At 59.8% G+C, this 56650-nt stretch carries 53 protein-coding genes and 1 pseudogene (1 of these 54 running past the window's edge); 21 read left to right on the forward strand and 33 right to left on the reverse strand.

All coding sequences use genetic code 11. From position 1 onward, the window contains the following. Positions 1–515: 515 nt before the first annotated feature. The 6 genes and pseudogenes from ACTJK9_RS21930 to ACTJK9_RS21955 all read left to right on the forward strand — a co-directional run bounded on the left by ACTJK9_RS21930 (position 516) and on the right by ACTJK9_RS21955 (position 3079). Positions 516–899 carry a DUF6124 family protein gene (locus ACTJK9_RS21930; protein ID WP_085613434.1) on the forward strand — a complete coding sequence of 128 codons (384 nt, stop codon included), beginning with the start codon at positions 516–518 and terminating at the stop codon, positions 897–899. Between the two features lie 25 nt (positions 900–924). Beyond that, positions 925–1059 (forward strand): annotated as a pseudogene (locus ACTJK9_RS21935) (CopG family transcriptional regulator); the annotation flags it as partial. Between the two features lie 77 nt (positions 1060–1136). Continuing rightward, positions 1137–1376: a type II toxin-antitoxin system RelB family antitoxin gene (gene relB / locus ACTJK9_RS21940; protein WP_085613435.1), complete on the forward strand. Its 240-nt coding sequence runs from the start codon at positions 1137–1139 to the stop codon at positions 1374–1376. A 47-nt stretch (positions 1377–1423) separates the two neighbouring features. After that, positions 1424–1930 carry a PAAR domain-containing protein gene (locus ACTJK9_RS21945; RefSeq protein WP_085613436.1) on the forward strand — a complete coding sequence of 169 codons (507 nt, stop codon included), beginning with the start codon at positions 1424–1426 and terminating at the stop codon, positions 1928–1930. Further along, on the forward strand, positions 1930–2628 hold the full coding sequence (locus tag ACTJK9_RS21950; RefSeq protein ID WP_143492993.1) for a hypothetical protein: 699 nt from the start codon (positions 1930–1932) through the stop codon (positions 2626–2628). Before ACTJK9_RS21945 ends, ACTJK9_RS21950 begins: the two co-directional genes overlap by 1 nt. A 91-nt stretch (positions 2629–2719) precedes the next feature. Beyond that, the gene (locus ACTJK9_RS21955; RefSeq protein WP_256575378.1) at positions 2720–3079 is read left to right on the forward strand and encodes a hypothetical protein; all 360 of its coding nucleotides are present in this window, start codon (positions 2720–2722) and stop codon (positions 3077–3079) included. Between the two features lie 380 nt (positions 3080–3459). Here the strand turns inward: ACTJK9_RS21955 and ACTJK9_RS21960 are convergent, their stop codons facing one another. Then, entirely contained in the window at positions 3460–3729 is a 270-nt protein-coding gene (locus ACTJK9_RS21960) for a type II toxin-antitoxin system RelE/ParE family toxin (RefSeq protein ID WP_085613438.1), read from the reverse strand. Next, positions 3719–3925 carry a type II toxin-antitoxin system RelB family antitoxin gene (gene relB / locus ACTJK9_RS21965; protein ID WP_085613439.1) on the reverse strand — a complete coding sequence of 69 codons (207 nt, stop codon included), beginning with the start codon at positions 3923–3925 and terminating at the stop codon, positions 3719–3721. The genes ACTJK9_RS21960 and relB (ACTJK9_RS21965) overlap by 11 nt, the downstream gene beginning before the upstream one ends. Before the next feature lie 393 nt (positions 3926–4318). Here relB (ACTJK9_RS21965) and ACTJK9_RS21970 point away from each other — a divergent pair, with 393 nt between their 5' ends. Continuing rightward, positions 4319–4921, forward strand: coding sequence for a hypothetical protein (locus ACTJK9_RS21970; RefSeq protein ID WP_440816172.1), 603 nt, complete (start codon positions 4319–4321; stop codon positions 4919–4921). A 69-nt stretch (positions 4922–4990) separates the two neighbouring features. On the opposite strand, the gene ACTJK9_RS21975 is transcribed toward ACTJK9_RS21970, so the two are convergent. The 4 genes from ACTJK9_RS21975 to ACTJK9_RS21990 form a co-directional block, all read right to left on the reverse strand. Next, complete coding sequence (locus tag ACTJK9_RS21975; RefSeq protein WP_440816174.1) at positions 4991–6442, reverse strand: curlin; 1452 nt, start codon at positions 6440–6442, stop codon at positions 4991–4993. Positions 6443–6468: 26 nt separating this feature from the next. Further along, positions 6469–6933, reverse strand: a complete 465-nt coding sequence (locus tag ACTJK9_RS21980; RefSeq protein WP_064595177.1) for a curlin — start codon at positions 6931–6933, stop codon at positions 6469–6471. A gap of 99 nt (positions 6934–7032) precedes the next feature. After that, positions 7033–9267, reverse strand: a complete 2235-nt coding sequence (locus ACTJK9_RS21985) for an Ig-like domain-containing protein (RefSeq protein ID WP_440816176.1) — start codon at positions 9265–9267, stop codon at positions 7033–7035. Positions 9268–9302: 35 nt separating this feature from the next. Continuing rightward, positions 9303–10649 carry a hypothetical protein gene (locus ACTJK9_RS21990; RefSeq protein ID WP_221399321.1) on the reverse strand — a complete coding sequence of 449 codons (1347 nt, stop codon included), beginning with the start codon at positions 10647–10649 and terminating at the stop codon, positions 9303–9305. A 318-nt stretch (positions 10650–10967) separates the two neighbouring features. On the opposite strand from ACTJK9_RS21990, the gene ACTJK9_RS21995 reads away from it, so the two are divergent. The 5 genes from ACTJK9_RS21995 to ACTJK9_RS22015 all read left to right on the forward strand — a co-directional run bounded on the left by ACTJK9_RS21995 (position 10968) and on the right by ACTJK9_RS22015 (position 19474). Beyond that, complete coding sequence (locus ACTJK9_RS21995) at positions 10968–12416, forward strand: sensor histidine kinase (protein WP_440816180.1); 1449 nt, start codon at positions 10968–10970, stop codon at positions 12414–12416. Between the two features lie 159 nt (positions 12417–12575). Continuing rightward, positions 12576–15383 (forward strand): multicopper oxidase domain-containing protein, encoded by a 2808-nt coding sequence (locus tag ACTJK9_RS22000; protein WP_440816237.1) that lies wholly within the window; start codon positions 12576–12578, stop codon positions 15381–15383. A gap of 17 nt (positions 15384–15400) precedes the next feature. After that, the gene (locus ACTJK9_RS22005) at positions 15401–16471 is read left to right on the forward strand and encodes an SCO family protein (protein WP_440816183.1); all 1071 of its coding nucleotides are present in this window, start codon (positions 15401–15403) and stop codon (positions 16469–16471) included. 104 nt (positions 16472–16575) lie between these two features. Continuing rightward, positions 16576–18069 (forward strand): sensor histidine kinase, encoded by a 1494-nt coding sequence (locus ACTJK9_RS22010; RefSeq protein ID WP_064595187.1) that lies wholly within the window; start codon positions 16576–16578, stop codon positions 18067–18069. After that, positions 18038–19474, forward strand: coding sequence for a sigma-54-dependent transcriptional regulator (locus ACTJK9_RS22015; protein WP_064595188.1), 1437 nt, complete (start codon positions 18038–18040; stop codon positions 19472–19474). Before ACTJK9_RS22010 ends, ACTJK9_RS22015 begins: the two co-directional genes overlap by 32 nt. Here ACTJK9_RS22015 and ACTJK9_RS22020 read toward each other — a convergent pair. Then, on the reverse strand, positions 19465–19833 hold the full coding sequence (locus ACTJK9_RS22020; protein ID WP_440816187.1) for a hypothetical protein: 369 nt from the start codon (positions 19831–19833) through the stop codon (positions 19465–19467). The genes ACTJK9_RS22015 and ACTJK9_RS22020 overlap by 10 nt on opposite strands. 164 nt (positions 19834–19997) lie before the next feature. Here ACTJK9_RS22020 and ACTJK9_RS22025 point away from each other — a divergent pair, with 164 nt between their 5' ends. Beyond that, entirely contained in the window at positions 19998–20804 is an 807-nt protein-coding gene (locus ACTJK9_RS22025) for a class I SAM-dependent methyltransferase (RefSeq protein WP_064595191.1), read from the forward strand. A 49-nt stretch (positions 20805–20853) separates the two neighbouring features. Here ACTJK9_RS22025 and ACTJK9_RS22030 read toward each other — a convergent pair whose 3' ends face one another. The 17 genes from ACTJK9_RS22030 to ACTJK9_RS22110 all read right to left on the reverse strand — a co-directional run bounded on the left by ACTJK9_RS22030 (position 20854) and on the right by ACTJK9_RS22110 (position 39624). Continuing rightward, positions 20854–21546, reverse strand: a complete 693-nt coding sequence (locus tag ACTJK9_RS22030) for a GNAT family N-acetyltransferase (protein WP_064595193.1) — start codon at positions 21544–21546, stop codon at positions 20854–20856. Between the two features lie 117 nt (positions 21547–21663). Beyond that, positions 21664–22452 (reverse strand): ChbG/HpnK family deacetylase, encoded by a 789-nt coding sequence (locus tag ACTJK9_RS22035; protein ID WP_064595195.1) that lies wholly within the window; start codon positions 22450–22452, stop codon positions 21664–21666. Further along, on the reverse strand, positions 22424–23611 hold the full coding sequence (locus ACTJK9_RS22040) for a GNAT family N-acetyltransferase (protein ID WP_440816192.1): 1188 nt from the start codon (positions 23609–23611) through the stop codon (positions 22424–22426). Before ACTJK9_RS22040 ends, ACTJK9_RS22035 begins: the two co-directional genes overlap by 29 nt. Before the next feature lie 4 nt (positions 23612–23615). Beyond that, positions 23616–24305 (reverse strand): GNAT family N-acetyltransferase, encoded by a 690-nt coding sequence (locus ACTJK9_RS22045; protein ID WP_085613453.1) that lies wholly within the window; start codon positions 24303–24305, stop codon positions 23616–23618. Between the two features lie 67 nt (positions 24306–24372). Beyond that, on the reverse strand, positions 24373–26292 hold the full coding sequence (locus tag ACTJK9_RS22050; protein WP_440816194.1) for a hypothetical protein: 1920 nt from the start codon (positions 26290–26292) through the stop codon (positions 24373–24375). Continuing rightward, positions 26289–27608 carry a lipopolysaccharide biosynthesis protein gene (locus ACTJK9_RS22055; RefSeq protein WP_085613455.1) on the reverse strand — a complete coding sequence of 440 codons (1320 nt, stop codon included), beginning with the start codon at positions 27606–27608 and terminating at the stop codon, positions 26289–26291. Before ACTJK9_RS22055 ends, ACTJK9_RS22050 begins: the two co-directional genes overlap by 4 nt. Further along, on the reverse strand, positions 27605–28606 hold the full coding sequence (locus tag ACTJK9_RS22060; protein ID WP_085613456.1) for a polysaccharide deacetylase family protein: 1002 nt from the start codon (positions 28604–28606) through the stop codon (positions 27605–27607). Before ACTJK9_RS22060 ends, ACTJK9_RS22055 begins: the two co-directional genes overlap by 4 nt. Positions 28607–28619: 13 nt before the next feature. Then, positions 28620–29756, reverse strand: a complete 1137-nt coding sequence (locus ACTJK9_RS22065; RefSeq protein ID WP_440816198.1) for a glycosyltransferase — start codon at positions 29754–29756, stop codon at positions 28620–28622. Continuing rightward, positions 29749–30717: a glycosyltransferase gene (locus ACTJK9_RS22070; protein WP_085613458.1), complete on the reverse strand. Its 969-nt coding sequence runs from the start codon at positions 30715–30717 to the stop codon at positions 29749–29751. The genes ACTJK9_RS22065 and ACTJK9_RS22070 overlap by 8 nt, the downstream gene beginning before the upstream one ends. Then, entirely contained in the window at positions 30714–32084 is a 1371-nt protein-coding gene (locus ACTJK9_RS22075; protein ID WP_103387244.1) for an O-antigen ligase family protein, read from the reverse strand. The genes ACTJK9_RS22070 and ACTJK9_RS22075 overlap by 4 nt, the downstream gene beginning before the upstream one ends. Then, positions 32081–33133 carry a glycosyltransferase family 4 protein gene (locus ACTJK9_RS22080; protein ID WP_440816240.1) on the reverse strand — a complete coding sequence of 351 codons (1053 nt, stop codon included), beginning with the start codon at positions 33131–33133 and terminating at the stop codon, positions 32081–32083. Before ACTJK9_RS22080 ends, ACTJK9_RS22075 begins: the two co-directional genes overlap by 4 nt. Positions 33134–33168: 35 nt before the next feature. Then, the gene (locus ACTJK9_RS22085; protein WP_085613461.1) at positions 33169–34761 is read right to left on the reverse strand and encodes a GumC family protein; all 1593 of its coding nucleotides are present in this window, start codon (positions 34759–34761) and stop codon (positions 33169–33171) included. A gap of 17 nt (positions 34762–34778) precedes the next feature. Then, on the reverse strand, positions 34779–35804 hold the full coding sequence (locus ACTJK9_RS22090) for a polysaccharide biosynthesis/export family protein (protein ID WP_236191147.1): 1026 nt from the start codon (positions 35802–35804) through the stop codon (positions 34779–34781). A 21-nt stretch (positions 35805–35825) separates the two neighbouring features. Next, a complete protein-coding gene (locus ACTJK9_RS22095) occupies positions 35826–36473 on the reverse strand; it encodes a CpsD/CapB family tyrosine-protein kinase (RefSeq protein WP_039767764.1) in 648 nt (215 codons plus the stop codon). Beyond that, positions 36473–37219, reverse strand: a complete 747-nt coding sequence (locus ACTJK9_RS22100) for a sugar transferase (RefSeq protein ID WP_085613462.1) — start codon at positions 37217–37219, stop codon at positions 36473–36475. Before ACTJK9_RS22100 ends, ACTJK9_RS22095 begins: the two co-directional genes overlap by 1 nt. Positions 37220–37237: 18 nt before the next feature. After that, positions 37238–38275, reverse strand: coding sequence for an NAD-dependent epimerase/dehydratase family protein (locus ACTJK9_RS22105; RefSeq protein ID WP_440816205.1), 1038 nt, complete (start codon positions 38273–38275; stop codon positions 37238–37240). Then, positions 38272–39624 (reverse strand): UDP-glucose dehydrogenase family protein, encoded by a 1353-nt coding sequence (locus ACTJK9_RS22110; RefSeq protein WP_440816208.1) that lies wholly within the window; start codon positions 39622–39624, stop codon positions 38272–38274. The genes ACTJK9_RS22105 and ACTJK9_RS22110 overlap by 4 nt, the downstream gene beginning before the upstream one ends. A 382-nt stretch (positions 39625–40006) precedes the next feature. On the opposite strand from ACTJK9_RS22110, the gene ACTJK9_RS22115 reads away from it, so the two are divergent. From ACTJK9_RS22115 to ACTJK9_RS22145, 7 genes are all read left to right on the forward strand, one after another. Continuing rightward, positions 40007–41704: a sulfatase-like hydrolase/transferase gene (locus tag ACTJK9_RS22115; RefSeq protein WP_440816211.1), complete on the forward strand. Its 1698-nt coding sequence runs from the start codon at positions 40007–40009 to the stop codon at positions 41702–41704. 50 nt (positions 41705–41754) lie between these two features. Further along, positions 41755–42408 (forward strand): ABC transporter ATP-binding protein, encoded by a 654-nt coding sequence (locus ACTJK9_RS22120; RefSeq protein WP_085613465.1) that lies wholly within the window; start codon positions 41755–41757, stop codon positions 42406–42408. Then, positions 42405–44876 carry an FtsX-like permease family protein gene (locus tag ACTJK9_RS22125; protein WP_440816216.1) on the forward strand — a complete coding sequence of 824 codons (2472 nt, stop codon included), beginning with the start codon at positions 42405–42407 and terminating at the stop codon, positions 44874–44876. Before ACTJK9_RS22120 ends, ACTJK9_RS22125 begins: the two co-directional genes overlap by 4 nt. After that, the gene (locus ACTJK9_RS22130) at positions 44866–45933 is read left to right on the forward strand and encodes a lipocalin-like domain-containing protein (protein WP_440816219.1); all 1068 of its coding nucleotides are present in this window, start codon (positions 44866–44868) and stop codon (positions 45931–45933) included. Before ACTJK9_RS22125 ends, ACTJK9_RS22130 begins: the two co-directional genes overlap by 11 nt. An 86-nt stretch (positions 45934–46019) precedes the next feature. Then, entirely contained in the window at positions 46020–46262 is a 243-nt protein-coding gene (locus tag ACTJK9_RS22135) for a hypothetical protein (protein WP_074687761.1), read from the forward strand. A gap of 11 nt (positions 46263–46273) precedes the next feature. After that, complete coding sequence (locus tag ACTJK9_RS22140) at positions 46274–46453, forward strand: hypothetical protein (RefSeq protein ID WP_039767781.1); 180 nt, start codon at positions 46274–46276, stop codon at positions 46451–46453. Between the two features lie 83 nt (positions 46454–46536). Then, positions 46537–47121 (forward strand): hypothetical protein, encoded by a 585-nt coding sequence (locus ACTJK9_RS22145; RefSeq protein ID WP_085613468.1) that lies wholly within the window; start codon positions 46537–46539, stop codon positions 47119–47121. Between the two features lie 325 nt (positions 47122–47446). On the opposite strand, the gene ACTJK9_RS22150 is transcribed toward ACTJK9_RS22145, so the two are convergent. Beyond that, complete coding sequence (locus tag ACTJK9_RS22150; RefSeq protein ID WP_440816223.1) at positions 47447–48268, reverse strand: glycosyltransferase family 2 protein; 822 nt, start codon at positions 48266–48268, stop codon at positions 47447–47449. Positions 48269–48512: 244 nt separating this feature from the next. Here ACTJK9_RS22150 and ACTJK9_RS22155 point away from each other — a divergent pair, with 244 nt between their 5' ends. Continuing rightward, positions 48513–49334, forward strand: a complete 822-nt coding sequence (locus ACTJK9_RS22155) for a VanW family protein (RefSeq protein WP_440816244.1) — start codon at positions 48513–48515, stop codon at positions 49332–49334. Positions 49335–49383: 49 nt separating this feature from the next. Here the strand turns inward: ACTJK9_RS22155 and ACTJK9_RS22160 are convergent, their stop codons facing one another. From ACTJK9_RS22160 to ACTJK9_RS22195, 8 genes are all read right to left on the reverse strand, one after another. Further along, the gene (locus tag ACTJK9_RS22160; RefSeq protein ID WP_085613471.1) at positions 49384–49815 is read right to left on the reverse strand and encodes a hypothetical protein; all 432 of its coding nucleotides are present in this window, start codon (positions 49813–49815) and stop codon (positions 49384–49386) included. Then, a complete protein-coding gene (locus ACTJK9_RS22165; RefSeq protein ID WP_143492995.1) occupies positions 49812–50234 on the reverse strand; it encodes a hypothetical protein in 423 nt (140 codons plus the stop codon). The genes ACTJK9_RS22160 and ACTJK9_RS22165 overlap by 4 nt, the downstream gene beginning before the upstream one ends. 70 nt (positions 50235–50304) lie before the next feature. Continuing rightward, positions 50305–50925 (reverse strand): hypothetical protein, encoded by a 621-nt coding sequence (locus tag ACTJK9_RS22170; protein WP_440816226.1) that lies wholly within the window; start codon positions 50923–50925, stop codon positions 50305–50307. Positions 50926–50979: 54 nt separating this feature from the next. Further along, the gene (locus tag ACTJK9_RS22175) at positions 50980–51354 is read right to left on the reverse strand and encodes a hypothetical protein (protein ID WP_082934388.1); all 375 of its coding nucleotides are present in this window, start codon (positions 51352–51354) and stop codon (positions 50980–50982) included. 88 nt (positions 51355–51442) lie between these two features. After that, positions 51443–51829 carry a hypothetical protein gene (locus tag ACTJK9_RS22180; RefSeq protein WP_085613473.1) on the reverse strand — a complete coding sequence of 129 codons (387 nt, stop codon included), beginning with the start codon at positions 51827–51829 and terminating at the stop codon, positions 51443–51445. 85 nt (positions 51830–51914) lie between these two features. Then, positions 51915–52337 carry a hypothetical protein gene (locus ACTJK9_RS22185; protein WP_064595260.1) on the reverse strand — a complete coding sequence of 141 codons (423 nt, stop codon included), beginning with the start codon at positions 52335–52337 and terminating at the stop codon, positions 51915–51917. Positions 52338–52528: 191 nt separating this feature from the next. Beyond that, entirely contained in the window at positions 52529–52921 is a 393-nt protein-coding gene (locus ACTJK9_RS22190; protein WP_085613474.1) for a hypothetical protein, read from the reverse strand. Beyond that, on the reverse strand, positions 52922–56650 hold the 3' portion of the coding sequence (locus ACTJK9_RS22195) for an RHS repeat-associated core domain-containing protein (protein WP_440816231.1). Its footprint extends 1068 nt past the window's final position; only the last 3729 of its 4797 coding nucleotides appear in the window; its start codon lies beyond the right edge, outside the window; the stop codon is at positions 52922–52924.

Genomic DNA, 56650 nt, shown 5'->3' on the forward strand with positions numbered 1-56650 from the left:
TGCACCTCCTCTCGATGCATGCGGCTTCGCCGCACGGTCGCTGCGCTCCCACCCCCGGATGAATCCCTCCACTCAGCCTTCCGAAGGGGCCGGCACGTCAAGAGCGGTACTCGAGCTAACGCTCATCGTGTTTGATCGTTCCCACGCTCCGCGTGGGAATGCAGCCGGGGACGCTCCGCGTCCCATTCTCGAATGTTTAAAAGTTGTGTCTGTTTCAGCGATCCTTCCCACAAGGTTTTCAGGTTGTCCGTCGGAAGCGCGGGCTCTAGCCTGTTTCGGTCGCTGCCAATTCAGTGATCGGGCATGGAAACCCGCGTAACAACAGAGCGCACAAGCGCCATTCATAACGTATCCTGCGCACCCTCATGGTGTGCGCTTTGTTATGGCGGCTGTGCGTAGGAGACCTCGTGTCTGCCGGGTTGCTCTGTCCCGGGTTTCCAGCCTGCGTACAGCTGCCACCTATTCGCTTGGAAACCGAATAGGGCCAGCTATAACCGTCATACAGGGTAAAAATCATGAAGAAACCAACACCCAACCCACCCGAAACCCAAGCCAACCCCGAAACCGACCCAACCTCCCCATACACCTCCGCCCACTCCAGAAAACTCCACGAAGCCGCCGAACGCGCCCTCGATCATTACCTCTGCCCCGGCGCCCACATCATGGGCAGCGTCAACGAACCCGCCCCGATGTACCTCGCCAACCCGGCCTACAACACCGAATCCCTGCTCGCCAACGCCAGTGAATCCCTGGGCTCGGCCAGCGAAATGCTCAACAACTTCGCCGCCACCCTCGACCCGGCCCATCGCAAGACCGCCCTGGGCATCGCGCAGATCCTCATGCTGGGTGAATTGGCCGTAAATCAGGCCTTGGATCACGTCGAGCTGAACGATGAATAGCTCGGTACAGAAACCAAGTCCCTTCGAATCAGAACATAGTCGACTTACCTTGGAGGCGATGGACGATGTGGATGCTGATCGGGTGATTGACCATCAAGCAGTGCTGGACTGGGCCGACTCTCTGATCTGTCCGGAGAAACCATTAGATAGTCCCCAATAGCTTGAGAGCCATCAGAAACAAAAAAGAACGCGATCCAAGAACAAGGTCGCGTTCTTCACTTTCAATCCGGAGCCACCATGGATCCCCTAATATCCACAATCGTTTCAGACTTCGAAAGCGAAGAGCAGGCCGCCAGCTACGACCGGTGGTTCCGTGCCGAAGTCCAAGCGTCAATCGACGACCCGCGTCCAAACATTTCTCATGAGCAGGCAATGGCCGAGATTCGGTTATTGATGGAGGAAATGGAACGCAAATACGAAAATCTTGAGGCAGCGAGCAAGAATTCAATTCAAATATCGTTCGTTCAGGATGCATAAAAGTTCAGGTAAGATCCGTAGATCGTGATATTCAAAGGAGAGAATTGATGGCAGGAAAGCCAGTCGCAAGGCTCGGAGATCCAGGTAGTCACGGCGGAAATATCATCACTGGATCAAGCCCCATTTTTGTTAACTCAATGCCAGTGGCCTTGGTAGGTGATACCTATGCTTGCCCTGTTCACGGCAGTAACCCCATAACGACAGGCGCGCCCCATGTTTTCGGATTGGGGAAGGATGTTGCACATGTTGGCTCGCAAACAGCATGTGGAGCGACGATCACGGCTGGCTCACCGGATACCTTCGTTGGTGAGTCTGGTGGCGGTGCTCCCACCAGCTTTCTGTCGCAGTTTCTGAAAGAAAAGACTTTTGTCGAGTTTCATCTGCTTAACGAAAGAGATGAGCCTATCGCCAACGAGGCGTATGAACTGACACTTCCCGATGGAACCTTAATGACAGGCACCCTTGACGATAATGGTTTCATGCGTGTGGAAAATATTCCCAGAGGAAGTTGCAGCATAAAATTTCCGAAACTTGAAGATACGGAACATCTTTAATGGTTCAGCCTACTAAAACTACCAGCACAACCCAGACGGCAAAAAATGCAGGCACATCAGGGAAAACTACGAAGACCAACCAGGTAGTCGTGTCCGGAGCCTATATGGAAATACTGGTGGGTGGTCCCTATACTCGCGATAAAGAAGAACATCCTTTCGGACACGCAGCTTTACATGTCGTAGTCGGTAGTAAAGACATTACCTATGACTTTGGTCGCTATGGAAAGACGTGGGGCACATTCGATAGCGAGGGTGAAGGTGTGCTGAACGTTTGGACTTCCTTCAGAGCGTATATCTCTGGTGAGAACAGTCTGGGGCGTACAACAACAGGCTTTGTTTATTTTTTGGATAATACAAAGGCTGAGGCTGTGATCGCTCATTTCGACGCTATTGTTGCTCTGCAAAAAGAGCAGAGAAAAAAGACTGCGTCATCAGCAAGGTATGTCTTGCCATCCAACTATCATCCGACGACAAATAACTGCACAACTGTGACAATCGCAGGGGCAAAGGTTTCGGGTAAGTCAATTGTGCAGAACCCGGCGAAATATAACGAGATGCGAGGTCTTTCTTTTATCGAAAGACAAGCCGCACGTACGCAGAGTAGTCCGAAGGATGGGATTTTCATGCCAGCGGATTTACAAGCCATGCTCGAAGCGAATACAGAGGCCCCCTATGATAAGAAAAATGTTTACAAATAGGCGATTGGGCCTGTGGCTGGTGGCTGTTTTATCCGTAAATGCAATTTTTTTGGCGTTTCTGATTTTTGACGATATTGCGAAGGGGCACGATATGAAAATGATCAAAACTAAAGAACCGTTGCTGATCGAAGGTCCAAATGGCGACGAGAATTACTATGTCCTGCCTCTGGGGACTACGCTATATCACGATAAAAGCTTTCCTGAAGGGCATGATCGTTATGTGGTGTATCTCAACCATAAAGGCGCCATTGCCCACGAAGAAGTACCCATGAAGCCTGAATATGGCGGTTCATTTATCGATCCTCTCTGGTTGGCCAACGTTGATGCGGACACCTTGAAAGAAATTTTCAAGCGTTTCCCGCTTTCAAAAAATGACATTGCCGCTGCTATTAAGGCCAATGGAATAACCAAGGATGATCTGGCCGACATTATTCGTTCTATGCCAGATTGACCGACGTTACACAGGGGTATAAAGACCGCGCGTCCTCTCACCAGAGGATCGCGGTTTTTTATGCCTCAGACTTTCTGCTGTAACATCGTCGCCTGGTTAGCCGACCCGCACTGATGAATGTTCGCAGTTTGCGTCATCCCGCCCCGGGCCACATACGCCACATTCATGGTTTGATCATTCCCACGCTCTGCGTGGGAATGCAGCCCGGACGCTCCGCGTCAAATTCGCGAGCTGGAACGCGGTGCGTCCCTTGAGGCATTTCCCGAGTCGGTTCGACGTGGGAACGATCAACGACTCAAGCACCAGCGAAAAAAACGCCCCCAAAAGGGAGCGCATTTTTTGCTTCAGTGGGGTTATTCATTCTGTGACCGAGCGCCACATCACGGATATTCCTGACGTGCGTGCACAACGCCCAGAATATGTATCCGGCCCACCGCTTGGTAAATGAGCAAGTAGTTGGGATGCACGACCATCTCGCGAGTGCCGGGAGTTCGCCCCACTCGATAGAGGTGTGGATGTTTGGTAAGGGTAACCGTGGCGGCTTCGATAGCGTTTGAGAGCTTGTTAGCCGCTTTGAAGTTACGGTCACTGATGTAGTCAAGAATGTGCAGGAGTTCAGCCCGAGCTTCGGGCTGCCACTCAACCTGCATCGTATTTTTTACGCTTTGCTTCCATCAGGGCATGCATTTCGGCCATCACCTGATCATTAGGAATGCTCGGACGTGGGTCATTCATGGAAGCTTGTATTTTGGCGATCAACCAACGGTCATAACTCGCAGCCTGCTCCTCAGGACCAAGATCCGAAACAACCGGGCACAGTGGGTCGATCAAAGACGGGTCGATCATGGAACCTCCGGGTGTGGTGCCGGGAAGTCTATTCGGTAACGGTATCGCTGTCTGGATGAATTGCATGTAGGCCAAGCTCCATGGGGATCAAGTTGTCCCGGCAAATCCTAGAGCCTGCACTTCCGACGGCCAACCGCCAGAATTCGTCAGAAAACTCCTCGAATTTCTGAAAACGTTCCGTTTTCCGTAGGACGCAGCCGTGTGTTTCTCCAAAGCTGTGAGGTTAGAATGCCATCAGTTTCAAGTCGTATATCTAAACAAAAGGAATGAGCTAGTGGTTGCACTGATAGGGTTGGTGTCGTTGTTTGGATTGCTGTCTTTGGTGGTGGCGGTGGTTGGCTTGATTGCGCCGACGGTCTTCAAGAGCAAGAAGACCGGCAAGGTCCCGACTCGATGGACTTATTCATGGGCGGGTTGGGTTTTATGTTTCTTGCTTCTGCCCTGGTTGATTACCTCAACCCGAAATCTGAAGATCTTGAGCCAGTGGCTGCTGTCGAAGCTACGACCAGTGCCATTAGCGCCGAGAACAACACCGCACGTTCAATGAACTCCATGGGTTTGACAGTCAACGAGTTCCATAACGCGTTCAACGACGCAATCGGTCAATACAAGGAGGAGTTCAAGACTGCGGATTTCGACGTCCAGGGTGGTGGGGCCACTGATACGTTCTCGCATGTTTTCAATCAAAACCTGTCGATGATGGGGACCATTGATAAGAGTGACGGCAACGTGGATATGGTGATCATTAATGTTTCCATGGGGCAGGAGAATTTGCTGCAACCGTTAGCTGTTCTGCTCGCCGCCACTGAGGCTCTCAATCCTGACGTTTCATTGGAGGAGAACAAAAAAATCGTGATGGAAATCTTTAATGAGTCCGTCGCGAAAATCGACTCTGAGAAAAGTGTCGAGCGTAAGGTAGGCGACCTCCACTACTCAGCGACGACCACTCGGTACACCGGCATGATGTTCGGCATCACAAAGAGCAGCGAAGGCTGAATCGTCCTGCTGGCATAAAGAAGCCGCGATCCCCTCACCCGGGGACCGCGGCTTTTTTTTACCCAACACTTACTGCTGCAAAACCGTCGCCTGGTTAGCCGACCCAAACTGCTGAATGGTCGCGGTCTGCGTCATCCCGCTCTGATCCACATTGGCAATGTTCCCGGTGCCGCCCTGGGTCACGTACGCCACGTTCATAGTGTCAGCCTGTTTCACGGTGATCATGTTGTCGCTGCCATACAGCTGCGCGGTGTAGGCCTGGTTGCCGGTGCCGGATTGATCGAATTCGGCGCTGTTGCCCGAACCGTTCGATGAGCCCTGAACCAGGTTGGTGGTGCCGCGCTGGTCGGCGATGAGGATGTTGTCGCTGCCGTTCTGATCGAAGTACAGCTCGTTGTAGGAATCTGCCTGGCTGACCGTGGTCTTGTTGCCAGTGCCGGTCTGGTGGGTGGTCATGATCTGGCCGATGCCGTCCTGTTTGAAGCTGGCGATGTTGCCGTTGCCGGCCTGGGTGACGGTGGCGCGCTGGTTGCTGCCGAACTGGCCGCCCAGTTGCGGGCCTTTCCAGTTGCTGGCGTAGACCTTGTTGTCGTTGCCCACCGAGGTGGCGTTGAGGGTGTGGCTGTCGCCGTTCTGGTAGGTGAAGTGCACGTTGCCGTTGCCGACCTGATACAGCGCCAGCGCCGAGTTGACCGATTCGAACTGGTCGGCATAGATCGCGTTGGTGTTACCGACCTGAGTGACGGCGGCGGTGTTGTTTTCGCCGAAGCTTTGGTCGACCACGGTTTCGTTGCTGTCGCCGTACTGGTTGACGGTGGCTTGGCTTGCCAGTTGCGAGTCTTGCCAGATTTCGGTGCCGTTGAGGTTGCCGAACTGGTTGATGGTGATGTTGCCGCCGGTGCCGTTGCGCTGGTCGCCGTAGGCGTAGTTGCCTTCGCCGGCCTGGTTGATGCCGATCTGGCCGCCGTTGTGCAGCACTTGTTCGGCGGTGCCGTAGTTGGCGGTGCCGTACTGGGTGATCACCGAGCTGTTGCCGGTGCCTTCGTACAGTTGCTCGATGTTGGCTTCGTTGCTGTCGCCGAACTGGAAGGTCTTGCCTTCGCTGCCGTTCTGCGAGTCCTGATAGACGAACGAGAAGTTGCCGGTGCCTTGCTGTTGTTGCAGCGCCTGGTTGCCGGCGCCGAAACCCAGGGACTGGCTGGCGTGGGCGGTGTTGAAGGCACCGGTCTGTTGTTGGGTGATGGTGCTGTTGTTTTCGAAAAGCTGTTCGGCGTAACCGGCGTTGTAGTCGCCGACCGCGTCCTGGGTGATGACGCTGGTGGCGGTGTCCTGCACGGCGGCGGCGTTGTTGCCCTGGCCCAGTTGGGTCTGGGTCGCGGTGCTGAACGGGGCCTGGGTCTGCTTCACATCAGCGATGTTGGCCGTACCGAACTGGCTCTGGGTGGAAAGGCTGTCGTCGGCCATGGCCTGGGCACTGATCATGACCAGGATGGCGGCGGTGAGGGGCGTCAGTTTGTACATGATGAACTCTCCGATGATTGCAGTGCTTAGCGATATTGCTTGACCGAAACGCTCATGCCGTTGCCCGACTGGGTCACGGCGCTTTGCAGCCCCGTGCCGGCCTGCTCGATGCTGGCGTCGTTGTTGTTGCCGTTTTGCGAAATCTGCGCACGGTTGTGGCTGCCGGTTTGCGTGATGGACGCGGCGTTGCCGGAACCGTTTTGCGTAATCAGGGCCATCAGGTCGCTGCCTTGTTGCAGGATGTACGCCTCCTGATTGCTGCCCGACTGCACGATCCTGCCCAGCAGCGACTGACCGTTCTGCGAGAGCAGCGCCAGGTTGACCTGGCCGTTCTGGTCGATCAGGGCTTGCTGGCCCACGGGGGGTGGCAGTTCGCCGAGATCGGCGCTGTTGGGCGCCAGGTCATCGTTTTCCATCAGGTCGTCGGCGCGCACGCCCGCACTGACGCACAGGGCGAGCAGGCAAAGCAGGGCGGCGGTCGGCGTGTTCATGGCGTTGTCCTGTGTTGTGTGCTGCCCGAATCCGAAATCGTGGCTGAGTCAGCCCCACCCACCCCGCGCCAAGCGGTGTGGGTTGGGTGGGGCGTGGGCTCAGAGCGTGTTCACCGAGACGGTGCGAACGGTGCCCTGGGACGAGCGGATGGTGGCGGTCGGGTTGGCTGATGGCACGACCAGCGTGTTGTTCAGCGTCAGCCGCCAGCGTCCGGTCACCGGTACCGTGGTGGTGCCCAGCGTTACCAGCCCGGTCGGGGTGGTGACCTGCACGGTGATGGTGTTGCCGGTGGTCACCGACGAGGTGCCGGCGAAGTCCCAGTTGAAGCGGCCGCCGGAACGGGCTTGCACGGTCGAAGTGGTGATCGTGAAGGTTTCCGCTGCTGGCCGTGGCGACACTTGCACCGTGACGGTCGCCGGCGTCGACTGGGCGTTGAAGCTGTCCCGGGCGATGTAGGTGAAGGTCGTGGTGAAGGCCGTGGTCACGGTGGCCGGTGGGGTGTAGGTGATCACCGTGCCGTCAGTGCTGACCGTGCCGCGTCCTGCCGGCGGTTGGGTCAGGCTGGCGACGCCCAGCGGCGTGTTGCCTTCCGGATCGGTGTCGTTGGCCAGGACGTTGATCGGGATCGCGACACCCAGCGTGGCGACGCTGTCGGCGACGGCGGTCGGTGGCCGGTTCGGCGCGACGGTCACCGTCACGGTCGCCGGGTTGGCCGAGGCCAGGCCTTTGTTGTCCTGGGCCTTGTAGGTGAAGGTGGTGGTCAGAGGAGTATTGACCACGGCTGGCGGGGTGTAGACCACCGACGTGGTGCCGCTCAGCGCGACGGTGCCTTGGCCTGCGGCCGGTTGAGTCAGCGCGGTGATGGTCAGCGGCACGTTGTTGTCCGGGTCGCTGTCGTTGGTCAACAGGCTGAGGGTGATCGGCACGCCGAAGCTGGTGCTGCCGGTGTCGGCGTTGGCCAGCGGCGCCTGGTTCTCACCGGTGTCCGGTGCTGCACCGACCACCACGACTGGCTCGGTGTCGCTGCCGCCGGCGGCGGATTTGACCGTGACGGTGGCCGGAGGCTGGGTCAGGTCGGCGACGGTGATTTTTTGCAGGGTGCCGGTTTTCGACAGGCGTCCGTAACCCTGGGCAACCATGTCCGGCACCGCGACTTCATCGGTCGAGGTGGCTTCGATCAACAGGCTGTGGTTGGCCCAGCTGTAGCGGGCGGTCTGGATTTTCACCACGTCGGTGAGTTTGGCCGAGACGGCGGTCGGACGGGTCGTGCCGGCCGGGTTGGACGCGGTCACGACCACCACCGACGGCAGGGGGCCGTTGCCCAGGCGCTGGCCGAAGAACAGCCCGTTGTTGTCACCCAGCAGACTGGTCTGGCACGGCGTCGGCGGTGGGCCGGGCAGCAACGCCACGGTTTCGCGGAAGCACAGGGTCGAGCTGCTGTCAGCCTTGGCGAACACCTCGGCGCGAACACCGGCCGAGGTCCGGCGATAGGTGGCGCGGTCGATGGCGACTTGGGTTTGCTGACGGTTGTCGAGGACCTTGCCGGCGACGGTGAACAGGTTGGTCTGAATCGAGCCGGCACCCGACGGACCATCGATCCGCAGGAAGTTGGTGTTGAACGGGCTGCCGGTCACCGCTTCGGTGAGATTCGGGTCGCCGACGAAGGTTTCGACGCCGCCGGTGTCCGGGTTCACTTCGGTATACGGCCCGTTGATGCTGCGCAGGAACGGGCCGAGAGCGCCGTTGAGCGCACCGCTGAAGTCGCCCGGCGCGCCGATGCCGATGTCTCTGGTGATGTTGATCGCCCGCCGGCCCGGTGTGGTGACGTTGACGGTTTCAACGCCGTACGGGTGGGTGATGGTGTAGGTGCCGGCCACCGGGACGTTCACCCGGATGCGGATCCGCGCGAAGCTTTGCTGATCGCCATCGACCGGATTTTCCGAGGCGAACGCCGCTTCGATGCCTGCGACGTAGGCGTCTACGCCGAAACCGGCGCCGTTGTTGGGGATCGCGGTTTCAGCCAGGAACCAGAAGGCTTCCGGCGGCCAGTTGTCGGGGAACACCATCGGCAGGCTGTCATCGAAGATGCCTGGTTCCGGCAGCAGGGTGCACATGTACGCCGGCGGGGTGCTGGCCGGCACCCGGGAACTGGCGGCGCGCGACTGGCAAAGCTCCATCGACAGCTGATTGTTGTCCTGGTACCACATCGGGAATTTCCCGGTGGCGAAGGTGTAGGGGCCGGGATCGACGGCGGCCAGTTGCGCGAACGCACTGCCGGTCAGCGAGATTGTCAGCCCGAGCGCGTTGAGCGCGAAGCGTGGCCACTTGTTCATGATGCCTCCTGATGCGGATCTGGGCATGTGAGCGTTCATTGCACGATGACCACTTCTTCGGTATCGCTGCCGCCGTTGGACGACGTCACCCGAACCTTGGCCGGTGGAATCGGCGTGATCCCGGTGGCCAGGGTTTTCACCGCGCCATCACCGCCCAGCGCACCGATGGTGGCGCCGGTGCCGGAGGTGGCGGTGAGCACCGGTGGCGAGGTTTCGTCACTGGTCGAGGCCACCACGGTCAATTGCCCGGAAGTGAGGCTGTACTCGGCGCGCTGGATCACCACCAGGTCGGTCAGGTTCATGGGCAGGGTGGTCGGCGAACTGGTGGCGATCGCCAGGTGGTTGTCGGCGGTCACTTGCAGCACGGCCGGCAAGGTCGGGTTGACCGCCGATTGCGCGTACCAGCTGCCGGTGCTGTCGGCTTCTGTCATGTTCACCACGGGCGTGCTGCTGGTGATGGCGGCGGTGCCCGGCGCGGGCGGTGCTTTGACGAACACGTCTTGTTGGGCCACTGGTGCGCTTTCGCCGGGCTTGCGCGAGTAGGTGCTGCGCTCGGTGATCAGAGGCGTTGGCCGCACCACTGTCGACAACTTGCCGGACACGGCGAAGGTCGTGCTGCGCAGGTCGATGCCGCCCGGGCCTTCGATGCGTACGTAGTTGGTGTTGAACGGGCTGCCGGTGACCGCTTCGTTGAGGTTCGGATCGCCAACAAACTGTTCGGCCGCGCCGGTCAGCGGATTGGTCTCGGTGTACGGCCCGTTGACACTGCGCAGGAACGGCCCGATGTCACCCTTGAGCGCGCCGTCGTAGGTTTGCGGGGTACCGATGCCGATGTCGCGGGTCATGTTGATGGCGCGCCGGCCGGGGGTATCGACGGTGAACACATCGACGCCGTACGGGTGGGTGATGACGTAGGTGCCGGCGGTGGGCACGTCGACCCGGATGCGGATTCGGGCGAAGCTGATCTGGTCGCCCTCTGCGGGGTCGCCGCCGCCGAACGCGGCTTCGACGGCGCTGACGTAAGTCAGGTCGATGCCGCGTGCTGCATCGACGACGGTGGTTTCGCCGGTGAACCAGAACGCTTCATCGGGGAAGTTGGTGGGGAACACGATCGGCTGCGCGTCATCGAACACGCCGGGGGTCGGCAGCAGCGAGCACATGTACGACGGGGCGCCGGGTGTGCTCGGTACGCGGGAGCTGAGTGCTTTGGACAGGCACAGATCCAGGGTGCGACCGTGGCTGTCCTGATACCAGCTGGCGAAACCGCCATTGGCCGGTGTGTAGGGACCCGGATCGACGGCGAACAGAGCGGCCTGGGCAATGCCCTGGGCCAAGGCGCTCACGACCAGGACGGTCGCGGTTTTGGACAGTAAAGGGTGCATGAGTTAATCCCTCTATCGAAGTACCTGCCCCGTGGGGTTGGGTCAGTTGCTGAGGGCTTTACAACTTCCATACCAACGATTGGCCAACCGGCGGCAAAGGCCCGTGGCGCAAGGGTTCGAGGCTCGTCGTGGGGGAAAAGGACGCATGCCCGGATAGGGCGACTGTCCCCAGGATTGGGGATTGTGGGGGCATGAACGCCTGGCGGTTTTTCCCTGACCGGGAAATCGGCTGAGTGTGGGGCCGTTCACCCCCCGCATCCGGGCAAACACCCAACCGTGGGCTATAACCCTATAGGGACGTTTCGGGAAGTCGCCGCCATGAACATGCAGTCACAATCGCTACCGGTCGAGGAGGGCAGCCAGCGGCTGAACTCGCGCAAGCAGCCGTTCAACCTGTTGCGCTGGTTTTCATTGATCAGCATGGCGGTGATCGGCACCGTGGCGGTGGCGCTTGGGGCGGTGTCGACACGGTTCGTGATCGAAGAAAGCGTGCAGCGCGATGCCCTGCTGACCGCGCAGTTCATTCAGGCGATTGCGTCGGCGGAAGTGCGCCACGTCTCGATTCCCAATATCCGCACCATGGGCGAGTTGCTCGACCCTCGTCAGGACAACGATTTTCCCGATGTCGACCCGCAGGCCCGAGCCAGCGCCAGAGGTGAGTTTCTTGATCACATCGAGCATTTGCCGGATGTGATCCTCGCCAACATTTATGCGCCGGACCGTACCGTGATCTGGTCGACCAACCCGGCGCTGATCAACACCCGGATTCATGCCGACGAAGACCTCGACCGGGCCTTCGATGAAAAGATCCCGGTCTCGGCCAGCTATCACGACGTCGACAAGGCCCGTGAAGAACAAAAGTTCGTGGTGCCGCCGGAATACATCTTCATCGAAAACTACATCCCGCTGTTCGACGCCGAGGGCAAGAACGTCACGGCGATGGTTGAAATCTATAAAGAGCCCAAGGATCTGATCGCCCGCATGGAGCGTGGGCTGACGCTGATCTGGCTGGCCACCGCGCTGGGCGGCGGGCTGATTTACCTGGGGCTGTACTGGATCGTGCGGCGGGCGGCGATTCTGCTGGCGGCCCAGCAAAAACAACTGATCGCCAACGAAACCTTTGTCGCGCTGGGCGAGATGTCTTCGGCGGTGGCCCACAGTCTGCGCAATCCGCTGGCGACCATTCGCTCCAGCGCCGAGCTGGCGCTGGAGTTCGACGCGGGGCCGGCACAGAAGAACATCAAGGACATCATCGGCCAGGTCGACCGCATGTCGAAGTGGGTGCGCGAACTGCTGCAATCGTTGCGACCGCTCAATGACGACCCGGAACCGGTGAACCTGGTGGCGACGCTGCACGACAGCCTGACGGCGTTCGAGCAGCAGATCGCCAGGGCCGGCGTGCAGGTGGTGTTTCAACCTCAGCAGACGCCGATGGTGCTGAGCCAGCCGGTACAACTCACGCAAATCCTCAACAGCCTGCTGGCCAATGCGCTGGAGGCGATGGACAAGGGCGGCACGCTGACCATCACCCTCGAACCGAGCGACAGCCGTGGCGTGAGCGTCATGCTCAGCGACACCGGCAAAGGCATGAACGAGGAACAGCGCAGCATGGCGTTCCGGCCGTTCTTCACCACCAAACAGGGCGGCCTCGGCGTGGGGCTGGTGCTGGTCAAACGGATCATGGAGCGCTTCGGCGGCGGGGTGAGCCTGGACAGCCGCGAAGGCGAGGGCACCACCGTTCGTCTGGCGTTTCAGCTCATTCAGTAAATTGGGGTGAACTTTCCCCCAGCAGTGGGTGTCAGGCCCCGGTCACCGGGGAGTGGGGAATGCAACAGCGCGTCCAAGTCCCTGTTACAACTGGAAATGATTTTTTGGCGAGGTAATTGCAAAACACCATCACCCCTTCCTTAGATGAGGCGGCTGATGATGGACAGAGCAATGCGTGACCCCAAAAAACTCTTCCTGTTGACGCCACTGAGCGTCTTCCTGATGTTGGCCCTCGGCCAGATGACCGGGGTTCGAGCGAGCCCGATCGACGACGAGAATCAGCCGGAAGCGTCCGACCCGTCGGCCTATTACGACGAGCCCGCAGACCGCGCCGGCGCCCTCAACGCCATCCTGACGATGCCCGAGGCTAACGAAGACTCCTTCGATCTGCCCGACGGGGTCAAAGGCACGCGGGACACGACGCGCACGGAAAACATCCTGCCGCCCACCGTCCAGACCAGTTTCAATTACCCCACCAACGGCAAGCCGAGCCCGCTGTACGGTGCCCAGCCGTTCACTCAGCAACTGGTGCTGTTCGAAGAGTTCGGCCCGGAAAAACTCGACCCGACCACACCGGCCGCGCCGTTGAGTTTTCCACCGGCCGCCATTGGCCCGGCGCCGGCGCAAGACCCGAACAACATCGCCCGCAGCGCGCCTCCCGGCACGGCGCTGGATGCGTTTTTGCGTCAACCGGGGCTCACGCCATTTCCGAGTCAGTTCGCCAACGTGGTTGACCGCAACCCGTGGCAGGCGCAGATCGAACTGTTCCTCAATCGTCACATCGGTTCCTCCGCCGAAGGCCGGCCACCGGGAAAAGGCTGGGCTCATCAGCGCTGGAACGAGTTCTACCCGCAAGTCGCCTACAAGACCGTGCAGACCGGTGCGCGTCTGAACGGCGGCCTGCGTGACAGTCGGCAGATGCACGGTTATGCGGTGGGCGAGTTCGGCCCCGGCGGTCTGTACCACAACGTCGCAGGCGTGCCGGCGACGGATGGCACAGCCAAGGGTGTCGACCCACGGTTCCACCCGGCGATGCCGGTGCAGGACCATAACTCGGTGTGGACTTTCGACGGCACGCTGCCGCCGAAACTGTTGATGGTGCGCTACGGCCAACCGGTGCTGATGCGGCACTACAACGGTTTGCCGATCGACCCATCGGCCAACCGCGGTTTCGGCCTGCACACCATCACCACCCACGAGCACAACGGCCACGCGCCAGCGGAAAGCGACGGTTATGCCAACGCGTTCTTCTTCCCCGGCCAGTTTTACGACTATCGCTGGCCGATCCAGCTCGCCGGTTACGACAGCATCAACACCAAGGCTGAAGATCCACGCGCCGCATTCCCGTGCGCACCGGGGGAAACCCTGTGGGTCAACGACCTGCAGCCTGCGAAAAAGACCTGCGACCACGGCACCATCAAGATTCGTGGCGACTGGCGCGAAACCATGAGCACTCACTGGTTCCACGACCACATGCTCGATTTCACCGCGCAGAACGTCTACAAGGGCAACGCGGCGATGATGAACTACTACAGCGCCCTGGACCGTGGCAACGAATCGGTGAACGACGGCGTCAACCTGCGTTTCCCCAGCGGCAGCGCCTTGCCGTGGGGCAACCGCGACTACGACGTCAACCTGGTGTTCGCCGACAAGGCCTGGGATCAGCAGGGCCAGTTGTGGTTCAACCCGTTCAACATCGATGGCTTCATCGGCGATCAGGTGCTGGTCAACTGGCAATGGAAACCGACCCTCGACGTGCGGGCCCGCAGTTATCGCTTCCGCATTCTCAACGGTTCGGTGTCACGCTACTTCAAGCTTGCGCTGGTGCGTGAAGTCAAAGGCACCAGTGGTGAGTTCCAGGGACCGAGAAACTCCGGCGTGTCGTACAGCCGCGTGCCGTTCCACATGATTGCCAACGACGGCAACATCATGGAACACAGCGTGCCGTTCGACGGCTCGATGGACCTCGATGCCGATGGCGACAAACAGAACCACAACGCGATTCTGCCGACCCAGGGCATCGCCGAGCGGTTCGACATCATCGTCAACTTCGCGAAAAACGGCATCAAACCGGGCGACAAGCTGTTCTTCGTCAACCTGCAAGCCCAGGACGACGGCAAGGGCCCGAAAGAAGTGATCCCGCTGGCCGATGTGCTTTCGGAGAAATACCTGGCGGTCATCAAGCAGACCAGCAAAGGCCCGCAATGGGACCGGGGCGACCCGGTAGTGGGCAAGGTCCTGCAACTCAACGTCAAGGCTTATACCGGCCAGGATCTGTCGATGAACCCGGCGGCCTACGAACCGGCCAAACCGGGCAAGGCCGAAGGCATGGTGATGATTCCGCTGAAGATTCACCGCGACAACGCTGCCGACAAGGCGCTGCTGGCCAAGGCCCTGCACCGGACCTTCATCTTCGGGCGCTCCGACGGCACCGATGAAGCGCCGTGGACGATCAAGACCGATGGCGGTTTCGGCTTCCACATGGACCCGCGCCGGTTGAATGCGTCGACAAAACTGGCCAGCGGCCCGACCGACGCCGGAGTCAGCGGCATCGGCACCCTGGAAGTGTGGAACATCAAGGCCGGCGGCACGGGCTGGAGTCATCCGGTACACGTGCACTTCGAGGAGGGGATCATCCTCAGCCGTGGCGGCAAGGCCCCGCCTGAGTGGGAAAAATGGGCGCGCAAGGACGTCTATCGGATCGGCTCCGAAGCCGACGGGCTGGACAGCGTCGAGATGGCGATCAACTTTCGCGAGTTTGCCGGGACCTACATGGAGCACTGTCACAACACCCAGCATGAGGACAACTCGATGCTGCTGCGTTGGGACCTCGAGAAACCCGGGCAACTGCAGTTGATGCCGACACCGCTGCCGAGCTGGGATGGCGTGCGCTACGTCAACTCCGCCGCGCTGCCAACCTTCCGCACTGGCGACGGCTTCGGCCCGCAAGTGACCGTGAAACCATGAGCAGGGAGGGAGCCGACATGACCCAGCCAACGCCGCGCTCCCGCGCCCTGGGCATGCACCTGATTCTGGTGCTGGTCACCTGCCTGCTCGGCAGTCAGGTGCTCATCGCCCATCAGGCACAGCCCGACGGCGCCAGTGAATCCGCCACCCCGTGGGGTGGCGACTATTTCCCCAACACCCTGCTGACCGACCAGGACGGTCGGCAGGTGCGCTTTTTCGATGACCTGATCAAAGACAAGGTGGTGGTGATCAACTTCATCTTCACCTCGTGCAGCGACTCCTGCCCGCTGGAAACCGCGCGCCTGCGCCAGGTGCAGAAACTGCTGGGGGACCGGGTCGGGAAAGACATCTTTTTCTACTCGATCACCATCGACCCGTTGAGCGACACCCCCGAAGTGCTCAAGGCCTATGCGCAACGCTTCAAGGTCGGCCCTGGCTGGAAATTCCTCACCGGCGAGTTCGAAGACGTCACCGAGCTGCGCAAGAAACTCGGGCTGTTTATCGAAGGCGTCGACAACGGCCGAACCAAGGATCACAACCTGAGCCTGATCGTCGGTAACCAGAGCACCGGGCGCTGGATGAAAGCCTCGCCGTTCGAGAACCCGTGGATCCTCGCCGACCAACTGGCCAACACGCTGCAGAACTGGAAACAGGCCAGCACCGAAGAAAGCTACGCCGACGCCCCGCAGATCCGGCCGCCGAGCAATGGTGAAGAACTGTTCCGTACCCGCTGCGCTTCGTGTCACAGCCTCGGCCCGCAGGATGGCGAAGGCATCGGCATGCGCAACATCGGCCCGGACCTGATCGGCGTGACCCGCCAGCGTGACCCGGCCTGGCTCAATCGCTGGATCCGCAAACCGGATCGCGTGCTGGCGGAGAAAGACCCGATCGCGCTGCAACTGTTCGAGCAATACGAGCGCATCCCGATGCCCAATCTGCGCCTGGACGAGGCCTCGGCGCAGTCGATCATCGACTTTCTGAGTGCCGAAACCGAGCGTCAGCATCCGTCGGTGCAGCCCTTGGCCGACGGGGCATTGACGCCAGTAAAACCGGGTTCTGCCAGCGAAACGGTAAGTCGTATGCAGTAGCGGCTAAATAGCATCATTGAACCGTGTGTCACGGTCATTGCCACCTACACTCATTCGAGAGGGCGGCTGTAACCGGCTCGATACCAGAACGCCAGGGCATCCCCATGCAACGACTGGAAGAACAGAAAACATCGGCACCGAACCTCGCGCTGGCGGCCATCAAGAGCTGGGGCGGGCAGTTCAATCTGCTGCGCTGGTTTTCGCTGGCGAGTTTTTTCATCATCGCGGCCGTGGCGCTGGGGCTGGGCTACATCTCCACGCGTTTCGTGGTCACCGAAAGCGTGGAGCGGGACGCGCTGCTCACGGCGCAATTCGTGCAGGCCATCGGCGATGCGGAAATGCGCCACGCCAACATCACGCCGCAGCGGACCATGGGCGAGATGCTCGACCCGCGCCAGGATCACAGCTACCCCGACGTTGATCTGCTGGCTCATGCAATGGCCCGTGCCGAGTTTCTCGATCATGTCGAACACCTGCCCGACGTTCTGCTGGCCACGGTGTATGCCCTGGACCGCACGATCATCTGGTCGACCAATCCTGAGCTGATCAACGTCAGGATCGAAGATGACGACGAACTGGACGAGTCGTTCGAAATGAAAGTGCCGGTGTCTTCCAGCTATCACAAGATCGACGATGAAAAACCCGAGCAGCGGCTGTCCCGCGAACCCAAATACCTGTTCATCGAAAACTACATCCCGATGTTCAACGCCGACAAAAGCAAAGTCATCGCCATGGTCGAGATCTACAAGGAACCGGCGGATCTGGTGGACCGCATCGACCGTGGATTCGCCTCGATCTGGGCCGCGACCATCCTCGGCGGTGCGGTGATTTACCTCGGGTTGTTCTGGATCGTGCGGCGCGCCTCGAGCCTGTTGCAGAGCCAGCAACAGCAGCTGATCAGCAACGAGACCTTCGTCGCTTTGGGCGAGATGTCCTCGGCGGTGGCCCACAGCCTGCGCAACCCGCTGGCGACCATTCGTTCCAGTGCCGAGCTGGCCCAGGAAATCGCCAGCCCGGGGGCACAGCGCAACATCGGCGACATCATCAGCCAGGTCGACCGCATGTCGCGCTGGGTGCGCGAGCTGCTGGTGTCGTTGCGCCCGATGAGTGACGACGGCGAGGCGGTGGACCTGCTCGCGGCGGTCGAGGACACCCTGGGAGCATTTGACGCGCTGATCCGGCGCAATGGCGTCGAAGTGCGATTCACGCCACAAAGTTGCCCGCCGGTCGTCAGTCAAAAGGTGCTGCTCACGCAAATACTCAATAGCCTGTTTGCCAACGCCCTGGAAGCGATGCCCAGAGGCGGCGTGCTCAGTGTCGAGATTGAAACGACGCAGTCCGGTCAGGTGCGCATGACCCTGAGCGACACCGGCAAAGGCATGAGCGCGCAGCAGCAACAACAGGTGTTCAAACCGTTTTTCACCACCAAACAGGGCGGCCTCGGGGTCGGCCTGGCGCTGGTCAAGCGAATCATGGAGCGGTTTCAGGGTTCGGTCGTGCTGACCAGCCGCGAGCAGGAAGGAACCCGCGTCAGTCTCAACTTTAGAGTGGCATCGGGAGGGGAATATGGAACACAGCATTCTGCTGGTCGAGGATGACGAACTGTTGGCCGAAAATATTCAGACCTACCTGGAGCGCAAAGACTTCGAGGTGACGGTCTGCCACTCGGCCGAGGACGCGCTGGGGCAACTGGAAAGCTTCATGCCGGACATCGTCCTGACCGACAACTCGCTGCCGGGCATGAGCGGTCACGATCTGATCCAGAAGCTGCGCATCAGCGCGCCGGACCTGAAAGTGATCATGATGACCGGCTACGGCAACGTCGAAGACGCGGTGGTCGCAATGAAGGAGGGCGCCTTTCATTACGTCACCAAACCGGTTGCGCTGCCGGAACTCAAACTGCTGCTGGACAAGGCCCTGGCCACTGAGCGGATGGAGCGCACGCTGTCGTTCTACCAGGAGCGCGAGGCGCAGAAATCCGGGGTGCAGGCGCTGATCGGCGAGTCAGCGCCGATGCTGCATCTGAAGAACACCATCGCTCAGTTGCTCGACGCCGAGCGGCGCATGGCCAACGGCGATCTGCCGCCGGTGCTGGTGGAGGGCGAAACCGGTACCGGCAAGGAGCTGGTGGCCCGCGCGCTGCATTTCGACGGCGCGCGCAGCAAAGGCCCGTTCATTGAATTCAACTGCGCGTCGATTCCGGCCAACCTGGTGGAATCAGAGCTGTTCGGCCACGAAAAAGGTGCGTTCACCGATGCCAAGGACCGCCGGGTCGGGCTGGTGGAAGCCGCTGATGGCGGCACGCTGTTTCTCGATGAGATCGGTGAAATGGATCTGGTGCTCCAGGCCAAGCTGCTGAAGCTGCTGGAGGATCGCACCATTCGCCGGGTCGGCTCGGTGAAGGAGCGCAAGGTGAACCTGCGGGTGATCAGCGCCACCAATTGCAACCTTGAACAGATGGTTCAGCAGGGCAAGTTCCGCCGTGATCTGTTTTTCCGGCTGCGGATCATTTCGATCAAGGTCCCGCGCTTGTACGCCCGTGGCGAAGACATCCTGCTGCTGGCCCGGCACTTTCTTGCCAGCCACGGCAAACGCTATGGCAAACCGAACCTGCATTTCAGCGACCAGGCCGAAGAGCTGCTGCTCAGTTACACCTGGCCGGGCAACGTGCGCGAACTGCGCAACATGCTCGAACAGACCGTGCTGCTGGCGCCAAACGACACCATCGCCGCGCATCAACTGAACGTGTGCATGAGCCTGTGCGATGAGCTGCCACCGCAACATCAGCACGAGGTGCAGCACCCGCACTTCGAACCGCGCCCGGCGAGCAACACCGAATCGATGAACCTGCCGGAAGTCGAGCGCGACATGGTGCGCAAGATGCTCGACAAGACCGACTGGAACGTCACCAAATCGGCGCGCCTGTTGGGCCTGAGCCGCGACATGCTGCGCTACCGCATCGAAAAACTCGGCCTCGCGCGGCCGGACAAGCGTCAGTGGTAAACGGCGTTGCTGCGTGGATTCGGCGGGTTCAGGCATTCGAGCACGCACGTTGGATCCAGCACTTCGTCGTTGACGTAAATGCCGCGTTCGGCATCGTAGGTGCGGATGAATACCCGCACCGTCGCATCAGCCACGGTCGGCAACTGCGAGTCATGGAACACGTGGCGATCCGGGACGACGATGAAATCCTGTGGCGGCGTGTCATCGAACGGCCGGGGCGGCTGGGCCGACAGCGACGGTGGAGCAGGGTGGGCAAAGGGCTGGTCAGCCCCGTAGTAGTTGAAGTCGCTGTCCAGCGCCTGCGCCTGGGTGGCGGCGAGCAGACAAACGGACAACAGCAGTCGATTGAACATTCCCATGGCAGCACCTGTGGAAGCGGATTTCCCCAAGGCTATTAACTATAGCTGCCCGTGGTGCACGGCGTTGTTGCAGGCGTGGTCGGCTTACAAGTTCGCAACAACCTGTTGCGCGTGGCTGATCTAGACTCGGGCCGCTCAATTGTGAGCATCGCCCGGAGTGCGCCATGGAAGTGCCAAACCATAAAAACGCCGTCGAGAGCAATCGTCAGGCGTGGAATGATTCCGCCCGTCATCATCAGGACTCGCCCGATTGGCAGGCCTTGCTGACCGAGGTTACGCAGGCGGATTTTTCCTGCCTCGACGACACCCTGCGCGGTTTGCTCGAGCAGGTCGGTGTCGATGGCAAAGACGTCGTGCAACCGGGTTGCAACAACGGCCGCGAAAGCCTGTCACTGTTCGCCCTCGGCGCACGGAGCGTGGTCGGTATCGATCAGTCGAGCGCGTTTCTCGAACAGGCCCGCGAACTGAACAAGCGTTCGCCGCACAACGCCGAATTCATCGAAGCCGATATTCATCATTTGCCTGAATCGCTGCGCGGCCGTTTTGACGTTGCGCTGATCACCATCGGCGTCCTCAACTGGATGCCCGACATCGGCGAATTCTTCCGCCACGTCGTCTCGACCCTCAAACCGGGCGGACAACTGGTGATCTACGAAACCCACCCGTTCCTGGAAATGGTCGACCCCGAGGCCGAAGACCCGTTTCGCCTCGCCAGCTCGTATTTCCGCGAAGAACCGTTCGTGCAGGAGGAGCCGATCGTCTACGTCGGCAAGGTCGAACAGCCGGCGGCCAAGTCCTACTGGTTTGTGCACACCCTCGGCGCAATCTTCACCGCCGCCCTCGAGGCCGGCCTGAACATCACGCACTTCAAGGAATACCCGCACTCGAACCGGGAAGAAGTGTATGACCAGTACCAGAACCGCGAGGCGCAGATGCCGATGTGTTTTACGTGGGTGGGGGTGAAGCGCTGAAGCGCGAATGGAGCATTACGAAGGCGGCCGAATGGCCGCCTTCGTTGTTTCAAGCCTGCGCAGCCGCCGTCACCACCGGCCGTCCCGGCTTGCGCAGCGGATCGAGGCGTGAGCCCTCATAGCGCGTTTCGCGGAAGAAGCGCCATTTGCCGAACAGGCAATAGACGTGGGTGACGCGGCCCTGTTCGTGGTAGCCCATGCGGATGTGCAGTTTCAGCGCCGGGATGTTGTGGGTTTCGCAGACGTCCACCACCTTGTTGCAACCCTGGGCGGCCATGGCTTCCCAGAGGGCGACCTGCACGTCCACCGACAGGCTGCTGCCGAAGTAGGCGCGAATCATTTCACCGCCGAACTCGAAGAACTCGCCGGGTTTGACCGGGAAGGTGCAGCCGTAATAGTGGCGGTCGTGGTAGTCACGAGTGCTGCCCCAGATAAATCCGACCGCATGGCCGTCGGCGTCCAGGTACATGTGCCCGGTGTGGCCCTCGTTGGCCAGCTCGGCCATGGTCTGCACCCGGTCACCGAAGTGTTTGGCGAACGCGCCGGCATTCTGTGCGGTGATGTCGACCTTGCGCAGGCCGTCGTAGGGGCGCAGCTTGTGCGGCGGTACCGGGCTGACCAGGTCGCGCTCCATCCACAACAGCTCCCAATGGAAGAACACGTAGCGTTTCCACAACGTGCCGAAAGTACGGCCCAGGCCTTTTTGCTTGATACGTTCACGCAGCTTTTCAATGACGCTCATGATGCCCTCCGAGGCCGGAGCCCGGGTGTTGTGGATGACGCTGTTGTGGGTATAGATCAAGCCGGCAAATGCATGTCAAAGCGCCGGCTTTGAAAATATTGCAAGTTGTGTAACGGTTCAGATCGCTTCGGCACCCCGCAAAAAATCCTTGTTCAGATCGGCATAGGAAACCCGTGGAACCCCCGTCAGCCGCTGCTCTAGCAAGCGGCTCAGGGACTCTTCGGGTGGCAGATAGGCGTCGCCGAAATCCGCCCCGAGCTGGTTCGGATGGGCGACGATTTCCAGCACGCCGTCGGTCGGCGCGGGGGCATTGCGCAGGTCCACCGGGGTGCAGACGTAATCGGCCGTGACCCCGGCCAATCCCTGCAATCGGCGGTTGAGCAACCCCTTGAACAGGCGCTTGGGCAGACTGAGGTTTTGCCCCAGGTTGCGCGCCAGGCGCACGGGCACCCCTTGATGGGCGGCGAAGCGCGCGACGATCTCGCCGATCGGCCAGATGTTGTGCACGTGCTGATGCGAATCGAGGTGGCTGGGACGCACGCCGTGATCGACGCAGCGCTGCCACTGCGCCTGCAATTCTTCCTGCACCGCCTCGCGGTCTTCGCGGCTCAGCCACAGGCTGTGGCGAGGCAGGTTGAGGTCGAACACGCCGTGGCTGTCGCAGAAGGTGCGGCGCTCGACAATGGCCCGGCTCAAGGGACGGCCGTAGGTCAGGTTGAAATGCAGGCCGATCCGGCCCTCCAGCAGCGGCAGCCGGGCCATGGCGCAGGCCGCTTCGAACGCCGGCATGTTGGCCATGGCGGTGGCGGAACTGATGACCCCGGCCTGGAACGCACCGAGGATCACCGCGTTTTCGTTCGGGCTCAGGCCGAAATCGTCAGCGTTGACTATGACTTGGCGAGGCATGTTCGCCCTCCTTGGTGGGGTTGATCACAGGTGTCGCAATGACCGCCGCTTTGGCCGCCGCACGCTTCGCCCGCCATTGTTGCAACGCCGGTTTGAGCCGGTGCCAGGCGCGCAGCCCCAGCCCCAGCAACAGACCGCTCGGGCGCCAGGAGTAGAAGCTCCAGCGCCAGTGCTCCAGTTGTCCGGTCATGCGTTCGTGCAATTGATGGCTGGAGTTTTCCAGGCTGACCCGTGAGGCATCGATCCAGCGCCAGTTGTCGTCCAACCCCCAGCGAATCCATTCCTCCAGCAACACCCGGCCGCTGCCCAGATCGGCGTATTGCGGCAGGAAGGCGAGGTTGTAATCGTAGAGCCGGCCTTGTTCGAACAGACCGAGCCGATAGCTGATGCAACGTCCGTCCAGTTCCAGCATCACCACGCGCACCCGATCCGAAGCGGCGAGGGCGGTGAAGGCGTTTTCCATGTAGCGGCGGTTGCGGTCGCTGGCAAAGATTCCGACGCCTTCGTCACCTTTCCAACTGACCGCTTCGACTTCGCTGATGGCCTGCAACAACGGGCCCATGCTGGTCGCGTCGGGCGTGATCCGTCGGACTTCGGCGCCGCACGCGGCAATCCGCTTGCGCGCCCGGCGCAGTTTGTAGCGCGGATCGCCCGAGACTTCCTGGCGGTCAGCCTCGCTGATCAGGTGCACCGGCACCCGGCAGCTCAAGCGATGTTCGCCGGTGGAGCTGTGGGCCATCCATTCGGTGAGCACGCTTTCGGCGCCGACCGGCTCGGTGATTTCATTGAGTTGCAGCAGGGCGTGGGGCACGCGCTGGCGAATCAGTCGCAGGGCCTGGCGCATGTCTTCGGTGTCCAGCCGTGATAACAACGCAAGGCGATCGGCCAGTGGATAACCCAGATGATGCACCACCCGAAACGGCACGCCGAACAACCGCTCACGGCTCGCCACCAGCGGCAGGCACAGGCGCAACTCGTCCGCTTCCCAACCCAGCAATACGTGCAGGCGCTCGTGCGTGTCGAGCGCCTGCTCTGCCGCACACAGCCAGTCGAGGCTGTTGAACGGCGTGTGGTCCGTCACCCGCAGGCGCAGCGCTTCATAGGCCGCCGCCGGGAAGTCGGGTGCGCACAACGAAGTGCGCCATTCGAGTCGCGCCATAGGTTCAGGTCACCGTTGCTGTGACAGGTGGACGGGAAGGTTTGCGCAGTGCCTCCAGGCGCGAGCCGCTGTAGCGGGTTTCGCGGTAGAAGCGCCAGCGGCCGAACAGTTTGTAGATGTTCATGATCCGGCCCTGTTCGGTATAGCCCATGCGCAGGTGCAGCTTGAGCGCCGGGATGTTGTGGAATTCGCAGACGTCGACCACCTTGTCGCAGCCCTGGGCGGCCATGGCTTTCCACAGTTCCAGTTGCAGGTCCACCGACAGTTCGGTGCCCCAATAAGCGCGGGTCAGTTCGCCGCCGAATTCGAAGAACTCGCCGGGTTTCACCGGGAACAGGCAGCCGTAGTAGTGCCGGTCGAAATAGTCTTGAGCGGTGCCCCAGATGAAGGCCACCGCATGGCCCTGATCGTCCAGGTGCATGTGCCCGGTGTGATGTTCCCGGGCCAGTTCGGCCATGGTGCCGACCCGGTCACCGAAGTGGCGGGCGAAGGCGCTGACGTTGTCCGGGGTGATCTTCACTACCCGCAGGGGCGGGTAGGGTTTGAGGCTGTGGGGCGGCACCGGACTGACCAGGTCGCGCTCCATCCACAGCAGTTCCTGATGAGAAAAGACGTAGTGCTTCCACACCTTGGCCAAGGTGGCCCGCAGGCCTTTGTGTTTGATGTGATCGCGGATTTTTTGCAGAACATTCATGGTCGTGGCTCCTGATGACGAGTCATCGCGCGGCACAGGCCAGCGCGGCCGGACATCAACGGGGCGGTCATGAGGCGCTCCAGCGCAGGGCAAACAGGGTCTGTCCCGGCAGCTCGAAGCGCACGCGGCCGTCCTGACAGCGAAACGGCGCGTCGCGACTGCGGTTGTCGGCGCCGAAGTAGCGCAGCGCGCCGTTGTTCAACGGGCATTTGGCGCCCGCCAGGTCGACACGCTGCAAGCGCGTGCCCTTGTTCACGCCGAGCAGCCCGCGCTGATCGTCGCCGGCCATCGCCAGCACATCGACTTCGAACGCATCGTTCTCCAGCCACAGCACGTTGTGCAGCCAGTGCTGCTGAATGAACTGCTGGGCCAGGCCCACCGGTTTCAACTCGAAGCGGTCATCGCCCAGCACCCGCAACATGCCTTTGGGGTATTGCGGCTCATCGGCGGCCTGGAACCAGTTGAGCATGGTCAGCAAACCGTCCTGGGAGGCGTTGATCACCACCGAGGCCCACCACAGCGAGGTGAAATGAGTTTCCTGATCGTAGGGGCTCAGGCTCGAGCCGCTGGACAGGTTGGTCTGATCCAGCAGCAAGGCCTTGCGCGGCTGGCCCTTGGCATCGAGGCCAACCAGATCCGCCGCGCGGCGCACGCTGTCGCGGTACACGCGGGTGGCGAGCAGGTCGCGAATCATCCATTCGTGCCAGGCCAGCGCATCGACCTGATCGGCGGATTCACCGAGCAGGCGCCGGGCCCAGTCGATGCCACGCTTGTTCGCCGCGTTATCGGCGAACGGTCCGTTGATCAGCCGTGAACTGGCCGGCATCGCGATGCGCACGCCTGCTTTGGCATTGGCCGGATCGCTGCGCACCTGCCGGGCCATGCTGGTGAAGATCGAACGGTATTGCTCGTAGCTCGAATAATTCAGGTTGGGCTCGTCGGCGAACCCGATGTAGTGCGTACCTTTACCGCCCAGCGCACGGGTGCCGGCGAGCCAGGCGTCGAGGCCGCTGTTGCTTTGCACGTCGGCGCGCAGATCGGCCTGACGCTGACTGCCGGCAAGCAAGGTGATGTCCTGATGAATGCCGAACCGGTCCTGATAGACCTGACGAAACGCATCTTCGAAGTGCGGATTTTTTGCCGTCACGTCGACGAACGTGTAGTAACTGGCGGCCGTCGGTTTCAGTGCATCGAGCACCGGATGACTGGCGGGCGGCGGCATCACGTAGGGCAGGGCGATGCCCAGGTCCGGCGTGCGGCCGAGGACTTTGTCGTGCAGGGTCAGGCGCGTCTGGCCGTCGTCTTCACGCAGCGGTTTGAGCTGTTGCGGGGTCTGCGCGAACAGATTGGCCGTGCCGTCGAGCCAGAATGCCGCTTTGCCGCTGCCTTGCAGACGCAGGCGCCAGATCTGCTCGCGCTGACTGACGGGCAGCGCGAGCTGATCGAACTGCCAATAGGCGCGATAGGGTTTGAGCGACAGTGTCAGGGGCTGCCCGTCGCCGACCCGCTGCGCTTGCAGGGCGCTGACCCCGCCGTGAAACTTGCCCGCCAATATCGCGTGCTCACCGGCGGCGACCTTGAAATACAGTTCATCGCCATTACGGGTTTCTGCACTGAAATGCACCTTGGCCGGGGCAAACAGCGCCACGGTGGTTGCGTCGTGCTCGACCCGGTAACTGCGGAAGCTGTAGCCGGGGATCTCCAGCTGATAACTCGCGGCGCCCGGCGCCAATGGCCAGCTCTGACTGCCACGGGTTTCACTGGCCTTGATGAAGCGCTCGCCCTGCAATTGGCCCCGGCCGTCGAGCAGGTAAATGTGCTCTTCGTTGGCCTCCGCCTGCCACGCCGGCGCCCAGCGCACGGTCACCGTGTCGGGGCGATCCGCTTGCAGGTACAGACTGCCGTCGCGAATGTCGCCCCAACGCATAGACGCCGCGAAGGCGTCCAGCGACAGGCCGAGACCGAGCAGCAGGGCCAGGCCTTTCATGCCGATTTCCGTTGTAAGAAGCGACGCTGCAACATCAGCCACATCGGCGTGAGGTCGCTGGGCAGAATGATCAGGGTTTGCCAAAACGCCACGCCGCTCAGCCGGCAGTACAACACCAGCATCGCCACGGTCACCGCCAGATAGGCAATCGACGAAGCCGCCGCCGCGCCGACGATGCCGTAGGCCGGAATCAGCAGCAGATTCAGCGCAAGGTTGAGCAGCGCGCCAAGCCCCATCATCAACGACACCGTGCCGGGACGGTTCTTGCCGATCAGGTCCAGGCGCAGGATGCTGGCGTAGCACAGGCCCAGCAGCCCCGGCAGCAACGCGAGCAGCGCCGGATACGCCGGCTGGTAGGCGACGCCGAACAGGGTGACGATCAGCCATTCGCCGATCACGGCCATGGTCAGGCAGGCGCCGAGCATTACCGTGGCGGTCAGGCGCAGGGCCAGCGGGGTGACCTTGTCCATGCCTTCGTCCTGTTGCAGCAGGCGTTTCATCAGCGGCGTGGTCACCGCTTCCGGGACGATCAGCAGCAGTTCGGCGGCGGCGCTGGCCATCGCGTAATGCCCGAGGGCGGTGCTGCCGAGCAGGGCGCCGATGAACAGGTAATCGGAACGCAGGATCACTTGCTGGAACAGCAGATCCGGGTGGCTGCGGGCACTGAAACGCAGCAGTTCGTTCTGGCTGGCGCGATCCCATTGCAGTTGCAACGGCTGCGCGCGTTTGAGCCACAGCCAGCCGACCAGCACTACGAGGCTGATGCCGGCCAGCCAACTGATCAGCGCGGCTTCGAGGGCCGCTTCTTTCCACATCCAGAACAGCGCGAGAAACAGCAACAGCGGCGCCAAGGATTCCACCAGTCGCAAGGCATTGAACGCGACCACACCGCCGGACGCATTGTGCAAGGTCAGCAGACCGCTTTTGAGCACGGTCAACGGCACCGCCAGCAGCAACAGCCACGCCAGCAGACCGAGTTGCAGGGTCACGTCCAGTTCACTGCCGAACTCGCGTACCAGCGCCACCACCAGCAAGGTCAACAGACCCGCCAGCAAGCAGCCGAACACCAACACCTGCGCGAGCAACACACCCATCGGCCGCTGCTTGGCCGCCTGATAACCGACCGCCGAATTCAACCCGCCGCTGGTGGCGGCGCTGATCAGATCGGGCAGGGTGCTGAGCAGGGCGAACAGGCCCCGTTCGCTGGGGCCGAGAATCCGCGCCAGCAGCACATTCCTCAGCAGGCGCAGGGCGATCATCGCCAGTTTGGTGCCCATGCTCAGCGCCAGATGCTTGAGGTAACTGCTTCGACTCATGGTCGCGCCCCGCGATAGATCCGCCACGACAGCAGTTGCGGATTGCGCGCGGTGCGCTGGCTGACGCCGAAGCGTGGCAGGTTCAGCGGATCACCGGTGCCGCGATAGAGGCCGCTGCCGGTACCGAGGGCGAACGGGTAATCGTGATGGGCGATCTGTTCGCGGACCCGCTCATCGTTGTCGCCGTTGGGGTAGCAATACACCGGCAGCGGCCGGTTGCAGCCATTGAGCAGGGCATCGCGGCTGCGGCTGATTTCTTCGCCCAGGCGCACATCGTCAAGGCCGGTGAGGATCGCGTGACTGGCGCCGTGGGGGCCGAAACGCACCAGCCCCGACGCTTCCATTGCCCGCACCTGATGCCAGTCCAGCGCTTGTGGCAACGACTCCTGCGGACACTCGTCGGTCAGGCGTTCGAGTCTCTTCGGATCGAGCGCCTTGAGGCTTTGCAGATAATGCAACAGGGTCAGACTGCGGCGATCCACATCAATGTCGTCCAGCAGCACTGGCAACGGCTGGCCGGCGGCACGCAGGCATTCGATCAGGTGCGTGCGGGCTTTTTCACCATGACTGCCCCACAGGGTTTCGCCGATGCTTTCCCACCAGAAGCGCTGGCGGCTGCCGATGAAATCGGTGGAGAGAAAAATGCTCGCCGGCACCTGGTGTTTCTGCAGCAGCGGGAAGGCGTTGGCGGCGTTGTCGCGCCAGCCGTCGTCGAAGGTCAATGCCACTTGCGGACGCTCGGTGCGCAAGGCATTGGGTTGCAGGATCTCCATCAGCGGCACGCAATCGAAATGCTTGCGCAGCCACACCAGCAAGTGTTCGAAGGCCTTGGGCCCGACGCACAGTTCGTTGCGGTGCGGCAGGTCGGCGGCGCGGTCGTTGGACAGCACCCGGTGGAGCATCAGGATCACGCCGGCGCCGTGCAGCTGGTTGCGCCCCACGGACGAGTTGAGATAGAGCCAGCCGCTGGTGCGTTTAATCAGTTGCTTGATCGCCATGGCTCGATCCCTCTCAACGGTTTTGGTCAGGGTTCCACTGGGCATAACGCTGGCCGCGCAGGAACTGCCACAGGCCGATGCTCATGCCCGCCAGTGTCACCAGCAGGAATGCCGCAAGGCGGAACGGCTTGGGCAAGCGGTGTTGCGAATCCAGCAGGCCGGCAATCGCGATGGCATAGCCGACCACTTGCGCGATCAGGCTCAGGCGATAGAAACCGTGCTCTTGCCACAGCCAGAAATTGCTCAGCAGCAGCGGCAGCAACAGGATCGGCGCCAGGCGCCGGATCAACTTGTGGCTGATCAACGCAATCGAATACAGCCCATGCTTGAACGGATTGAGCAGCTCGCTGCGTTGCGCCAGGCTTTGCAGGCCGCCGACGGTGACCCGCTGGCGCCGGCGGAATTGCTTGACGGCTTCGTCCACGCCGTGGTCGATCACTTGCGCTTCGGGCACGTAGACGATGCGTTTGAATTTCACCGGTGCGCAGGTGCTGATGAAGAAGTCGTCGTTGACCTCGGCCGGCACGTTCTCGAACAGTTCGCGGCGCAGGGCGAGCAGGGCGCCGTCGGCGGAGACCATGCAGCCGGTACGGTTCTCGACCCTGCGCAGCCAGCCTTCGTAGTGCCGATAAAGGCTGTCGCCGATGCTCAAACCGCCGCCGGTGACCGGAATCACCATGTGCCCGGCGCAGGCGCCGACCTGCGGATCGCTCAGCGGCGCCAACAGGTAGCCGAGGGTTTCCCGCGACCATTGGTTGTCAGCGTCGGTAAACACCAGAATGTCGCCCGTAGCCAGCGCCGCGCCGGCATTCAGCGTGGCGGCCTTGCCCTGGCGGGGCAGGTCGAGCACGGTGATTCGCGGGTCGACGACCTTGTGTGCACAAGCCACGGTGTCGTCAGTGGAACCGTCGCTGGCCAGGATGATTTGCAGGGTCGCCGGCTGATAATCCTGGGACAGCAGCGAGCGCAGCTTGTGTTCGATGTGCCGCGCTTCGTTGTGGGCGGCGATCACGATGCTGATGTTCAGCGGCGGTGCCGGGCTGTGGCGCCACGCCGGAAACAGCGGCGCGAGCAGCGTCAGCAGCAGCGGGTAGCCGACATAGGCGTAGGCCGGCAGCAGCAGGCACATCCAGAAAATGAATTCAGCCACGGGCAGGCCTCCTGGCGTTCCAATGACACAGACTGAGAATGAACGCGGCGCCCGCCAGGTGCAGGCGCAGCCAGTGCAGGCCCCACAGTTGCAGGGTCAGGCAGACGTTGTGGTGCTTGGCGCTCTGGCGCACGCTGAGCACCAGCCCCGGCACCAGCGTCAGCATCACCATGATCGCGGCGTGATGGGGAAAGCCGTCGAGCAGCGCGGAGATCGCCAGGAAATCGAGAATCCAGACCAGGATCGACAGCATCGGAAACCGCAACAGGCGCAGGCTGAAACCATGGCTGCGCAGCAGTTGCAGGTGACTGCCCTGGCGCCACAGTTCCTTGCCCATCCACTCGCGCCAGTTCATTTCGTAACCCCAGTGCAGCGCGACGTTCTCATTGATCGACAGCAGTCGGGCGCCGTGCTCGCGCAGGCGCAGGGTGAATTCCTTGTCTTCGCCGGTGCGCAGGGATTCGTTGAAACCGCCGACCTTGTCGAACCAGCGCCGGCGCATCAACAGGTTGGCGCTGGGCAGCCAGTCGACGACATGGCTGGTATGTGTGGTCGGGCGCAAGGTCCGGCGCTGCCAGGCAGTGGCGTACCACGGCGCGGCGGCGGGGGTGTGCAGGTCGAGACCGAAGACATCGGCCTGGCCACTGGCTTCGATGTCGAACAATGGGCGTAGCCAGTCTTCCGGCATTTCGATGTCGGCATCGATGAACGCCAGCCATTCCCCGGTGGCGATGGCGGTCCCACGATTGCGCAACGCGCCGATCAGCAGGCCTGGCATCACCAGTACGTGGGCGCCGAACTGCCGGGCGATCTGCGGCCCTTCGTCGCTCGAACCATTGTCGACGACGATCAGTTCACACTCGACATCCGCCGCGTGCGCCGCTTTTTGCGCGGCCAGCAAGGTGCGGCCAATGTGCCGGGCCTCGTTGTACATCGGAATGACGATACTGATCCGGCTCATGTCCTGCTCTCCGTCAGCGGTGCCTGCTCGGCTTTGAGGCGCAAGACGCTGGTCATGGCGAGCATGATCCACACGTATTTCTGATTCGGCGCGCTGAGGAACATCAGGAACAGCGTCAGCGACAGAAAACTCACCCCCAGATGGGTCATCAGATCCGCCTGTTGCCAGTCACGCCGCAACATCCACGCCTTGCGCGCCCGCATCAGGTTGTACAGACCCAGCGCGAGCATGCCGACGAACATCAGGCCGGCAGGAATCCCCAGCTCACTGAAGATTTCCAGGTAGGTGTTATGCGCCCGGCGATACAGGTCGCCGATCTTGCGGTTGGCGGAAAACGCCTTGGCGTAGCCGGTGGTGGCGTAGTGCAGCGGAAAGGTGCCGGGGCCGGAACCGAGCAACGGGTTCTCGCGGATCATCTGGCCACCGACCACGATGTACGAGGCACGGCGACCGAGGGATTCGTCGTTGTGGCCCTTGGCGCCGGCGCTCAACACGCTGAGGGACTGGATGCGCGCGATGTAACCGGCGGGCATCGCGTAGATTGCCAGCGGAATCACGATCGCCGCACCGAGCATGGCAAACCCCAGATGACGCGGGCGAATCCGCGCCAGTTGCGCGCGGTAGTGCCAGCAACCGATCACCAGACTCAAGGCCAGCACCACCAGCCCGGAGCGCGATTCGGTCTTGGTCATGCCGCCGAGCAACAGCAGGCAGCAACCGCCCCAGAACAGGCGATGCAACAGGTTCGGGCTGCGGATCACCAGCAGCAGCCCCAGCGGAATGGCGAAGGCGATGAGCAGGGCGAAAGCGTTGGGGTCTTCGAGCAGGCCGGCGGCGCGGCCCTGATCCTGGAATTTGCTGGAGAACATGGCCATGGCGCAGGTCGTGCTGACGGCCAGGGTCACCAGCCGGGCGAACAGGTCGAGGTTCAGCTCGCGGCCGATCAGCAGGGTGATGACAAACAGAATCAGGCCGACGCTGATTTCCCGCAGATGACCGAGCGACATGCCCATGTCATCGGTGTTGAGCAGGCTCAGAAAGTACAGAACCATGAAGGCGATCAGAAAACGCCAGATATTGCTGCGCAGGCGATCCGAGGGAATCTGGTGCATCGCCAGTTGCAGCATCAGGATCACCGCCAGCGAAGCGCCGATCAGCTTGCTGCCCGACAGTGAACTGTCCTTGAAGAAGCCCTCGAACGGCACCAGGGCGGCGATACCGAGCAGGCCCCAGGTCGGTTTGCGGTACAGCACTGCGAATCCGACCAGGCCGATGACTGCGCCTGGCGCCAGATAGGGCCAGGGACTGGCCAGCAGAGCGATGCAGGCCAGCCCCAGCAGACTGACGATCGAGAGCGGGAAAATCATGCGCGTGCCTCCCGTGCCGTGCGGATGTACAGCTGCGACCAGCGTTCGGCCAGGGCCTTGAGGTCGTAGCGATCCTGTTGCGTGCGTTTTGCGTTGTCGCGCAGTTGCCGCGCCAAGCCAGGCTCGGACAGCAAGGTGTCGAGCTGGCGGGCGAGGGCGGCGCTGTCGGTGGGGGCCGCAAGCAAACCGTTGTGGCGATGCTCCAGCACGTCGGGAATCCCGCCGACGCCGAACGCCACCACCGGCACCCCGGCCTGCATCGCTTCCAGCAGAATCATCGGCGTACCTTCGGTGCGCGAGCTGATCACCAGCGCATCGAGTTGTTGCCACCAGGGGCGCATGTCGGTCTGGTAACCCGGCAGGCGGATGCGCTGCTGCAAACCGGCGGCGTCGATCCGCGATTGCAAGTCTTCGCGTTCCGGGCCGTCGCCGAGCATCACCGCGTCGAGTTGCGGGTGCTGGTGACATAGCGGGATCAGCGCGTCGAGAAACAGATCCGGGCCTTTCTCACTGCTCAAACGCCCGACGTAACCGGCGAGCCAGCGTGGTCCTGGGGCATCGCAAGGCAGGGCGGCCGCTGCCGGCAATCCGTTGGGGATCACCTGCAATTTTTCCGCGCGTACGCTGGCCTGACGGTGCAACACCGCGATGCTTTCGGCGACACACACCACCCGATCCACCGACGCCGTGCGGCATAGTTGCAGGCTCAGCCAGGTGTAGAACTTCTGCTTGCGGCTGCGCGGGGTGAAGCCGTGTTGGGTAATGACCAGCGGCAGGCGCAACAGCGTGGCGCCGACCCAACCGAACAACAGCCCTTTGAAATTGTGAGTGTTGATCAACGGACGTTCACTGCGCCGCTGACGCAAGTGCCGCAGCAGGGCACCCAGCCCCGCGCAGCCTTGCGCATCAACGCCAGCCTCGCGAAAGCGCGCGATCAGTTCCGGCGGCGCATCGAGGAACAGCACCTGGTGCTGCCCCGGCGTCGCCAGGCAATGATCGAGCAACATCCGCTCGGCACCATAGAACCCGCCGCTGCTGAGCAAATGCATGATCGGCAGCGCGGCGTTCTGGGTAGGGGACGTGTTCAATTGCGCACCCAGTGCACGAAGCTCGGCACGGTCCAGTTCTTGTGCGGGTTGCTCGGTTGCGCGTTCTGGTCGTTGATCACCAGTAGCACCGGCAGGCCCAGTTCGTGGCTGATTTGCGCCGGGTGTTTGAAGCGGTGGTCGAAGAACTCACGCACGTAGACCAGTGCAATCGCCAGCAGCAAACCGGTGAACAGCCCGAACGGAATGATCAGCATCGGCTTGGGGAACGCCGGTTCGGTCGGTTCGAACGGCGGGCTCAACACCCGGGCGTTGGACAGGTCATCGCTCAGCGAACGGGTGGTGCTGCTTTCGGCAAAACGCTGGGCGTAGGTCGAGAACGCGGCGTGCAGGGCATCGATCTCGGTGTCCATCTGCCGCAGCTTGCTCTGGGTTTGCTGCAGTTCATGGATGCGGTTCTTGAACTCGGCGATGCGCGCGGTTTTCTGATCGATCACCTGCTGGACCACCGCCAGATCGTTGGTGCGTTCCTGGATACGGTTGCTCACCACCTTGAGGAACTGCTGACGGGTGCGGGCAATCTGCTCGCGGGTCAGCAACATCGGTTCACTGCTGGGCTGGAACACTGCCAGATCGTTCATGTAGCGGCTGACCTGGGTGGTCAGTTGCTCGCCCATCTGTTTGATTTCACGATCCTCGAACGCCACGTTGTCGACGGTGGTGGTGAAGGTGTAGGGGAAGGTGTAGTCGTTGAGTTTGCTGTTACTGGCGGCGGCCAGTGCGGTCTTCAGGTACTCGAGCCAGCGCTGGCTTTGCAGCAGGCGGTCGCGATACAGGTTCAGCGCCTGCTCTTCGGTGTTGATCGCGTTGAGGCGGAAGGTGATTTCCTCCTTCGGATCCGACGCGCCGACACTTTCCAGCAACGCCTGGCGATTGCCTTCCAATCCATCGAGACGCACCTGATACAGGTGTTTCTTGGTTTCGTAGAACGATTGCGGCAGGTCGATCGATTGCAGCGCCTGACGGCTCACCAGATAGTTCTGCAACAGGGCAGAGACGAAGGTCGTGCCTTGATGCGGATCGGGGAAGCTGTAGATGATCGAGATCACGTTGGAACCAGGCAGGGTCTCGATTTTCAGGCTGTCTATCGCATCCTGGGTCAGCGCATCGAGCGCGGTGTCGCGCACCGGATCGGTCTCAAGCCCCAGGGTGTTGCGCACGGGGTTGATCACGTACTGGCGCAGCGGCGAACTGATGTAGCGCTTGAACGGCTCGCTCACCAATTTGCTGAACATGCCCGGTGAAGGCGTGTATTCGCCCTTGTCGCGCAACTCGCTGATGGTCTGACGGATCAGCGCCGGCGAACGCAGGATGTTGCTCTCGGTTTCCATGTCCGCCAGCGATGGCGGGATGAAGGTGGCGTTGTCCACGGTCAGCGACGTGGTGGCGTCGCCCTGCGACAGTTTTTTCGACTGCACGATCACCTGAGCGGTGATATCGAAGGTCTGCTTGAGCAGCAGCGGCAGCACCAGCGCGATCACTGCAAAGATCAGGAAGACCCGTTTCACCAGTTGCTTGTTGGCGAAGAAGATCCTGAAGAACTCATGCAGGTAATTTTCCTTTGGATTCATGATCGGTCACCTGAGAGTCAGTTGTTGTTGCTGTCTTTGTTGTCGACGCGGTAGCCGAAGCTGAAGCCCACACCCTGGAACAGCACCACGTCGGCCAGTTGCCGGGCGAGTTCGCCGGCGCTGGCCAGTTTGGTTTTCGGCACGTACAGCATGTCATCCGGTTGCAGGTAGGCGATTTGCGGCGCCTCGCCCGACAACGCTTTCTCGACGTCGTACCGCACCGCCTGCACCTGATTGCCGTTGCGCCGCATGATCATCACCGAATCGAGCCGCGCCTTGACGTTGGTGCCGCGGGCCAGGGTCAGTGCCTCAAGCACCGACACCGGCCGACGGATCGGGTAGGAACCCGGCTGGCCGACTTCACCCAGCACATAGATTTCGTTGCCGGCGGTGGACTTGAGCAGCACGTCCACGGTCATGCGGCCCGGCAGTTGCGCGTACTTTTTGTTGAGGAAGGCTTCGAGCTGGTTGACGGTCATGCCTTGCAGCGGCACCGCGCCGATTTCCGGGAAGCTCGCGTAGCCGTCGGTACCAACGGTGATCTCGCGGCTCATGCCGGTGGCCGGGTGGTTGAGGGCGCTTTTCAGGTTCTGCTCGTTGGTCAGCGGGCTGATGATCTGCACCGTCAACTGATTGCGGTTGGGCTGGAACAACTGTTTGCGTTGATAGGCGCGCTGGATTTCCTGGCGCGCTTCTTCGCTGGTCAGCCCGGCGATTTTCACCGAGGTGTTGGCGCCCGGCAGTTCGATGGTGCCGTCCGGCAGCACCAACTGGTTGCCATTGAGCTGGCTGGCAGCGGTGAAGTTAAGGCCGATCTGGTCCCCCGACTGCACGCGATAAGCGTCCGAGCCGCTGGTGCTGATGTGGAAGATCACGTCCAGCACATCCTGCGGGCGCAGGGTCTGCTCGACCTTCGGCATGTCGGTGGCCTGGGCGTTGGCCGGGGTGGCGGTGAGAATATTCACCGGCATGTTCTGGGTTTCGGAGGTGCTCGAGCAGCCTGCAAGCGGCAGCATCAGCAGCACAAGAATCCTGGCGTTCATGGCGTCATCCTTTGCGGTTGCTTACAGGTTTTTGTAGAGCCATTTAGGCATGTAGTACTTGCGTCGGTTGAACACGCTGCCGACCACTTTCGCCCCGGCCTGGGTCAAGCGCTGGACCGCCGCCTGGGCAACTTCCCAGCGAGTGTCTTCGGCGCGTACCACAAACACCACGCCGTCGACCTGGGTGCTGATGACCAGCGTGTCGGCCGCCGAATACACCGCGTCGCCGTCGATCACTACAAAGCGGTACTGGCTGCCCAGTTGATCGAGCAACGGGCTCAGACGCTCGGCGGTCAGGTGCTCCAGGGTGCGGATCGGCCGGCCGTTGGGCAGCACATGGAATGGCAGGCTCGACACCTGCACCACGCAGTCCTGCAACAGCGGCGGGTTGTCCGGGTTGAACAACAGGTCGCGCAGGCCGCGCTCCTTGCTCAGGTTCAGTTGCTGGGTCAGGTTGCTCGCCGACTGGCTGGCGTCGACGTACAGCACCTGGCCGCTGCTCATCTGTGCCAGTTGGCTGGCCATGGCCAGGGCGCTGGTGGTGGTGCCGGCGCCGGGGTTGGCGGCGGTCAGAAACAGGATCCGCAGATCCAGGTCCAGCACGGTCGAGGTCAGGTTCGACTCGCTGGGGCTGGCAATGCTCAGGCTTTTGTTGGTTGAACCGTCCATTAGCTTGCTCCGTGGCCGCTGAATACTTTGAAGGGGGTTTTCAACAGAATCTTCAGATCAAGCAGTAGGCTCTGCTCGGCGATGTAGCTGAGGTCCAACTCAACGCGCTGGTCGAAGTCGATATTGCTGCGTCCGGAGATCTGCCACAGGCCGGTCATGCCGGGGTAGATCGCCAGACGCGCGAGGTGACTGTCCTTGTAGCGGTAGGTGTTGAACGAGGTCGGGCGAGGGCCGACCAGGCGCATGTCGCCGGTCACTACGTTGATCAGGTTGGGCAGCTCGTCGAGGCTGGTGCGCCGCAGGAAGCCGCCAATCCCGGTGATGCGCGGGTCCTGGTCGATCTTGAAGTCGATGGCGTCGGCACCGTGCTTGTTCAGGTGGCGCAGCGACTCTTTAAGCTCTTCGGCGTTGGCGACCATGGTCCGGAACTTGTACATGCCGAACTTGCGGCCGCGATAGCCGGTGCGTTTCTGCACGAACATCACCGGGCCTTTGCTGGTGAACTTGATGGCCAGCGCCAGACCGATCAGCAGCGGCGAAATCATCAGCAGAATCATCAGGGCGCCGAAACAGGCCACCACCCGATTGGTGCGCGACAGTTGCCACGGCCGGCCACCTTCTCGACCGGTCATCCAGCCCTGGCCCTGGCGGTGGATTGCCGCGTCGAGGCGCATTCGCTGTTCCGGATCCATGCGTTTGTCACGCACCAGTTGTTGGATCGGTATACCTTTCTCAAGTCCAGTCATGGAGTCCTCCGCTGATGTTCAGCCGCGAACGGCGCGTGGGCGATAGGCAGTGGGGTAGTAATCGCGGAACCAGGCGACAAACCGCCCCAGTCCCTCATCCAGCTCTATCCGGGGCTGAAACCCGGTGGCCTGGGCCAGGTCGCTGGCCTCGGCGCAGGTATTGAGTACGTCGCCCGGTTGCAGCGGCAGCAGCTCGACCACGGCTTTCTGGCCGAGGTGTTTTTCCAGCAGGGCGAGGTAGGTTTTCAGCGCCACCGGGTGCTGGCCGCCGATGTTGAACAAGCGCCACGGCGCCATGCTGCTGGCCGGGTCGGGTTGTTCGCGGTTCCACTCGGGATTGGCCCGGGGTGCCAGCTCGATCAGGCGTTCGATGCTTTCGATGATGTCGTCGATGTAGGTGAAATCGCGCTGATGCTCGCCGTAGTTGAACAGCTTCAGTGGCGAGCCTTCGCTGATGGCCTTGGCGAACTGGATCGGCGACATGTCCGGCCGGCCCCACGGCCCGTAGACCGTGAAAAAGCGCAGCCCGGTGCAAGCGATGCCGAACAGATGGCTGTAGCTGTGGGCCATCAATTCATTGGCTTTCTTGGTCGCGGCGTACAGCGACAGCGGGTGATTGACGCCGTCCTGCACCGAATACGGTGTGCGCTGGTTGGCGCCGTACACCGAACTGGACGAGGCGTAGATAAGGTGCTCGACCGGGTACTGGCGGCAGCACTCCAGGATGTTGAGGAAACCGTCGAGGTTGCTGTGCAGATAGGCCCGTGGATTTTCCAGCGAATAGCGCACTCCGGCCTGCGCGGCGAGATGGACCACGACTTGCGGCCGTTCGCTCGCGAACAGCGCTTCCAGCGCCGCAGCATCCGCCAGATCAATCGTGGCAAGCTGGAAATCTCCAATCTGCTTGCGCACCCAGTCCACCCGATCGTGCTTGAGCTGGGGATCGTAGTAGCCGTTGAAATTGTCCAGGCCGATCACCTGATGCCCGTCGCGCACCAGCCGCAGCACGCAATGAGCACCAATGAACCCGGCCGCACCGGTGACGAGGATTTTCATGGCCGCAACCCGTCAGGCGCGATGTGGCGCAGACCGATGCCGCTGTAGTGCAGGCCGGCAGCTGCGACTTGTTCCGGGTTGTAGAGGTTGCGTCCGTCGATGATGACTTTCGAGCGCAGCTTGCTGGCCAGCAGCTCGAAATCCACGACGCGGAAATTCTTCCACTCGGTGCAGATCACCAGTGCGTCGGCATCCTCGAGGGTGTCGTCGCGGGTGGCGCACAGGTGCAGGTCATTGCGGTAACCGTAAAGGCGCCGGCACTCGGACATCGCTTCCGGATCGTAGGCCTGCACGCTGGCGCCTTCGGCCCACAGCGCTTCCATCAGATAACGACTCGGGGCTTCGCGCATGTCATCGGTGTTCGGCTTGAACGCCAGGCCCCAGATCGCGATCGACTTGCCGGCCAGACCTTGAGGGAATTGCGCCCTGAGTTTGCTGAACAGAATGTGCCGTTGCGCGTCATTGACTTCGGTGACGCTGCGCAGCAGTTTCAATGGCATGCCGTTGTGTTCGGCGGTGTGCAGCAGGGCGCGCAGGTCCTTGGGAAAGCACGAGCCACCGAAGCCGCAGCCCGGGTAGATGAAGTGATAGCCGATGCGTGGGTCGGAGCCGATGCCCTTGCGCACCGCTTCGATGTCGGCGCCGAGCAGTTCGGTGAGGTTGGCCAGCTCGTTCATGAAGCTGATGCGGGTGGCGAGCATGGCGTTGGCTGCGTACTTGGTCAGCTCGGCGCTGCGGTTGTCCATGAACATCAGTTTTTCGTGGTTGCGGCAGAACGGCGCGTACAGCTCGCTCATCTGCTCGCGGGCCAGGTCGTCGCGAGTGCCGACGATGATCCGGTCCGGCCGCATGCAGTCGGCGAGGGCGCTGCCTTCCTTGAGAAATTCCGGGTTGGACACCACTCGCACCGCCAGACCATTTTTGCCGCGCCGCTGCAGTTCTTCTTCGGCGGTGTGCAGCACCTGATCGGCCGTGCCGACCGGCACCGTGGATTTGATGATCAACGTGCGATCGTCTTCCATGAAGCTTGCGATCTGCCGCGCCACGTTGAGCACATGGCTGAGGTCGGCGGAGCCGTCTTCATCGGCCGGCGTACCCACGGCGATGAAGATCAATGCGGCATGTTCCACTGCATCGCTGGCCTGGGTGCTGAATAACAAACGCCCGGCCTTGATGTTTTCTTCCAAAGTTGCCGAAAGACCCGGTTCGCTAATAGGCGGTACCGCCTGTTGCAGTTGTTTAATCTTGTTCGGGTCAATATCGACGCACAATACGCGATGTCCGACATCGGCAAGTGCGGCTGCTTGTATCAGGCCAACATAGCCCGTACCAAATACGCTCACGTCCATATTGGCGTGCCTCGTAAGACGGTGGTGGAAGATTGAAAATGGAACTGTCAAAAGGGGTATAGCGCAGCGTGGGAAAAGCGTGTCAGCAAAATGACATGTTGCAAGGGTATAACACCCCCATTTTTGGGGGCGAAAGGCCATCAAGTGCTTGCTGTAGCTGGATTTGTCCCGTTCTTGACGTGTTCGAAGAAAACGATAAACGGTCGTAGGCCACGTATTTCAAGGGTTTTAACGACTTGGGTGTGTCAGATTTGAGTCAACGTTTTTTTGACGCTTTTTGATTATGTCCGACATTTCTTGCGCTTTAATGGCCCGGTGCTAGTGTCAGATTTTGACCGACAAACGCTTGACAACCTCTCGTCGGACGCACTCCGGAATTGCCATGTTTCGATATCTGAAAGAACTGCTTTTAATTGTTTATCTATTGCTTTATTCCGAATATTACCTTGACCGTTTAAATGCGATGGGTATCGGTCTGGCAGTACTTCTTTTTGGCGCGATGTTTTTGACGCTGACTTTCGCATTAATACTGACAGCCTATATACGTCAGACTTTCATTCGGCATTTGTTCGCATTAACCCTGTTTGTTTCGGCGGTGTTCTTCGACGTTTACACGAGGGTCACCGCCGATTACCTGACCTATAGCAGTTTTGTCTCATTGGTGTACTCCGGCGGCTTCATCCAGGAAGCGGCGTATCAGTACCGGGGGGCGATCATCCACGGTCTGCTCAACGGGTTGCTGCTGTTGTTCGGGATCGGTCTCAAGCCCCGGCACACGATCCCGGTGCCCAACGCCTTGCGGATCGCTGCGCCGTTGTGCGGTGTGTTGCTGCTCAGCGCCTTACTGTTCGTGCGCGCCGGGGAGGGCGCGCGCGGGTTGCCGATCATGTACACGCCGCTGGCCTATCTGAACCTGTTCGGCTACGAAGCGCTGCACAACACCGTCGGCCCGCGTGAGCCGGTGACCCTGGCGCGCAATGGCCCGGCGGTCGGCCACGACATCGTGCTGATCATCGACGAGAGCATTTCCGGCAATTACCTGGATATCAACGCGCCGTTCGGCGTGCACAGCAACCTCAAGCAGGCCCGTCCCGGCGTCGAGATCTTCAATTACGGCTACGCGGCGTCCATCGCCAATTGCAGCGCCGACACCAACATCACCCTGCGCTACGGTGGCACCCGCGCCGACTACATGCGGATCAACAGCACGCTGCCGTCGATCTGGCAGTACGCGAAAAAGGCCGGCCTGCGCACGGTCTACATCGACGCTCAGCGCACCGGCGGCAACCTGCAGAACCTGATGAACGATGCCGAGAAAAAGGACATCGACGAATTCGTGCAATTCGACCAGACCAGCGTGCGCGACCGCGACATGGCTGCCGCCGCCAAGCTGATCGAACTGCTCAACGACGGTAAACCGCAGCTGGTGCTGATCAACAAGGTCGGCGCGCATTTCCCGGTACACGACAAATACCCGGACGCCTTCATGGCCTACCGCCCGACCTTGCCCCGCGGGCAGTTCACGGAAGTGGCCGACACCGGTGAACGCACCGGCTTCAACGGCCAGCCGGATGACTGGGTGCTGTATCGCAATGCCTACAAAAACACGGTGCTGTGGAATGTCGGCGAGTTCTTTTCGCGGGTGTTTGCCCAGGCCAATCTGAACAACGCGCTGCTGATCTACACCTCCGACCACGGGCAGGATTTGCACGAACGCGGCAATCCCGGGCTCAACACCCACTGCGGCGGCGACCCGGTGGAGGAAGAAGGGCTGGTGCCGCTGGTAGTGATTCAGGGCGATCAATTGCAGACACTCGACTGGTCGGCGCAACTGGCGGCGAACAAGGATCGCTCCAGTCACTACAACATCTTCCCGACCCTGTTGCAGTTGATGGGCTACGACCTGCCGGGAATCGAAGCGGTGTACGGCAAACCGTTGAGCGTGGCGACGGCGGATGAATTCACCTTCAACTACCGCTTCAACGCGCGGCTGGGGGCCAAACCCGAGTGGAAACACATCGATCTGAACAGCATCGTGACGCCGGGTGAAGCGCCGACGAGTGTGGCGGTGGGTCAGTAACGCGTCGGTATCCGCTATCCTTGGCCGACACGGATCGATCGGATGGCGGCATGCTCCAGGTTCAAAACGTCTTCAAAAGCTACCTCACCCCGCAAGGCCCGTTGCCGGTGCTGCAAGGCATCGACCTGACGCTCGGGCCCGGCAGCAGTCTGGCACTGATGGGCGAGTCGGGCAGCGGCAAGAGCACGCTGCTGCACCTGATCGCCGGGCTCGACAAGGTCGACAGCGGCAGCATCAGCAGCGGCGAACATCGGCTCGACCGGATGAACGAGGCGCAACTGGCCAACTGGCGGCGCACCGAAATCGGTCTGGTGTTCCAGCAGTACAACCTGATCGGCAGCCTGCGGATCGAAGACAACCTGGCGTTTCAGGCGCGGCTGGCCGGGCGGCATGACCCGCGCTGGCAGCAGCATCTGGTGCAGCGTCTGGGGCTGGGCGAATTGCTCAAGCGCTATCCCGAACAACTCTCCGGCGGCCAGCAACAGCGGGTCGCGCTCGGTCGGGCGCTGGCCGCGCAACCGAAATTGCTGCTGGCCGACGAGCCCACCGGGAGCCTCGACGAAGCCACCAGCGACGAAGTACTGCGACTGTTGCTGGAATTGCTCGACGACACACCCACCACCTTGCTGATGGTCACCCACAGTCAGCGCGTGGCGGCGCGGCTGGCGGAGCGCGTGGTGCTGTCCAGCGGTCGGTTGACGTGAAGGTTTTCCGCCACGCGCTGATGGCGCTGCTCAGTCACTGGCGGCGCCATCCGGTGCAGTTTTTCAGCGTGCTGACCGGGCTGTGGCTGGCTACCAGTCTGTTGACCGGAGTCGAAGCCCTCAACAGTCAGGCGCGGGACAGTTACGCGCGGGCCAGCCAAATGATCGGCGGCGAGCCTCAGGCCAGCCTCAGTACGCCGAACGGCGCAACGTTCCCGCAACAATGGTTCGTTGACCTGCGGCGTCTGGGCTGGCCGGTGTCGCCGGTGCTGCAAGGGCGCCTGATGCTCAAGGGCCACGAAAACCAGCGCCTGCAGTTGATGGGCATCGAACCGGTGTCTTTACCCGGTGACAGCGCGGTGGCCGGGCAGGCGATGCCGATTGAACGCGTCGTCGAATTCTTCACCCCGCCGGGCAGCACCTGGATTTCTCCCGAGACCTTGCGGGCGCTGAACCTCGCCGAGGGCGCGACCCCGGCCAGCGAAACCGGCCAGACGCTGCCGCCGCTGCGGGCGCAAACCGACATGGCCCCCGGCGTGCTGCTGGTGGACATTGGCGCCGCTCAGCGCGTGCTCGAACAACCCGAGCAACTGTCGCGTCTGCTGCTGCCGAAGGATTTTCACGCCGAGGTGCCGGCCGCGTTAAAAGGCCAGTTGCAGCTCAAGAGCAGTGGCGAGGAAAACAACCTTGCGCGATTGACCGAAAGCTTCCACCTCAACCTCGATGCGCTCGGGTTTCTCTCGTTCATTGTCGGTTTGTTCATCGTCCACGCGGCCATCGGTCTGGCGCTTGAACAACGCCGGGGATTGCTAAGCACCTTGAGGGCCTGCGGGGTCAGTGCGCGGATGCTGATCGCTTGCCTGATCGTCGAACTCGGCGCGTTGGCGTTGATCGGCGGGCTGTTCGGCGTGGTCAGCGGTTATTGGCTGGCGAGCGTGCTGTTGCCGGATGTCGCCGCCAGCCTGCGCGGTCTGTACGGCGCGGAAGTGGCGGGGCAGTTGCGTCTGAGTCCGTGGTGGTGGTTCAGCGGCATCGGTTTGAGCCTGCTCGGCGCGTTGCTGGCCGGGGCCAACAGTCTGCTGCGGGCGGCGCGACTGCCGTTGCTGGCGGTGGCGGATCCGCAGGCCTGGCATCAGCAACATGCGCGCTGGTTGCGGCGTCAGGGTTGGGTGGCCGGCGTATGTGCAGTGATTGCCTTGGCCGCGCTGGTATGGGGCAACAGCCTGGCCAGTGGGTTTGTGTTGATGGCGGGGCTGTTGCTCGGCGCCGCGCTTGCGCTGCCGGTGTTGCTCAGTGCGCTGCTCAACGGGTTGCTCGGGCGCAGCCGCTCGGTGCTCGGGCAATGGTTTCTCGCCGACTGCCGCCAACAATTGCCGGCGCTGAGCCTGGCGTTGATGGCGCTGCTGCTGGCGATGGCGGCGAACATCGGCGCCGGCAGCATGACCGCCGGTTTCCGCCAGACCTTCAACGACTGGCTCGAACAACGGCTCACCGCCGAGCTTTATCTGAACCCGAGCAATCCGGCGCAGGCGCGGGAACTGTCCACCTGGCTCAAACAGCAACCGAGCGTCACCGCGATCATGCCCAACTGGCAGGTTTCGGTGACGCTGCAAGGCTGGCCGGCGGACGTGTTCGGGATCATCGATCATCCGCACTATCGCCAGCACTGGCCATTGCTCGAAGCGCGGGGTGACGACCCGTGGGCGGCGCTGGCCAAGGACGATGCGGTGATGCTCAGCGAACAACTGGCGCGTCGTTTGAAAGTCAGGCCGGGCGATCACCTGACGATTCCCACGCCGGGCGGGTCATGGTCGCCGCGTATCGTCGGGATCTACGCCGACTACGGCAATCCGAAGGGCCATGTGCTGGTCAACAGCAATCACCTGTTGCGCGGCTGGCCGCAGCTGACGCCGAACCGCTTCAACCTGCGCATCGACCCGCCGAACATCCCGGCGCTGCTCACGGCCTTGCAGGCGCGCTTCCAGCTCGACGACAACCGCATCGTCGATCAGGCACGACTCAAGGGCTGGTCGGTGCAAGTCTTCGAACGCACCTTCGCCGCGACCGCCGCGCTGAATAGCCTGACGTTGGCCGTCGCCGGCGTGGCGCTGTTCATCAGCCTGCTGACCCAGAGCCAGAGCCGCCTCGGCCAGCTCGCACCGTTGTGGGCGCTGGGTGTGACGCGGCGGCAGCTGATGCTGCTCAATCTCGGGCAAACGTGGCTGTTGGCGCTGCTGACGCTGGTGCTGGCCTTGCCGTTGGGCATCGGTCTGGCGTGGTGTCTGGACGCGGTGATCAACGTGCAGGCCTTTGGCTGGCGTCTGCCGCTGCGGGTGTTTCCATGGCAGTTGCTGCAACTGATGGGGCTGGCGCTGCTGGCGACCTTGCTGGCCTCGGCGTGGCCGCTGTATTCGCTGTACCGCACGCAACCGGCGGACTTGCTGAGGACGTTTGCTCATGAGGACTAGGTTTGCGCTGGTGTTTTTGGCGTTGTTGCTCGGTGGTTGCGACAACCCCACAGCGGAGCAGAAGGGTTTCGCCGGCATGGGCGCTCAGGCGCAGGCGTTTACACCGGTGGTGCCGGGGCGGGTGTTCAGCTTCCCGGCGGATCACGGCGCCCATGACGGCTTTCGCATCGAATGGTGGTACGTGACGGCCAATCTCAAGGATGCGCAGGGCAATGATTTCGGCGTGCAGTGGACGTTATTCCGCAGCGCCCTGAACGCCTCGCCGCAGCAACCGGGCTGGGCCAACCAGACGATCTGGCTCGGGCACGCGGCAGTGACCTCCGCCAGCGTCCACCACGCCGCCGAGCGTTATGCCCGTGGCGGTGTCGGGCAGGCCGGGGTGCGTGCGGCGCCGTTCGAGGCGTGGATCGATGACTGGCGTTTCGTCAGTCAGGCGAGCGATCCCCTGGCCGACCTGCAACTCAGCGCCCGGGACAAGAACTTCAGCTACCAGCTGCGCCTGACCTCCAGCCGCCCGCTGGTGCTGCAGGGCGACAAGGGTTTCAGCCAGAAATCCGAACAGGGCCAGGCGTCGTATTACTACAGCCAGCCGTTTTTCCAGGCCAGCGGCACCCTGCAGATCGACGGTCAGACCTACACCGTCAACGGCCCGGCCTGGCTCGACCGCGAATGGAGCAGCCAGCCGCTGACCGCCAATCAGACGGGCTGGGACTGGTTCTCACTGCATCTGGACGGCGGCGAACACGTCATGCTGTACCGCATGCGCCAGAAGGAAGGGGCGCCGTACCTGACCGGCACGTGGATTGCCGCCGATGGCCAGACCGAAACCCTGCACGCCGAGCAGATCAAGCTGACCCCGCAAGGCACTGCGAAGGTCGCCGGCCGCTCGATGCCGGAGCGCTGGTCGATCGAGATCCCGACGAGGAATCTGCAGATCACCCTCGATGCAATCAACCCCGACGCCTGGATGAACCTGCGCATTCCGTATTGGGAAGGGCCGGTGCGCCTGAGCGGCAATCGGGGCGGGCAGGGCTATCTGGAAATGACCGGGTACTGATTCCGCGCACCTGCCTGCGAAGGAATCGATTGGAACTCTGTCCAGGATGCCCCCTCTACCGAGGAACATGGCCGAGGATCCGATCCATGAGCGAGGAACTGAAATCTCCAGACCTGACGACCTGGCAGCAAATGTTTGACGATCAGACGTACTGGCAACAATCCCCGGATGCCCATTACTTCGATCTGCAGCGCATCGCTGACGATTTGCTCGGCCAAGGTGCCATCGATCTTGAGCAATGGCAGATTCTCAGAGCCAAGGCCGATGACCTGCACAAGGACTCGCCCGCCATGAACGTCGCGCGGGAACTCGACGACCCCGAAGCCTGAGGAGGCCTGGAATGAACACTGTCCCTGATAACGAGCACCCCGACGAACCTCGTCCGCCGGGTGAAACCGAGCGCGACAACGACGCACTGCGTCCCACCGATCCCAAACAGCGGCAGAGCTCCGGGAAAGGCACCGCCAGTGGCGAGTCCACCGCGCAGGACACCGCGCAACGATCGCGGAACAAACCCTGAAGGGCGTCTATGCTCAGTGGCACATCCGTCGCTGATCACGTTGGCGATGGGTGCTGCCATCCATCACAGGGAATGTATCGCTTATGAAGCTCCAAGCACTGACGCACGCCATAGCACTTGCCACCGTCCTTTCTACGGCCAGCTTTTCGGCGATGGCCGCCGATATCCCGCTGTCGGCCGCTGTCGAGGCCGACCGGGTCACCACCAAAGTGCTGGCGGTTGACCCGGCCAATCATCAAGTGGTCCTGGAAGGCGCGGAAGGTCGCCAGGTGCACATTCAGCTCAGCGACAAGGCGAAAAACCTCGGAAATCTCAAGGTGGGGGATCTGGTCCAGATCGAGGTGACACGTTCGGTCGCCGCTTATCTGGACACCGACGTGGATAAAGGTCTGCCAGGCTCCACCGAGCGCACGGGTGAACTGCGCAACGCCGTGGGCAGCAACAACCCCGGTGGCGAGGCCTTCCGCCAGGTTCAGGTGCAATTGAAAATCACCAAAATTGATTTGGCGGCAAACCAGGTCACCCTGGAAAACCCTTCGGGCCAGTCGAAAACCCTCAACGTCGAAAAGCCTGAGATTCAGGCCAAACTGAAAGATTTGAAAGTCGGGCAAAGCGTCGTGGTCACTTACACCGATGTATTAAAAGTGACCAGTCAGCATGAAAGTTGAGTATTGACTCTACAGAATGGCTGTTCTTGTACAAGTAATTGTATGAGAACAGTCATATGAAGTATTCGAGGTGGTGATGTCAGAAAGTTTGTCGGGAAATATCGACGAATATTTTCTTTAACTTTTCAGTACATAAATTTCATGTTGAAGCAGGACGACATATCCGCCAATTTCCATTAAAATCCTTCGCGTTCGCCCAGTGTCAGGGCTCTTTACCGGTGCATGGATTGCCAGGCCATTACACTGGGCGAACACCTCCTCGGAGTGGAGGCCAAAGAATTCAGATGCAAAAAGGGCGACTTTGAAGTCGCCCTTTTTTATTGTCTTACGATTTGGCAGGACGCATGCCCTGTTGTAACTGAAGGCGCTTGAGCGTTTCCTGATACATGGTGGTGCGGCGGTGCTGTTTGCCGTATCCACCGATAGCGGCCACGGTGCCGGCCTGGATGTGATCCAGGTAGCGGAAGATCGTCCGCGGCGAGAGGCATTTGATGCCGTAGCCAAGGCTGCTTAAACGATCCTGCAGCGTGTATCCCGGGACCCGGTCGTCCATCGAAAAATGCAGCCCGTGAGCCTTGATCAGCCGTGCATTCCACAAGGTGCAGAAGCTTTTCAGGTGAGTTTCCCGGTAGGGTTTTGGATCTCGGGACGGCAACCCGAAATGCTGTTTTGCCCGGCGGAAATAGTGTTTGAAATAACGCGAAGACAAACGCCAGGTGTCTCTAAGGACGCCTCGATCCAATTGTTCGACGCAACCAACCGCCGCTGTATCCAAAGATTGCATGCACTCATTCATCATCATCGAAAAGACAGTACTGTCAAAAACGAAAGTATCGGTGTGCAGCAAAAACAGGTAATCGGTTTCAACTTTCGCAAGTGCCAGATCAAGTGCCTTGCCATGAGCAATATGCCCCGCTTCCTTGCCGGGTGAAGGGCGCTCGATCAAGTTGATCCAGTCCAGAGACCGCAAGTAAATCAGGCTTTCATCGGCGGAATCGTTGTCCACCACCCACACCGGAATTTGATGATCCTTGACGTATTGCTGGAGAAACTCCAGGCACATCCGGGTTATTTCCGGCGTCTTGTAATTGACCAATACAAGACTGAAGGCGGGCAGTTGTTTAGAGGTGGAATCGATCGCACTCATGGTCCGGGCTCACTTCAAGTTGAAGGGTTCTGCTGACGGCAATCAGCACACAGAACCGCTGCTTTGTGGCCCGGATGGTAGGGACGCAACCTTAGTTCAAGCTTAATTTCCGAGCGCCCGGGCCGGGCGACTTGTTACGGCTTGCGACACTGGCGAGGCGCTTGGCGATCAAGCGCGGTTCCACGGTAAGATGCGCCGCCATTTCAAGCTCAAGGAAGACAACGGCCCGCGCCGTTCGCCAAGGATGAAACCACTTTCCCTCTACCACCCGGCCCTTTACTGGCTGCGCGTGTGGCAAAAAAGACTGTTCCGCCACATCGCCTGGCACTGCTCGAGCAAACGCTACGCGCGTCCTGCCACGACGTCCGAGCGCCTGCCTTACCGCTACCTCAAACACACCTCAAAACTGATCCGCAAACTCGGCGACTCCGACCTCGCGCTGCAACACAACAAAGTCATCAACCTCAAACTCGCCGTCGCCGCCATCGACGGCGTCACCATCGCCCCCGGCGAATATTTCTCCTTCTGCCGCCTCGTCGGCCGCCCGACCCGCCAACGCGGCTACGTCGAAGGCATGGAACTCTCATTCGGCGAAGCCCGCACCGGCATCGGCGGCGGCATCTGCCAACTCAGCAACCTCATCCACTGGATGGCCATTCACTCACCCCTGGTCGTCATCGAACGCGCCAACCACAGCTTCGACCCCTTCCCGGACGACGGCCGCGTCCTGCCATTCGGCTCCGGCGCGGCGATCTTCTACAACTACATCGACCTGGTACTGCACAACCCGACGGATCGCAGCTTTCAGCTGAAGCTGAAGGTGGGGGAGACGCAGTTGGAGGGGGAATTGTTGTGTGATCGGGAGCGGGCTTATCGGTATCACGTGTTTGAAGTGGGGCATCGGTTTGTGCGGGAGGGGGAGCGGGTGTATCGGGAGAATGAGATTTGGCGGGAGGTGAGGGAGAAGGGGCAGGTGGGGGCGTTGGTGAAGACGGAGCGGTTGTATGGGAATCGGGTGGTGGTTAAGTATGAGGTGGGGGAGCAAATCATCGAAAGGCAGCAGTAGGTTGCGTTTTTTGCCTTAGGGTTTTCAGCGTGTGACGGAAATAAGGCAATTACAGGTTTCGGTAGGGATACGTTTCGCCGCATAGGTGAAACGTATCGTCCAGATAATAAACTCCGGAAATCGAGTTTATTAATAGTTCGAGTTCTCCCTTTGATGGGAATAGCAAATAGAACAGCTCAAAGAATAAATAGTCCTTGATGAGGGTTGCTGCAACGTCTGGGCGGTTTTTTATCAGGGTTGAAAGTGGCGGGTAATTGCAATCTCGTAATTCGGGGATGTCGGCGTAGCCTTGTTTGTTATCGTCTTGTATGCATTCGGCGATGAGTGCATTTGTTAGCTCGTAGAATTGCTCGGGCAGTTCGTGGATTTTTATTGATAAAGTATATTTTTTGGCATTGTTGGAGAGAGGTTCCCCGAAGCCAAGGCTGCGGTAGGTTACAGAGGTTGGGTCAATGATGTTGTTTTCTGATTTGAAGATCATGATTTTTTAATCGCGGGAGGAAACGAAGGGGATGCTGTATGTACGCAATCGTGGTCGTCTACATAAGTTAAGAAGCTAAGGGCTGTATTGGTTATCCAGAATGGAAAGCCAGTCGTTTCTGAAAGCAATATTTTCAAATCGGAAGATGACTGAAGCGTCCAAGCATGGATTTGGTTGTCGAGGACGATTAATGTTGGTTTTTCAGAAGGGTATAGGAGATCGACTTTTTTCCAAAAGTCTGGGTCGTGTTGTTTTGTTACGGATTTTAGATTGAGGGGATCAAGGTTTTTTGTGTTTAAGTAAAAGAAGCAGGTTTTTATGTTTGAGATTGTTTTCTCTAATTCATTGTCTTTGAGTTGCTGGTTTTTTAGATGGTTTGTTTCGAGTGCTGATGTGATTTCTTTTTTTAAGTAACTCATTGAGGTATTCCTGTTGTTTTTTGGAGCGTGAATAGAAGTGAGCCTATTCCCTTTTGTGGAAGTATTTTAATTATTGATTGTAGATTCGATAACCAGCGCCAAAGTTGCTAGTGGTGTGAGTGTTGCTATATGTGGGGTCGAATAGGCCAGTGAGAGGTGGTTGAGTAGGTTTTTCTCTTGAATTTAGTTTTTCTAAAGATTTTTGAAGCTCGGGGTAGCTTTCTATGTATGTGCAGTCTGATGAATTAAATTTAAGTGTTATAGTGCTGGGTGAAATGAATGCGAAGTTAATTAAAAGATCCGGGTTCGAAAAGAGTCTTCCGCTGATGTCGTAGATCTTGTCTCCGGTGTTCAATTTTTGGCCGTAGCGTTCGTGGGTCAAATATCCGTGGTCTTGGTTTAATAGTCGTAGTAATTTTTCGTAGCCTTTTATTGAATCAAAGGAAATACTGGCTTGTCTTATTATAAGGAAGCCGTCTTCGGTCATGTTCTCCAAAATGGTTGAATTCTGCCTGTTGATCGAATCGATGACTGGCTCGTCGATTAAGTTAAGTACAAAGTTTGATAGCTTAAGGTGAAATTTTTCCCGAGGGCGTTCGATGGGGGGGATGTTGATATAGCTTATGATCCCGCCTGCGTTATCGGAGTCGATCGCGCCAAAGCACTCTGTGATATCAATTGAGAAAATCATTGCGCTCTCCAGCGAGAACTGAATACACCTATAAGATGTTGGATGTAGATGTTTTTAATCTTCTTCATTCCATTCCGCATGGGTCTCAATGGCTATTTTTAGCCATGCGCTAAAGTCAGGATGTTCTCCGTGAAGCTCCCATCCCTCTGAAGCATATGCATGTATTATTAGCACTTTTGGATTGCCGGATAAATCATCTCCGTCAAAGCAAGCAATATCATCATTCGCATTGAATTTAGCGAAAGGAACTAGCGTGCGGTTTGGGTAAAGGTTTTTTAGCGTGTTGTGCCAGTAATTTATTTTTCCCTCTTGATATATTAGTAACCACCAAGGCTCAATGTCCGGTTCAGGTTCCGTAGTCGCGAATTCTATGAATGCACTAGGGAAGTTGAAGTTTTTCAGGTGTTCAATGTTGAGAAAAATTTTCATTTTGCCTATTTGAAAAGGACTGAAAAGGGGAAGAAATTATTTTCTTCAACGAAAGCAAATTCGAACCCCTCCGATTGCAGTTTGGCACCTAGAGCGGGTATTCACAGCGCCATGGCGTGGTGAACAGTTCTGGGTCTATGTTGAGGTTTTCAAGAAGGGAGTTGATTTCCGCTTCAGAGTTCATGGTTTCTATTTTTGCGATAAAAATGTCTCGGTCGTCCACGCCATCGCTTGTTTCAAGTGTTTTGGTGGGAATTGTAAATATTACTAATGCATGTTGGAAGTTTTTTGATTGGTGGATGAAGTTGTAATATTGATGTGGGTCATTGGTAAGGGGGTATTTGTAGATGGAATATAATGAAATCCATTTTCTTAGTGAATGGTTTTCGGCCTCTAGCTCTTGCGCAATGTTGTTATAGCCTGTTCCGTCGAACCCGTTCCATACACTTCTTGGGATACATTTAAGCGCTGTCATTTTTGCCCCTCGAACGGATTCTGAAAAGGGGTAGATTTATTTTCTTTAACGAATAAGAAATCTGCTCCCTTTGATTTAGTTCTATTTAAATTTGCGCGCTGCTGGCTTTTTTTAGAAGGTTTTCAAGTTCAGGATAGGATTCGAGTTCTTCGTGGTTTAGGGAGTTAATAATAGCTTGTATTTTCTTTGCGTATTTATTCTCGATTGGGACTTCACTCCAATCCAGTTCTGAGGCAGAGACTATTAATACTTCGGTAAATGGAGAGTCCAAAAGTTTCTTTAGAATTTCAATTGCCTGAGCCGAGCGATTCTCTCCAAGTGCCGCAGCACTTCGCTCCTGCCAATACTCTTCCCTTGATAGGATCGTGTCGTTAAGCCGGTTCCAGTCTTCAGCGCTGAAATTTCCTAGAACTCCTTTGGCTACCTGCTCTGTAATGTATTCATTCCAGTTGGAATCCTCGCTTTGTCCCAGCCAGTAGTTGTATTCATCGAAAGCCTTGCTATCCATGATTTGTCTCAATTCAAATAGGGCGCGACATAGGTGAGTCGCCAGCTGGGAAGGAGGATGTGATAACGCCGTCGTCTTTGAGTACTTGCCACTGCACGCCGTCAACTGTTTTTGAAAAGGAGACAGATTTATTTTCTTTAACGAAAAAATAAATCTGTCTCCTTTTGGTTCGGTCCCCTTTTGGGTTTGGTTTATATGTTGGTTAGGTAGAAGCTGAGGTCGTTGGTTGAGAGTTCTATAAAGGTCGGTAGCATTAAGTTTTGATTGTGTCCTTCTAGTGATAAGAATATGACGGAGTTTCCAAGCTTTAGCACACCGCATCCGTCGTCAGTAATGGAGGTTAATTCCGCGGTTATGTAAGTTGCATCGGGTTTCGAGCGGATTGATGGAGTGGTTTCCTCTGAAGTCATTATGTTTTTATTCCAAAAAAACTCATCGCCAATGTCCATTTCGATGTCATAGGACTGGTTTTCTTTTGCCTCCGGAGCTATGAGGTTTGAAAAGCCTTTTCCATAGGGGCTTGAAAATTCAATATATATACTCTCGGTGAGAATTTTAATTATGCGTATTATAGTGATTTTCATCTATTTGGTTCCTAGGGGGACGCGAATTACTGTGTTGTCAACGTTCATGACGTTGTTAACTACGTCAAGAGTCCACGTTTCTTCGTGGTAATGGTGCTTGTTTGGTTTGCTATTCATTTCATGAGCACCATAGCGAATACTTCGTTTGCCATCGGCAGATACAATCCTATCGTTATCAGGCAATCCTGTTCTTGGATGGGTATTTGTATAGGGGCCTTCACCTAGGAAATCCTCCCATCGCTTAACAGCATCCTGCGGTTTAACCGGTTTGTTTCCATAGACCTCATTATGGTAACCCTGACCAGGAGGTGATGCCGGTGCGGGTGGAGAAGTAGGTTCCGCACCATGAACGTTGCTTTTAGAAGCATTATCTGGTTTTTCGCTCGGTGGTGATTTTGACTCTGAGCCTGGGCAATTACTGCTTAATCCCAACGGATCCACCCACCCCGTAGGGTTAGGTACGTACTGGTAGCTATTCAACCCACCCGCAAGCTTGATCGGATCCGGTGTCAGAAACCGCCCAGTCCCCGGATTGTAGTAGCGATGACGGTTGTAGTGTAGGCCCGTCTCGGCATCAAAATACTGACCTTGGAATCGCAACGGGTTGTCGATTTCACTGACATCCAGCGCCGCGAGGTTGCCGTAGGCGCGGTACTTCGCCGACCACATGATCTCGCCACTGTAGTCGGTGAGTTCCTGCGGTGTGCCCAGATGATCGAGTTGATAGTAGAACGGCGTCGCCTTACGCGGGCCTTCGCCGTCGAGCATGGCCAGTGGGCGGAAGCTGCCAGGTTCATAGATGTAAGTGCGATAACGGTTGTCACCGCTTTCGGCGATCAGGCGTTCGCCTTGCCACAAGAATTCGGTGGTATGGCCATCGACAGTTTTCTCGATGCGGCGACCGAAGGCGTCGTACTTATAGGATGCATTGCTGCCGCCCGGCAGGCTGACACCGATCAGTCGATGCTGGCAGTCGTAGCGGTATTCGGTGACAAGTTTCTGTCCGGTGCCACGGCGTTCGCGGATCAGGTTGCCATAGGCGTCGTAGTCGTAGTGGCGGTCGCCCTGCATCAGCAAGCGGTTGCCTTTGACGTTGGCGAGGTTGGCTGTGCCTTCGTTGTTCTGGCCGAGCAGGTTACCGGCCGGGTCGTGGGCGAAGGTTTCCGGTGTCGCGCCACGTACGCTGGTCAAGCGGTCCAGCGGGTCGTAGTGGAAGCTGCGGTTGCCCTTGCGGCTGTCATCGATGCCGGCGAGGTTGCCGTTGGCGTCGTAGTTATAGCGACGCTGGAACAGGTTTTTCTCGCGCTGGCGGACGCTGTGCGCTTGCAGGCGACCTTGTTCGTCGTACTGGTATTGGCTGAGCAGCAGTCCTTGTTGGCGTTGCTGTTCGCGACCGGCGGTGAATTGGTGGCTGGTCAGGCGTGAGCCATTGAGGTCAATACTGCTAAGGCGTCCGCCTGAGAGATGACGGTAGTCGAGTGTGCTGCCATCGGGGAGGCTGCAGTGACTCAGTTGTCCGACGCTGTCGTATTCGTAGCGCGTGGTGCCCCAGCCCTGATGCTCGGTGATCAGGCGATCCTGCACGTCGTATTCGTAGGCAAGCGGCCAGTGTCCGTCGTCGACATTCACCAAACGGCCCAGGGCATCGTAGCTGTAGTGTATTTCTTCGCCATCGGCGAGGGTTTTCACCAGCAGTCGACCGGCAGCATCGCGCTGATACTCGGTGACCAGTTCGCTGCCGTCATCGCCGAATTCGGTCTTCTTCAGCAACTGGCCGTTGAGGTCGTATTCGTACGCGGTGCGGCGGCCGTCGAAACCGGTTTCCTGCTGGATCAGACCGTTGGCGTAGTAGTCGAGCTTGTAGTGCTCGCCGCGCTCGTTTTCGATTTCAGTGAGTAGCAGGCCGGCGTTGTCGTAGCGATAGCGCAATTGGCTGCCGTCGGGATTGATGCGGCGGCTGACCAGGTGCAGGTTATCGGCGTATTCGTAGCGGGTGATGCGGCCGAGCTCATCGCGTTCGGCGGTGACGCGTCCGTACGGGTTGTAAGTGAAGGCACGGGTGGCACCGCCGGGGAGGGTGATCTGGGTCAACCGGTCGACGGCATCCCATTGAAAATGGGTGATGGCGCCGAATTCATCCTGGCGGGTGATCTGGCGTCCGAGTGCGTCGTAGCGGTACTTGCGCTGACCACCGTCCGGAAGACGTTCCTCCAGCAATTGACCGAGATTGTTCCAGCCCAGTTGATGGCGACTGCCATCAGGGTGATGAATTTCCAGCAGCCGGCCCTGGCCGTCGTAGTTGTAGCGGGTTTCGTTGCCCTGTGGGTCGATTTGCTGGGTAATGTCGCCTTGTTGATTGCGGTCGTACTGCCAACGGGCCTTGCCACGTTTGACTTCAATCAGTTGCCCATCGAAGTAGTTGTAGAGGGTTGGTTCTTCTTCCGGCGGGATGACAGCCATCAATCGTCCGGCATCGCTGTATTGATACTCGGTGATGGCCCCCATTGGATCTTTTACAGCAACCAGACGTCCCTGATCGTCATAGGCATTTTGCGTTTCAGCACCATCGGCAGCGGTTTCACTGATCAGCCGTGCATTTTCGTCATGCACGTAAACCTGTTCACTGCCATCGGCGTTGTGAACCGTAACCGTGCCTTTGTCATCCCACTCGTAGCGAGCTTCCAGTTGCGAATAGTTGGCCCAATGACGTACGCAACGGGAAAGTTTGCCTTCACGCTCCCATTCCCAGAAAAAACTGGCGCCACCGGCCAGTTGTCGCTCGAGAATGACGTGCTGATCGTTGTAGCGGTAATGCTCGGTTTCCCCTGCGGCATTGGATGCCGAGACCAATTGGTTGCGAGCGTTATAGCGGTAGGTGACAAGGTTCTGAATGGTCAGCCAAGGATCCTGGCGCTCACCGCGCTCGTCATACTCAGAACGCTGCTGTTGCTGATCAACGGCAACGATATGGCGATCGTCGTAGCGCAACAGCAACGCGCGGCCCGCACCGTTATCGATGCGCTGGATCCGCCCCACCAGGTCATAGCTGATATGCACCTGATTTCCGTAGGAGTCACTGACCGTCGTCAGTCGGTTTGCGCGGAAGTGATAAAAGCGTGGTTTTGCTCCTGCTTGGGTGAGGATCAGTTCACCCGGCGCGCTGCCCAAATAAATCGCCGCCTGAGCCAGACTGTTGGTAATGGCTGGACGTTGTTCGGTCGGCATCGGGAAGCGGGTCTGACGGTTTTCGTTATCAGTCCACAACACGCCTTCATCGTTGATTTGCAGGCGATGGGATAGGGAGTGGCTCCAGCCATGGCCGAGACGCCCGTCGATTTCAACCGCGCTGCTGCGATAGAGACGTGTCCATTCAATGGGTAGCAGCCCACCCAATACGCCGTCAGTGAGCGTCAGCAATTCCTCGCCGGTAACCATCGATACCGGTTCACCGTTAGTGCAGGTCTTATCGGCGCACTGAGCAGGTTGATCCGCTGGGTTTTTGGACTGGTTGGGCGCGTTGTCTACATTTTCCTGTTGTTGAGCGCGGGTGCTGTTTTCCTTCTTGCCGCGTGCATGAATCTGCGCATCCGTCTCTACAGCACCTCCGGAAACGGGTGGTTTTTTCTTTGGTGGTGTGGCGGTCTCTGCGGGTTTTGGAGGCGCAATTTCTACGCTCGCCTTTCTCGCCTGGTTCAGTGGCGAATTGCCGTTGAGCATCAACGGTTTCGC

Origin of the sequence: Pseudomonas sp. 22082 (genome assembly GCF_052046055.1) — a bacterium.
Taxonomy (GTDB): Bacteria; Pseudomonadota; Gammaproteobacteria; order Pseudomonadales; family Pseudomonadaceae; genus Aquipseudomonas; species Aquipseudomonas pharyngis.

Bases quoted from the DNA above. Each gene is read 5' to 3' on its own strand.
- relB (WP_085613435.1), top strand. From the start codon at position 1,137: ATGGATCCCCTAATATCCACAATCGTTTCAGACTTCGAAAGCGAAGAG.
- ACTJK9_RS22150 (WP_440816223.1), bottom strand. From the start codon at position 48,268: ATGAGTGCGATCGATTCCACCTCTAAACAACTGCCCGCCTTCAGTCTT.
- ACTJK9_RS22000 (WP_440816237.1), top strand. From the start codon at position 12,576: ATGGACAGAGCAATGCGTGACCCCAAAAAACTCTTCCTGTTGACGCCA.
- ACTJK9_RS22180 (WP_085613473.1), bottom strand. From the start codon at position 51,829: ATGACAGCGCTTAAATGTATCCCAAGAAGTGTATGGAACGGGTTCGAC.
- ACTJK9_RS22035 (WP_064595195.1), bottom strand. From the start codon at position 22,452: ATGCCTCGCCAAGTCATAGTCAACGCTGACGATTTCGGCCTGAGCCCG.
- ACTJK9_RS21950 (WP_143492993.1), top strand. From the start codon at position 1,930: ATGGTTCAGCCTACTAAAACTACCAGCACAACCCAGACGGCAAAAAAT.
- ACTJK9_RS22060 (WP_085613456.1), bottom strand. From the start codon at position 28,606: ATGGCGATCAAGCAACTGATTAAACGCACCAGCGGCTGGCTCTATCTC.
- ACTJK9_RS22155 (WP_440816244.1), top strand. From the start codon at position 48,513: ATGAAACCACTTTCCCTCTACCACCCGGCCCTTTACTGGCTGCGCGTG.
- ACTJK9_RS21970 (WP_440816172.1), top strand. From the start codon at position 4,319: ATGGACTTATTCATGGGCGGGTTGGGTTTTATGTTTCTTGCTTCTGCC.
- ACTJK9_RS22115 (WP_440816211.1), top strand. From the start codon at position 40,007: ATGTTTCGATATCTGAAAGAACTGCTTTTAATTGTTTATCTATTGCTT.
- ACTJK9_RS22090 (WP_236191147.1), bottom strand. From the start codon at position 35,804: ATGAACGCCAGGATTCTTGTGCTGCTGATGCTGCCGCTTGCAGGCTGC.
- ACTJK9_RS22050 (WP_440816194.1), bottom strand. From the start codon at position 26,292: ATGAAAGGCCTGGCCCTGCTGCTCGGTCTCGGCCTGTCGCTGGACGCC.
- ACTJK9_RS22040 (WP_440816192.1), bottom strand. From the start codon at position 23,611: ATGGCGCGACTCGAATGGCGCACTTCGTTGTGCGCACCCGACTTCCCG.
- ACTJK9_RS22160 (WP_085613471.1), bottom strand. From the start codon at position 49,815: ATGATCTTCAAATCAGAAAACAACATCATTGACCCAACCTCTGTAACC.
- ACTJK9_RS22110 (WP_440816208.1), bottom strand. From the start codon at position 39,624: ATGGACGTGAGCGTATTTGGTACGGGCTATGTTGGCCTGATACAAGCA.
- ACTJK9_RS22100 (WP_085613462.1), bottom strand. From the start codon at position 37,219: ATGACTGGACTTGAGAAAGGTATACCGATCCAACAACTGGTGCGTGAC.
- ACTJK9_RS22095 (WP_039767764.1), bottom strand. From the start codon at position 36,473: ATGGACGGTTCAACCAACAAAAGCCTGAGCATTGCCAGCCCCAGCGAG.
- ACTJK9_RS22175 (WP_082934388.1), bottom strand. From the start codon at position 51,354: ATGAAAATTTTTCTCAACATTGAACACCTGAAAAACTTCAACTTCCCT.
- ACTJK9_RS22170 (WP_440816226.1), bottom strand. From the start codon at position 50,925: ATGATTTTCTCAATTGATATCACAGAGTGCTTTGGCGCGATCGACTCC.
- ACTJK9_RS22145 (WP_085613468.1), top strand. From the start codon at position 46,537: ATGAAGCTCCAAGCACTGACGCACGCCATAGCACTTGCCACCGTCCTT.
- ACTJK9_RS22055 (WP_085613455.1), bottom strand. From the start codon at position 27,608: ATGAGTCGAAGCAGTTACCTCAAGCATCTGGCGCTGAGCATGGGCACC.
- ACTJK9_RS22030 (WP_064595193.1), bottom strand. From the start codon at position 21,546: ATGAGCGTCATTGAAAAGCTGCGTGAACGTATCAAGCAAAAAGGCCTG.
- ACTJK9_RS22185 (WP_064595260.1), bottom strand. From the start codon at position 52,337: ATGGATAGCAAGGCTTTCGATGAATACAACTACTGGCTGGGACAAAGC.
- ACTJK9_RS21975 (WP_440816174.1), bottom strand. From the start codon at position 6,442: ATGTACAAACTGACGCCCCTCACCGCCGCCATCCTGGTCATGATCAGT.
- ACTJK9_RS21930 (WP_085613434.1), top strand. From the start codon at position 516: ATGAAGAAACCAACACCCAACCCACCCGAAACCCAAGCCAACCCCGAA.
- ACTJK9_RS22165 (WP_143492995.1), bottom strand. From the start codon at position 50,234: ATGAGTTACTTAAAAAAAGAAATCACATCAGCACTCGAAACAAACCAT.
- ACTJK9_RS21995 (WP_440816180.1), top strand. From the start codon at position 10,968: ATGAACATGCAGTCACAATCGCTACCGGTCGAGGAGGGCAGCCAGCGG.
- ACTJK9_RS22015 (WP_064595188.1), top strand. From the start codon at position 18,038: ATGGAACACAGCATTCTGCTGGTCGAGGATGACGAACTGTTGGCCGAA.
- ACTJK9_RS22020 (WP_440816187.1), bottom strand. From the start codon at position 19,833: ATGGGAATGTTCAATCGACTGCTGTTGTCCGTTTGTCTGCTCGCCGCC.
- ACTJK9_RS21985 (WP_440816176.1), bottom strand. From the start codon at position 9,267: ATGAACAAGTGGCCACGCTTCGCGCTCAACGCGCTCGGGCTGACAATC.
- ACTJK9_RS22190 (WP_085613474.1), bottom strand. From the start codon at position 52,921: ATGAAAATCACTATAATACGCATAATTAAAATTCTCACCGAGAGTATA.
- ACTJK9_RS22120 (WP_085613465.1), top strand. From the start codon at position 41,755: ATGCTCCAGGTTCAAAACGTCTTCAAAAGCTACCTCACCCCGCAAGGC.
- ACTJK9_RS22005 (WP_440816183.1), top strand. From the start codon at position 15,401: ATGACCCAGCCAACGCCGCGCTCCCGCGCCCTGGGCATGCACCTGATT.
- ACTJK9_RS21955 (WP_256575378.1), top strand. From the start codon at position 2,720: ATGAAAATGATCAAAACTAAAGAACCGTTGCTGATCGAAGGTCCAAAT.
- ACTJK9_RS22105 (WP_440816205.1), bottom strand. From the start codon at position 38,275: ATGAAAATCCTCGTCACCGGTGCGGCCGGGTTCATTGGTGCTCATTGC.
- ACTJK9_RS22010 (WP_064595187.1), top strand. From the start codon at position 16,576: ATGCAACGACTGGAAGAACAGAAAACATCGGCACCGAACCTCGCGCTG.
- ACTJK9_RS22130 (WP_440816219.1), top strand. From the start codon at position 44,866: ATGAGGACTAGGTTTGCGCTGGTGTTTTTGGCGTTGTTGCTCGGTGGT.
- ACTJK9_RS21945 (WP_085613436.1), top strand. From the start codon at position 1,424: ATGGCAGGAAAGCCAGTCGCAAGGCTCGGAGATCCAGGTAGTCACGGC.
- ACTJK9_RS22075 (WP_103387244.1), bottom strand. From the start codon at position 32,084: ATGATTTTCCCGCTCTCGATCGTCAGTCTGCTGGGGCTGGCCTGCATC.
- ACTJK9_RS22140 (WP_039767781.1), top strand. From the start codon at position 46,274: ATGAACACTGTCCCTGATAACGAGCACCCCGACGAACCTCGTCCGCCG.
- ACTJK9_RS21960 (WP_085613438.1), bottom strand. From the start codon at position 3,729: ATGCAGGTTGAGTGGCAGCCCGAAGCTCGGGCTGAACTCCTGCACATT.
- relB (WP_085613439.1), bottom strand. From the start codon at position 3,925: ATGATCGACCCGTCTTTGATCGACCCACTGTGCCCGGTTGTTTCGGAT.
- ACTJK9_RS22045 (WP_085613453.1), bottom strand. From the start codon at position 24,305: ATGAATGTTCTGCAAAAAATCCGCGATCACATCAAACACAAAGGCCTG.
- ACTJK9_RS22085 (WP_085613461.1), bottom strand. From the start codon at position 34,761: ATGAATCCAAAGGAAAATTACCTGCATGAGTTCTTCAGGATCTTCTTC.
- ACTJK9_RS22070 (WP_085613458.1), bottom strand. From the start codon at position 30,717: ATGAGCCGGATCAGTATCGTCATTCCGATGTACAACGAGGCCCGGCAC.
- ACTJK9_RS21990 (WP_221399321.1), bottom strand. From the start codon at position 10,649: ATGCACCCTTTACTGTCCAAAACCGCGACCGTCCTGGTCGTGAGCGCC.
- ACTJK9_RS21980 (WP_064595177.1), bottom strand. From the start codon at position 6,933: ATGAACACGCCGACCGCCGCCCTGCTTTGCCTGCTCGCCCTGTGCGTC.
- ACTJK9_RS22080 (WP_440816240.1), bottom strand. From the start codon at position 33,133: ATGCATTTGCTCAGCAGCGGCGGGTTCTATGGTGCCGAGCGGATGTTG.
- ACTJK9_RS22135 (WP_074687761.1), top strand. From the start codon at position 46,020: ATGAGCGAGGAACTGAAATCTCCAGACCTGACGACCTGGCAGCAAATG.
- ACTJK9_RS22025 (WP_064595191.1), top strand. From the start codon at position 19,998: ATGGAAGTGCCAAACCATAAAAACGCCGTCGAGAGCAATCGTCAGGCG.